The organism is Puniceibacterium confluentis, from assembly GCF_007923445.1.
Lineage (GTDB): Bacteria > Pseudomonadota > Alphaproteobacteria > Rhodobacterales > Rhodobacteraceae > Puniceibacterium > Puniceibacterium confluentis.
Map to the genome: position 1 here is coordinate 172,015 of NZ_VOJI01000007.1, position 52,384 is coordinate 224,398.

46 protein-coding genes, 1 tRNA gene and 1 pseudogene are annotated in these 52,384 nt (G+C 63.8%); 25 read left to right on the forward strand and 23 right to left on the reverse strand.

Annotation, left to right across the window (positions count from 1 at the left end):
* Positions 1 to 310: 310 nt before the first annotated feature.
* Both fdhF and FOY53_RS10190 read left to right on the forward strand, forming a co-directional pair.
* On the forward strand, positions 311 to 3,100 hold the full coding sequence (fdhF, locus tag FOY53_RS10185) for a formate dehydrogenase subunit alpha (protein WP_146588405.1): 2,790 nt from the start codon (positions 311 to 313) through the stop codon (positions 3,098 to 3,100).
* A 261-nt stretch (positions 3,101 to 3,361) separates the two neighbouring features.
* Positions 3,362 to 4,558 (forward strand): Zn-dependent hydrolase, encoded by a 1,197-nt coding sequence (locus FOY53_RS10190; protein WP_146588407.1) that lies wholly within the window; start codon positions 3,362 to 3,364, stop codon positions 4,556 to 4,558.
* On the opposite strand, the gene FOY53_RS23055 is transcribed toward FOY53_RS10190, so the two are convergent.
* Complete coding sequence (locus tag FOY53_RS23055) at positions 4,552 to 4,713, reverse strand: hypothetical protein (protein ID WP_186766562.1); 162 nt, start codon at positions 4,711 to 4,713, stop codon at positions 4,552 to 4,554. The two genes, FOY53_RS10190 and FOY53_RS23055, sit on opposite strands and share 7 nt — an antisense overlap.
* Positions 4,714 to 5,037: 324 nt before the next feature.
* Here FOY53_RS23055 and FOY53_RS10195 point away from each other — a divergent pair, with 324 nt between their 5' ends.
* The 9 genes from FOY53_RS10195 (at position 5,038) to FOY53_RS10235 (ending at position 15,854) form a co-directional block, all read left to right on the forward strand.
* Positions 5,038 to 7,002 (forward strand): AMP-binding protein, encoded by a 1,965-nt coding sequence (locus FOY53_RS10195; RefSeq protein ID WP_146588408.1) that lies wholly within the window; start codon positions 5,038 to 5,040, stop codon positions 7,000 to 7,002.
* Between the two features lie 139 nt (positions 7,003 to 7,141).
* The gene (locus FOY53_RS10200) at positions 7,142 to 7,897 is read left to right on the forward strand and encodes an ABC transporter ATP-binding protein (RefSeq protein WP_246107346.1); all 756 of its coding nucleotides are present in this window, start codon (positions 7,142 to 7,144) and stop codon (positions 7,895 to 7,897) included.
* 79 nt (positions 7,898 to 7,976) lie between these two features.
* Entirely contained in the window at positions 7,977 to 8,930 is a 954-nt protein-coding gene (locus tag FOY53_RS10205; RefSeq protein WP_146588412.1) for a branched-chain amino acid ABC transporter permease, read from the forward strand.
* 102 nt (positions 8,931 to 9,032) lie between these two features.
* Entirely contained in the window at positions 9,033 to 10,109 is a 1,077-nt protein-coding gene (locus FOY53_RS10210) for a branched-chain amino acid ABC transporter permease (RefSeq protein WP_146588414.1), read from the forward strand.
* Positions 10,110 to 10,156: 47 nt separating this feature from the next.
* The gene (locus tag FOY53_RS10215; RefSeq protein ID WP_146588416.1) at positions 10,157 to 11,455 is read left to right on the forward strand and encodes an ABC transporter substrate-binding protein; all 1,299 of its coding nucleotides are present in this window, start codon (positions 10,157 to 10,159) and stop codon (positions 11,453 to 11,455) included.
* Positions 11,456 to 11,520: 65 nt separating this feature from the next.
* The gene (locus tag FOY53_RS10220) at positions 11,521 to 12,345 is read left to right on the forward strand and encodes an ABC transporter ATP-binding protein (protein WP_146588418.1); all 825 of its coding nucleotides are present in this window, start codon (positions 11,521 to 11,523) and stop codon (positions 12,343 to 12,345) included.
* 64 nt (positions 12,346 to 12,409) lie between these two features.
* Positions 12,410 to 12,763, forward strand: coding sequence for a cupin domain-containing protein (locus tag FOY53_RS10225; protein WP_222435239.1), 354 nt, complete (start codon positions 12,410 to 12,412; stop codon positions 12,761 to 12,763).
* 27 nt (positions 12,764 to 12,790) lie between these two features.
* Positions 12,791 to 14,011, forward strand: coding sequence for a phenylacetate--CoA ligase family protein (locus FOY53_RS10230; RefSeq protein WP_146588423.1), 1,221 nt, complete (start codon positions 12,791 to 12,793; stop codon positions 14,009 to 14,011).
* Positions 14,012 to 14,174: 163 nt separating this feature from the next.
* Positions 14,175 to 15,854 (forward strand): peptidoglycan-binding protein, encoded by a 1,680-nt coding sequence (locus FOY53_RS10235; RefSeq protein ID WP_146588425.1) that lies wholly within the window; start codon positions 14,175 to 14,177, stop codon positions 15,852 to 15,854.
* Positions 15,855 to 16,026: 172 nt separating this feature from the next.
* Here FOY53_RS10235 and ykgO read toward each other — a convergent pair whose 3' ends face one another.
* Positions 16,027 to 16,152, reverse strand: coding sequence for a type B 50S ribosomal protein L36 (gene ykgO / locus FOY53_RS10240; RefSeq protein ID WP_048864290.1), 126 nt, complete (start codon positions 16,150 to 16,152; stop codon positions 16,027 to 16,029).
* Positions 16,153 to 16,235: 83 nt separating this feature from the next.
* Positions 16,236 to 16,310: transfer RNA gene (locus FOY53_RS10245), tRNA-Val, on the reverse strand.
* Positions 16,311 to 16,454: 144 nt separating this feature from the next.
* Between FOY53_RS10245 and FOY53_RS10250 the strand changes: the two genes are divergently transcribed.
* Positions 16,455 to 17,315 (forward strand): N-formylglutamate amidohydrolase, encoded by an 861-nt coding sequence (locus tag FOY53_RS10250; protein WP_146588427.1) that lies wholly within the window; start codon positions 16,455 to 16,457, stop codon positions 17,313 to 17,315.
* A gap of 85 nt (positions 17,316 to 17,400) precedes the next feature.
* On the opposite strand, the gene lpxK is transcribed toward FOY53_RS10250, so the two are convergent.
* From lpxK to FOY53_RS10265, 3 genes are read right to left on the reverse strand one after another with little or no spacing between them, the layout of a single operon-like run.
* The gene (lpxK, locus tag FOY53_RS10255) at positions 17,401 to 18,390 is read right to left on the reverse strand and encodes a tetraacyldisaccharide 4'-kinase (RefSeq protein ID WP_146588429.1); all 990 of its coding nucleotides are present in this window, start codon (positions 18,388 to 18,390) and stop codon (positions 17,401 to 17,403) included.
* Complete coding sequence (locus tag FOY53_RS10260; protein WP_146588431.1) at positions 18,390 to 19,601, reverse strand: glycosyltransferase N-terminal domain-containing protein; 1,212 nt, start codon at positions 19,599 to 19,601, stop codon at positions 18,390 to 18,392. The genes lpxK and FOY53_RS10260 overlap by 1 nt, the downstream gene beginning before the upstream one ends.
* Positions 19,602 to 19,604: 3 nt before the next feature.
* Positions 19,605 to 19,844, reverse strand: a complete 240-nt coding sequence (locus tag FOY53_RS10265; protein WP_186766563.1) for a DUF4170 domain-containing protein — start codon at positions 19,842 to 19,844, stop codon at positions 19,605 to 19,607.
* A 304-nt stretch (positions 19,845 to 20,148) separates the two neighbouring features.
* Between FOY53_RS10265 and rpsO the strand changes: the two genes are divergently transcribed.
* The 4 genes from rpsO to FOY53_RS10285 all read left to right on the forward strand — a co-directional run bounded on the left by rpsO (position 20,149) and on the right by FOY53_RS10285 (position 24,476).
* A complete protein-coding gene (gene rpsO / locus FOY53_RS10270; protein ID WP_146588435.1) occupies positions 20,149 to 20,418 on the forward strand; it encodes a 30S ribosomal protein S15 in 270 nt (89 codons plus the stop codon).
* A 310-nt stretch (positions 20,419 to 20,728) separates the two neighbouring features.
* Entirely contained in the window at positions 20,729 to 22,756 is a 2,028-nt protein-coding gene (locus FOY53_RS10275; RefSeq protein ID WP_146588437.1) for an NADPH-dependent 2,4-dienoyl-CoA reductase, read from the forward strand.
* Positions 22,757 to 23,070: 314 nt separating this feature from the next.
* Positions 23,071 to 23,976 carry a LysR family transcriptional regulator gene (locus tag FOY53_RS10280; RefSeq protein WP_146588439.1) on the forward strand — a complete coding sequence of 302 codons (906 nt, stop codon included), beginning with the start codon at positions 23,071 to 23,073 and terminating at the stop codon, positions 23,974 to 23,976.
* Positions 23,977 to 24,122: 146 nt separating this feature from the next.
* Positions 24,123 to 24,476 carry a YigZ family protein gene (locus FOY53_RS10285; RefSeq protein WP_146588441.1) on the forward strand — a complete coding sequence of 118 codons (354 nt, stop codon included), beginning with the start codon at positions 24,123 to 24,125 and terminating at the stop codon, positions 24,474 to 24,476.
* Positions 24,477 to 24,482: 6 nt separating this feature from the next.
* Here FOY53_RS10285 and FOY53_RS10290 read toward each other — a convergent pair whose 3' ends face one another.
* The 4 genes from FOY53_RS10290 to FOY53_RS10305 are packed head-to-tail and all read right to left on the reverse strand — an operon-like array spanning position 24,483 to position 27,418.
* Positions 24,483 to 25,427: an OmpA family protein gene (locus FOY53_RS10290; protein WP_146588443.1), complete on the reverse strand. Its 945-nt coding sequence runs from the start codon at positions 25,425 to 25,427 to the stop codon at positions 24,483 to 24,485.
* The gene (locus tag FOY53_RS10295; RefSeq protein ID WP_146588501.1) at positions 25,399 to 25,932 is read right to left on the reverse strand and encodes a peroxidase-related enzyme; all 534 of its coding nucleotides are present in this window, start codon (positions 25,930 to 25,932) and stop codon (positions 25,399 to 25,401) included. The genes FOY53_RS10290 and FOY53_RS10295 overlap by 29 nt, the downstream gene beginning before the upstream one ends.
* A 32-nt stretch (positions 25,933 to 25,964) precedes the next feature.
* Entirely contained in the window at positions 25,965 to 26,699 is a 735-nt protein-coding gene (locus FOY53_RS10300) for a GNAT family N-acetyltransferase (RefSeq protein ID WP_146588446.1), read from the reverse strand.
* On the reverse strand, positions 26,696 to 27,418 hold the full coding sequence (locus FOY53_RS10305) for a competence/damage-inducible protein A (RefSeq protein ID WP_146588448.1): 723 nt from the start codon (positions 27,416 to 27,418) through the stop codon (positions 26,696 to 26,698). The genes FOY53_RS10300 and FOY53_RS10305 overlap by 4 nt, the downstream gene beginning before the upstream one ends.
* Positions 27,419 to 27,464: 46 nt before the next feature.
* Here FOY53_RS10305 and sfsA point away from each other — a divergent pair.
* Together sfsA and map are read left to right on the forward strand one after the other, a co-directional pair.
* Positions 27,465 to 28,181: pseudogene (gene sfsA, locus FOY53_RS10310) on the forward strand (DNA/RNA nuclease SfsA).
* A 181-nt stretch (positions 28,182 to 28,362) separates the two neighbouring features.
* A complete protein-coding gene (map, locus tag FOY53_RS10315; protein ID WP_146588450.1) occupies positions 28,363 to 29,208 on the forward strand; it encodes a type I methionyl aminopeptidase in 846 nt (281 codons plus the stop codon).
* A 28-nt stretch (positions 29,209 to 29,236) separates the two neighbouring features.
* On the opposite strand, the gene FOY53_RS10320 is transcribed toward map, so the two are convergent.
* From FOY53_RS10320 to FOY53_RS10330, 3 genes are all read right to left on the reverse strand, one after another.
* Positions 29,237 to 30,211: an MBL fold metallo-hydrolase gene (locus tag FOY53_RS10320; RefSeq protein ID WP_146588452.1), complete on the reverse strand. Its 975-nt coding sequence runs from the start codon at positions 30,209 to 30,211 to the stop codon at positions 29,237 to 29,239.
* Between the two features lie 798 nt (positions 30,212 to 31,009).
* On the reverse strand, positions 31,010 to 31,573 hold the full coding sequence (gene rsmD, locus FOY53_RS10325; protein ID WP_146588454.1) for a 16S rRNA (guanine(966)-N(2))-methyltransferase RsmD: 564 nt from the start codon (positions 31,571 to 31,573) through the stop codon (positions 31,010 to 31,012).
* A complete protein-coding gene (locus tag FOY53_RS10330) occupies positions 31,570 to 32,796 on the reverse strand; it encodes an NAD(P)/FAD-dependent oxidoreductase (protein ID WP_146588457.1) in 1,227 nt (408 codons plus the stop codon). The genes rsmD and FOY53_RS10330 overlap by 4 nt, the downstream gene beginning before the upstream one ends.
* A 92-nt stretch (positions 32,797 to 32,888) precedes the next feature.
* Here FOY53_RS10330 and FOY53_RS10335 point away from each other — a divergent pair, with 92 nt between their 5' ends.
* Positions 32,889 to 33,377 carry a peroxiredoxin gene (locus FOY53_RS10335; RefSeq protein WP_146588459.1) on the forward strand — a complete coding sequence of 163 codons (489 nt, stop codon included), beginning with the start codon at positions 32,889 to 32,891 and terminating at the stop codon, positions 33,375 to 33,377.
* Between the two features lie 79 nt (positions 33,378 to 33,456).
* Here FOY53_RS10335 and FOY53_RS10340 read toward each other — a convergent pair whose 3' ends face one another.
* The 7 genes from FOY53_RS10340 to FOY53_RS10370 all read right to left on the reverse strand — a co-directional run bounded on the left by FOY53_RS10340 (position 33,457) and on the right by FOY53_RS10370 (position 41,798).
* A complete protein-coding gene (locus FOY53_RS10340; protein WP_146588461.1) occupies positions 33,457 to 33,747 on the reverse strand; it encodes a 4a-hydroxytetrahydrobiopterin dehydratase in 291 nt (96 codons plus the stop codon).
* Complete coding sequence (locus FOY53_RS10345; protein WP_146588463.1) at positions 33,744 to 34,943, reverse strand: GNAT family N-acetyltransferase; 1,200 nt, start codon at positions 34,941 to 34,943, stop codon at positions 33,744 to 33,746. Before FOY53_RS10345 ends, FOY53_RS10340 begins: the two co-directional genes overlap by 4 nt.
* A gap of 46 nt (positions 34,944 to 34,989) precedes the next feature.
* Positions 34,990 to 35,739, reverse strand: coding sequence for a glycerophosphodiester phosphodiesterase family protein (locus FOY53_RS10350; protein WP_146588465.1), 750 nt, complete (start codon positions 35,737 to 35,739; stop codon positions 34,990 to 34,992).
* Positions 35,736 to 36,200, reverse strand: coding sequence for a RidA family protein (locus tag FOY53_RS10355; protein ID WP_146588467.1), 465 nt, complete (start codon positions 36,198 to 36,200; stop codon positions 35,736 to 35,738). Before FOY53_RS10355 ends, FOY53_RS10350 begins: the two co-directional genes overlap by 4 nt.
* Before the next feature lie 140 nt (positions 36,201 to 36,340).
* Positions 36,341 to 37,645 carry an HlyD family type I secretion periplasmic adaptor subunit gene (locus tag FOY53_RS10360; RefSeq protein WP_146588469.1) on the reverse strand — a complete coding sequence of 435 codons (1,305 nt, stop codon included), beginning with the start codon at positions 37,643 to 37,645 and terminating at the stop codon, positions 36,341 to 36,343.
* Positions 37,642 to 39,375: a type I secretion system permease/ATPase gene (locus FOY53_RS10365; RefSeq protein WP_146588471.1), complete on the reverse strand. Its 1,734-nt coding sequence runs from the start codon at positions 39,373 to 39,375 to the stop codon at positions 37,642 to 37,644. The genes FOY53_RS10360 and FOY53_RS10365 overlap by 4 nt, the downstream gene beginning before the upstream one ends.
* 206 nt (positions 39,376 to 39,581) lie before the next feature.
* On the reverse strand, positions 39,582 to 41,798 hold the full coding sequence (locus FOY53_RS10370; RefSeq protein WP_146588474.1) for a transglycosylase domain-containing protein: 2,217 nt from the start codon (positions 41,796 to 41,798) through the stop codon (positions 39,582 to 39,584).
* Between the two features lie 255 nt (positions 41,799 to 42,053).
* On the opposite strand from FOY53_RS10370, the gene FOY53_RS10375 reads away from it, so the two are divergent.
* Both FOY53_RS10375 and FOY53_RS10380 read left to right on the forward strand, forming a co-directional pair.
* A complete protein-coding gene (locus FOY53_RS10375; RefSeq protein WP_146588503.1) occupies positions 42,054 to 42,392 on the forward strand; it encodes a P-II family nitrogen regulator in 339 nt (112 codons plus the stop codon).
* A gap of 35 nt (positions 42,393 to 42,427) precedes the next feature.
* Complete coding sequence (locus FOY53_RS10380) at positions 42,428 to 43,747, forward strand: ammonium transporter (protein ID WP_146588476.1); 1,320 nt, start codon at positions 42,428 to 42,430, stop codon at positions 43,745 to 43,747.
* 137 nt (positions 43,748 to 43,884) lie between these two features.
* Here FOY53_RS10380 and FOY53_RS10385 read toward each other — a convergent pair whose 3' ends face one another.
* The 3 genes from FOY53_RS10385 to FOY53_RS23060 form a co-directional block, all read right to left on the reverse strand.
* Positions 43,885 to 44,262 carry a rhodanese-like domain-containing protein gene (locus tag FOY53_RS10385; RefSeq protein ID WP_146588477.1) on the reverse strand — a complete coding sequence of 126 codons (378 nt, stop codon included), beginning with the start codon at positions 44,260 to 44,262 and terminating at the stop codon, positions 43,885 to 43,887.
* The gene (locus FOY53_RS10390; protein ID WP_146588505.1) at positions 44,262 to 45,173 is read right to left on the reverse strand and encodes an MBL fold metallo-hydrolase; all 912 of its coding nucleotides are present in this window, start codon (positions 45,171 to 45,173) and stop codon (positions 44,262 to 44,264) included. Before FOY53_RS10390 ends, FOY53_RS10385 begins: the two co-directional genes overlap by 1 nt.
* Before the next feature lie 242 nt (positions 45,174 to 45,415).
* Positions 45,416 to 45,676 carry a LysR family transcriptional regulator gene (locus FOY53_RS23060; RefSeq protein WP_186766564.1) on the reverse strand — a complete coding sequence of 87 codons (261 nt, stop codon included), beginning with the start codon at positions 45,674 to 45,676 and terminating at the stop codon, positions 45,416 to 45,418.
* 248 nt (positions 45,677 to 45,924) lie between these two features.
* Here FOY53_RS23060 and FOY53_RS10400 point away from each other — a divergent pair, with 248 nt between their 5' ends.
* The 4 genes from FOY53_RS10400 to aceE all read left to right on the forward strand — a co-directional run bounded on the left by FOY53_RS10400 (position 45,925) and on the right by aceE (position 52,356).
* Positions 45,925 to 46,212, forward strand: a complete 288-nt coding sequence (locus FOY53_RS10400) for a hypothetical protein (protein ID WP_146588479.1) — start codon at positions 45,925 to 45,927, stop codon at positions 46,210 to 46,212.
* A gap of 315 nt (positions 46,213 to 46,527) precedes the next feature.
* Positions 46,528 to 48,381 (forward strand): DNA mismatch repair endonuclease MutL, encoded by a 1,854-nt coding sequence (gene mutL / locus FOY53_RS10405; RefSeq protein ID WP_146588481.1) that lies wholly within the window; start codon positions 46,528 to 46,530, stop codon positions 48,379 to 48,381.
* Positions 48,378 to 49,550, forward strand: coding sequence for a DNA recombination protein RmuC (locus FOY53_RS10410; protein WP_146588483.1), 1,173 nt, complete (start codon positions 48,378 to 48,380; stop codon positions 49,548 to 49,550). Before mutL ends, FOY53_RS10410 begins: the two co-directional genes overlap by 4 nt.
* Before the next feature lie 313 nt (positions 49,551 to 49,863).
* Entirely contained in the window at positions 49,864 to 52,356 is a 2,493-nt protein-coding gene (gene aceE / locus FOY53_RS10415) for a pyruvate dehydrogenase (acetyl-transferring), homodimeric type (RefSeq protein ID WP_146588485.1), read from the forward strand.
* Positions 52,357 to 52,384 lie beyond the last annotated feature (28 nt).

Genomic DNA, 52,384 nt, shown 5'->3' on the forward strand with positions numbered 1-52,384 from the left:
CGACACTAGCGCGGATTGCGCCGGGCATAAAGATACCAGCTTCTCCCGCGGGCCTGCGCCGTCGGCGCACCTTCTCGGGGCCGGAATAGCCCGGGGCGGTCCGCAGGACGGGGGGCGGCGCCGCCGAAATCACCCCCCGAAACCACCGCCCCGACCAGGCCGCGATCGGAAAGTGGTCGCGGCAACGCAGATCGCGTGACGCCTATCGGAAACACCAAGGCCGCCTTTGCTAGGCTAGGAGTCGGAATTGACGCCCCCCCGTGTCAGCGGTCATGGTCTAGAATGCACCAAAGCACGGAAAGGCGCCTCCATGTCCGATACCATCCTGTTCACCCTTGACGGCCAGCAGGTCGAGGCCCCGAAGGGCGCAACGATCTGGGAGGTCGCCAACGGGCGTGGTCTGGTAATCCCGCATCTGTGCCACAAACCGGCGCCGGGGTATCGTCCGGACGGCAACTGCCGTGCCTGCATGGTCGAGATCGAGGGCGAGCGCACTCTGGCCGCCTCGTGCATCCGCGAACCCGTCGAGGGCATGGTGGTCAGCACCGAGTCGGGCCGCGCCCGGACCGCCCGCAAGATGGTGGTCGAGATGTTGCTGGCCGATCAGCCCGAGCGCGACGCGGCGCATGACAAATCGAGCCACCTCTGGGACATGGCCGACCTGAATGGCGTGACCACCAGCCGTCTGCCCACGGTCGAGGCAGAGCGCATTCCGCTGCTGGATGACAGCCATGTGGCGATGAAGGTCAATCTGGATGCCTGCATCCAGTGCGGGTTGTGCGTGCGTGCCTGCCGCGAGGTGCAGGTCAACGATGTGATCGGCATGGCCGGGCGCGGGCATGACGCCTATCCGGTGTTTGATCTGGATGATCCGATGGGGCAGTCGACCTGCGTCGCCTGCGGCGAATGTGTTCAGGCCTGCCCGACGGGTGCGCTGATGCCCTCCTCGGTGATGGACGACCAGCAGCAGGGCGACAGCAAGGATTTCGACACGGAGGTGAAATCGGTCTGCCCGTTCTGCGGAGTCGGTTGTCAGGTCAGCCTCAAAATCAAGGACAACAAGGTCAAATATGTCGAGGGCATCAACGGCCCGGCCAACGAAGGCCGGCTCTGTGTCAAGGGGCGCTTTGGCTTTGACTACATCCACCATCCTCACCGGCTGACGAAACCGTTGATCCGTCGTGACGACGCGCCGGAAAAGGGTCTGAATGTCGACCCGGACAACCCTTTCACCCATTTCCGCGAGGCCAGCTGGGACGAGGCGATGGAATTTGCCGCCAAGGGACTGGTCGACCTGCGCTCGCTCTGGGGCGGGGCATCGGTGGCGGGTTTTGGCAGCGCCAAATGCACCAACGAAGAAGCCTACCTGTTCCAAAAGCTGATCCGTCAGGGGTTCAAGCACAACAACGTCGATCACTGCACCCGGCTGTGCCATGCGTCGTCCGTTGCGGCCCTGATGGAAAACGTCGGATCGGGCGCGGTGACGGCCACCTTCAACGAGATCGAAAACGCTGATGTCGCCATTGTCATCGGCGCCAACCCGACCGAAAACCATCCCGTGGCCGCGACGTTCTTCAAGCAGTTCGCAAAGCGCGGCGGCGAACTGATCGTGATGGATCCGCGCGGGCAGACCGGCCTGAAGCGGCACGCCAAGCATCTGCTGCAGTTCCGCCCCGGCACCGATGTGGCGCTGCTGAATGCGATCATGAACGTCATCGTCGAGGAAAAGCTGTACGACAGGCAGTATATTGAGGGCTTTACCGAAGGATTCTTTGAATTCCGCGACCATATCCGGGCCTTCACCCCGGACCGCATGTCCGAACTCTGCGGCATCGACGCCGACACCATTCGCACCGTTGCGCGCGACTTTTCCCGCGCCCGTGCCGGAATGATCTTCTGGGGCATGGGGGTCAGCCAGCACATCCACGGCACCGACAACTCGCGCTGCCTGATCTCTCTGGCGCTGCTCTGTGGCCATGTCGGACGGCCCGGCACCGGGTTGCATCCGCTGCGCGGCCAGAACAACGTCCAGGGCGCATCCGATGCCGGGCTGATCCCCAACGTGATGCCGGATTACCAGTTGGTCACCGACCCGGAAGTGCGTGACCTGTTCCGCCACATCTGGCGCGGGACCGAGATCGACGCCAAGCCCGGCCTGACGGTGGTCGAGATCATGGACCGGGTCTACCGGGGCGAAATCAAGGGCATGTACGTGCAGGGCGAGAACCCGGCGATGTCGGACCCGGATGTGGAACACGCCCGCCGGGCGCTGGCCAAGCTCGACCATCTGGTGGTGCAGGATATCTTCCTGACCGAGACGGCGATGTACGCCGACGTGATCCTGCCTGCCTCGGCGCTGCCGGAAAAGACCGGCACGGTGACCAACACCAACCGTCAGGTGCAGATGGTGCGCAAGGCCGTGCCAACCCCCGGAGAGGCGCGGGAGGACTGGATCATCCTGGTCGACCTGGCGCGGCGCATCGGGCTGGAATGGGATTATGACGATCCGCGTGAGATCTTTGACGAGATGAAGATGTCGATGCGCAGCCTGCAGAACATCACCTGGAAACGGCTCGAAAACGAAGGGGCCGTGACCTATCCCTGCCTGGGTCCGAACGATCCCGGACAGGCGGTGGTGTTCGGTGACGGCTTTCCGCGCCGCGCGGGCCGGGCCAAGTTCACTCCGGCGCGGGTGACGCCGCCGGCAGAGATGCCGGATGACAAATTTCCGATGATCCTGACCACGGGGCGACAACTCGAGCATTGGCACACCGGGTCGATGACCCGGCGGTCAACTGTGCTCGACGCGGTCGAGCCCGAGGCGAACTGTTCGCTGAACCCCAAGACCTTGCGCAAGCTGGGGGTGACTCCGGGCGGACTGGTGCGGCTGACAACGCGGCGCGGCACCCTGGACGTGATGGCCCGCGCCGATCGTCAGGTCGCCGAGGACATGGTGTTCCTGCCGTTCGCCTATGTCGAGGCGGCGGCCAACATCCTGACCAACCCGGCGCTGGACCCGTTCGGCAAGATTCCGGAATTCAAATACTCGGCGGTGAAAGTCGAGAAGGTGGACAAAGCCGATCCGGTCGCGGCGGAATGAGAGAATCGGATCCGCGCCGCCACCGCACCTGCGGCCGCGCGGACCTTGCCGATCCCGGCATCTTGAATCTGTAGAACAATGCCTGCGCCCCTGGTTCAGGGGCCGGGCATGCGGACTGTCGCCGCAGCCCTCTGCCCAGGGCATACCATCGACGACTGTGCCGCCCTTCTTGAATCTGTATAGGTGTCGGCACACAGTGCGGTTCGGTCGATCCTCGGCAGGCCGCGCATTCACTCCAACATTTTCTGAGCAGGTCCACCGATGCAACCCAATCCTGAACGGTTTCTGGCCGACCTTCACACCCTGCGGAGCTTTGGCGCCTCGGGTGTGGGACGAGGTGTCGTGCGCCCGGCCTATTCCGATGCGGACATGGCGGCGCGGGACTGGCTGGCGGCCAGGATGCAGGCGGCCGGGCTGGACGTGTCCTTTGATCCGGTCGGTTCGCTGTTCGGTGTGGCGCGCGGGCCGTCGCTGCTGCTGGGCTCGCACAGCGACAGCCAGCCCGAGGGCGGCTGGCTTGACGGCGCTCTGGGTGTGATCGCGGCATTGGAAATCGCGCGGGCAAGCCGCGAAGCAGGCGGCCCGCCGGTGTCCGTGGTGTCGTTCCAGGACGAAGAGGGCCGGTTTGGCGTCACCACCGGCAGTTCGGTCTGGGGCGGCGCTCTGACATTGGACGCAGCGGACGCCTTGCTGGATCGCGATGGTGTGACCTTTGCCGAGGCCCGGGCGCGGATGGGCGCACGCTGCGGTGCCTTTGTCGATCCGGCGCAATTCACCGGCTTCATCGAGATGCATATCGAACAGGGCCCGACGCTGATCACGAGCGGCGAAAAGGCTGGCGTGGTGTCGGCCATCGTCGGAATCCGGGATGTCAAGATTACCTTCGGCGGACAGCAGAACCATGCGGGTACCACACCGATGGGCCTGCGCCGTGATGCCTTTCAGGCTCTGTCCGCGTTCAACGCGCGGATCAACGACCGATTGCGCCCTGTTGTGACCCCGGCAACCGTCTGGACGATCGGGCAGGTGGCGCTGCATCCCAACGCCGCGTCCATCGTGCCGGGGCGGGTGACATTCTCGATGCAGTGGCGCGACGGTGACAGTGACCGGCTGCGCCGGATGGAAGAAGTCATCCGCGACACCGCCGCCGAGGTGGCCGCCGAGATGGGGCTGTCACTGGACTACGGCCCGATGCTGGGCCTGGAGCCTGTGGCGATGGATGGCCGCCTGCGCGCAGGACTTGAAGCGGCAGCCGAAGCCGAGGTGCCGGGCAACTGGCGGGTGATGCCTTCGGGTGCGCTGCACGATGCGACCAACGTGGCGCGCCTGATGCCGGTGGCGATGCTGTTCGTCCCGTCCATCGGCGGCATCAGCCACGACTTTGCCGAGGACACCGATGAAACGGATCTGGTCACCGGGCTGACGTTGCTGGCACGGGCTGTCGCGGCGCTTCAGTAACCCATCGTTGCCCGCAGCAGCGGCAGAAGCGCGGCGGCGGCGATCCCGACAAGGGCACCGATGACCAGACGTGCCATCAGGCCCGGGAATCCCGGGGCGACGGCACTGAGGCAGGCACAGACGGTGGCATAAAAGCCGAGCGTGATCGGGTCCATGCGTCAGGCTACCACAGGATAACGTCGCGTAAACAGTGGCTGTGCCAGTCGCGGCACGTTTTCCGGGTTCGGCCCCGGCCGATCGCACCGGCAGGCGGGCGCAGCGCCTTGCCGTATGCGCCGCCCGTGTCGCGCCGTTGTCTGGGCCACTGGTCCGGGTCTGCCGGAATGGGACCAAAGTCGGAGCCGACCGACAAACTAATTCTTGACCTGTGAGTGCAGATCGCAAGGATTGATGGCAACGGCCACAGGCCGCACAAACGAGCCGCACAAGCGGTCGAAAGCACCGGTAACCCGGTGTGTGGGAGGAAAGACTTGGCGTATATGTCCAAGGGCGCAGAGGGTCTGCGCTCGATTCCGGCGCTGTTGCGACGCAATGCTGAATTGCATGGCGCGGCGCCCGCATATCGCGAGAAAGAATACGGTATCTGGCAAAGCTGGACCTGGGCCCAGACCGAAGAACAGATCGAGGCGCTGGCGCTGGGTCTGCTGGACCTGGGGGTTGCTCCGGGTGAATTCGTTGCCGTCATCGGGCACAACCGGCCGTATCTCTACTGGTCCATGGTTGCGGTGCAGATGATCGGTGCCGTGCCGGTGCCGCTGTATCAGGACGCGGCAGCCGAAGAGATGGAATATGTGCTGATCCACTGCGGAGCGCGCCTTGTGATCGCCGCAGATCAGGAACAGGTCGACAAGGTGATCGGCGTGCAGGACGCCTGCCCGCAATTCGAAGAGCTGATCTATCTGGATCCCAAGGGGTTGCGCAAATACGACCATGCCCATCTGCGTGCCTTTCAGGCGGTGCAGGAAAAAGGACGTGCGCGGCGCGGTGACCTGGGGGAGGAACTGGCGCGGCGTCGGGCCCTGCTGGGGTATGACGACATCTGTGTGATGCTCTACACCAGCGGAACCACGGGCAAGCCGAAGGGTGTGGTCTTGTCCAACCGCAACATCATAGAAACGGCGAAATCAAGCGCGGCGTTCGATCACCTGACGGTCGGCGAGGAGGTTCTGGCCTATCTGCCGATGGCCTGGGTGGGGGATTTCATCTTTTCCATCGGTCAGGCCTATTGGGCCGGCTTCTGCGTGAACTGCCCCGAAAGCCCCGAGACGATGATGACGGATCTGCGCGAGATCGCGCCGTCCTATTACTTTGCCCCGCCCCGGGTGTTCGAGTCCCAGCTGACGCAGATCATGATCCGGATGGAGGACGCCAGTGCTCTGAAGCAGCGGCTGTTCCATCACTTCATGGAGGTGGCGCGACGGGTCGGCCCCCGGATACTCGATGGCAAGCCGGTGTCGGCACTGGACCGGCTGCGTTACCGGCTGGGAGAGTTTCTGGTTTACGGGCCGTTGAAGAACACGCTGGGTCTGAGCCGGGTCCGGGTCGGCTATACGGCCGGCGAGGCGATCGGTCCGGAGATATTCGACTTTTACCGGGCGCTGGGCATCAATCTCAAGCAGCTCTACGGCCAGACCGAGGCCTCGGTGTTTATCACCCAGCAACCGGATGGCGAGGTCCGCTCGGACACGGTGGGGGTGCCGTCGCCTGGCGTCGAGATCCGCATCGCCGAGAACGGCGAGGTCTTCTACCGCTCGCCCGGGGTCTTCGTCGAGTATTACAAGAACGCCGAAAGCACGCGAGACACCAAGGACGGCGAGGGCTGGGTGGCCACTGGCGATGCCGGTTTCATAGAAGAGGGATCAGGCCATCTGCGGATCATCGACCGGGCAAAAGATGTCGGCACGATGGCGGATGGCGCGCTGTTCGCGCCGAAATACGTCGAGAACAAGCTCAAGTTCTATCCCAACATCCTCGAGGCGGTGGTGATGGGGGCGGGGCGGGACAAATGCTGTGCCTTTATCAACATCGACCTCACAGCCGTCGGCAACTGGGCCGAGCGCAACAATATCGCCTATGCCTCCTACCAGGAGTTGGCGGGACATCCGCAGGTGCTGGACATGATCCAGAGCCATGTCGAGGAGGTCAACGAGAGTGTGGCGCGGGACGACATGTTGTCGGGCTGCCAGGTGCATCGCTTTCTGGTGCTGCACAAGGAGCTGGACGCCGACGACGGCGAATTGACCCGCACCCGCAAGGTGCGCCGCAAGATCATCGGTGAAAAGTTCGTCGATCTGGTCGAGGCGCTCTATGGCGGTGCAGGCAGCGTCTATACCGAAACCGAAGTGACCTATGAGGACGGGCGCAAGGGCAGGATCAAGGCGACGCTGGAGATCCGGGACGCCAGGGTCGTACCGGTCCGGCCTGCGACATTGGCCGCGGAATGAGCGCGGGAAAAATCTTCGTACGAAGATTTTCCTGCAAAGAATTTTCGTGCGAAAATTCTGGCGCCCAGAGGGGAGGGATTGTGTGAAGGATACCCAGGGATACCTGACTGCGGATGGCCGCCAGATCGGCGGGGTGCTGATGGAGATGCGCAATATCACCCTGCGATTTGGCGGAGTCGTGGCGATCGAGGACATCTCTTTCGACATTCGCGAGGGTGAGATCCGGGCAATCATCGGACCGAACGGTGCTGGAAAATCGTCGATGCTCAACATCATTTCGGGGTTTTATACGCCCAGTAATGGCGAGGTCTGGTACAAGGGCGCCCCCCGGCCGCTGATGAAGCCCTACGAAGTGGCGCGGATGGGGGTGGCGCGCACCTTTCAGAACATCGCACTGTTCGAGGGAATGACGGTACTGGACAACGTGATGACCGGTCGGTTGACACATATGCATGCCGGTCTTCTGAGCCAGGCGCTGTGGTGGGGCCGCGCCCGGGACGAGGAGATCGCCAACCGCGAAGTGGTGGAAAAGGTCATCGATTTTCTGGAAATCCAGAACATCCGCAAGACCCCGGTGGGTCGGCTTCCCTACGGATTGAAAAAGCGCGTCGAGCTGGCCCGGGCGCTGGCGGCGGAGCCGAGCCTCCTGCTGCTGGACGAACCGATGGCGGGTATGAACGTCGAGGAAAAGGAGGACATGAGCCGCTTCATCCTCGATGTGAACGACGAATTCGGCACCACCATCGCGCTGATCGAGCATGACATGGGGGTCGTCATGGACCTGTCGGACCGGGTGGTGGTGATGGATTACGGCAAGAAGATCGGCGACGGCACGCCGGACGAGGTGCGCGGCAATCAGGATGTGATCGACGCCTATCTGGGTGTGGCGCATTGAGGAAAACGGGGGCAGGAGGGCGCATGGACACTGGAAAGAGGACCTGTGGCAGGGGCGGTGCAGGGGGCGGGACGACGTCATGCTGACCGAGATCTTTATCAAGCCGTTCGCCGATATGGTCGAGGCCCCCGATTTCCTGTTGCAGGTGCTGTGGGAAGGGCTGGTATCGGGTATTCTGTATGCGCTGATTGCGCTGGGCTTTGTGCTGATCTACCGCTCGAGCCGGATCTTCAACTTTGCCCAGGGAATCATGGTGGTCTTTGCCGCGCTGACGCTGGTCGGGTTGCACGCGATGGGCGTGCCCGCCTGGGTGTCGGTCGGACTGACATTGCTGGTTATGTTCGGTCTCGCCGTGGCGATCGAACGGGTGGTCCTGCGACCGCTGGTGGGGCAGCCGGACATCATCCTGTTCATGGCGACAATCGGCGTCACGCTGTTCCTGATCGGACTGGGAGAGATCATCTTTGGCGGCGAGAACAAGGTGATGATCACCGAAGAATTGGGCATTCCGACCGGTTCAATCCTGTTCGAACCCTGGGGCGGGCTGCTGATCCTTGAACAAAAGGACATCACGGCGGTGATCGTCGCGGCGCTGCTGGTGGTTGCCCTGCTGCTGTTCCTGAACAAGACGCGGATGGGCCGGGCGATCCGGGCACTGGGGGACGATCATCAGGCGGCCCTGTCCGTGGGTATCAGCCTGCAGACGATCTGGGTGCTGGTCTGGTTCATTGCCGGGATCATCGCCCTGGTCACCGGCATCGCCTGGGGCGCACGGGCCGGGGTCAGCTTTGCGCTGGAAGTCATCGCCTACAAGGCCTTGCCGGTGCTGATGCTCGGAGGGCTCGAAAGCATCAGCGGCGCGATCATTGGCGGGCTGATGATCGGGATGCTGGAAAAGCTGTTCGAGATCTACTGGGGTCAGCCGCTTCTCGGAGGCAATACCGAGACCTGGTTCGCCTTTGTGCTGGCACTGATCGTGCTGCTGTTCCGCCCGCAGGGGCTGTTCGGGGAAAAGATCATTGAACGTGTGTGACAAAGCGCAGCCGCTGAGCGGGTGGGGCGCCTGCGGCAGGATCGCAATTCGGAAGAGATAAGGTTCAGCAGGCCCGACGGGCGGTGAGGAAGACAGGCAGACATGTTTTACAGAACGGCCGGACAGTTCAAGACCAGCTACGAGTCGGATCAGGCGCTGTTTCCGGTGCGCCAGGATGCCATTCTGCTGGCGGTCATCCTGGTCTTTGCCTGGGTGATCTTTCCGCTGACGGCGAGCGAGTTCACCTTCCAGACGCTTTTGATCCCGATCCTGATCTATGCGCTGGCGGCGATGGGGCTGAACATTCTGACCGGATATGCTGGCCAGTTGAGCCTCGGCACGGCCGCCTTCATGGGGGTGGGCGCCTATGCCTGCTACAAGATGGTGACGCTGATGCCCTGGCTGAACCCGGTGGTGGCGATCCTGCTGTCCGGCGTCTTCAGCGCCGGGGTCGGGGTTGCCTTCGGCATTCCGAGCCTGCGGATCAAGGGATTTTACCTCGCCATTGCCACACTGGCGGCGCAGTTTTTCCTGGTATGGTTGTTCGAGAAATGGGCCTGGCTGTACAATTACAACGCCAGCGGCGCCATCCAGGTGCCGAACCTGACCATGTTCGGAGTCTATGTGGCCGGGCCGCAGGCGGATTCCTGGGTGCAGTATTATCTGGTGCTGGCGATCGTGTCGGTGATGACGGTGCTGTGCATCAATCTGACCCGCGGCAATCTGGGGCGGACCTGGAAGGCGACCCGGGATGTGGACATTGCCGCGGAACTGATCGGCATAAACCTGATGAAGAGCAAGCTCACCGCCTTTATGGTGTCGTCCTATGTAGTCGGCGTCGCCGGGGCGCTGTTTGTGTTCATGTGGCGCGGCGCGGCCGAACCGAACCTGTTCGACATTCCGCTGAGCTTTCGGATCCTGTTCATCGCGATCATCGGCGGGCTGGGCTCGATCCTCGGGAATTACCTGGGCGCCATCCTGATCGTCGGCTTGCCGGTGGTGCTGGGCACCTTGCCTGCCGCTCTGGGCATACCCATCTCATCATCCATGGTCGAGCACATCAACGTGATGATGGTGGGCGGGCTGATCGTGTTCTTTCTGATCATCGAACCGCACGGCCTGGCACAGCTGTGGCGGCTGATCCGCGAAAAGCTGATCATCTGGCCGTTCCCGCATTAGGGCGGCCCAACAAACCAAAGCGTGAGCAATCAATGGGAGGAACTTTGATGAAACACATTACCAGACTGGCGGCGGTTGCGGCGCTGGGTGCCGTGATGGGCACCGGCGTTGTGGCGCAGGAGCTTTTTGCGCCCAACCTCAGCTATCGCACCGGGCCGTTCGCGGCGACCGGCATTCCGCTGATGAACGGGCAGCGCGACTATATGCTGATGCTCAACGCCCGCGACGGCGGCATCGGCGGCCTGCCGGTGAATTTCGAGGAATGCGAGACCGGCTATTCCACGGAAAAGGGCGTGGAATGTTATGAAAAGACCAAGGGGCAGGCGATCGTGACGCAACCCTGGTCGACCGGGATCACCCTGCAGGTGCTGCCCAAGACCAATGTCGATGAAATCCCGATCCTGGCCCCCGGCTACGGCTTTTCGCCGATGGCGGACGGCAAGGTGTTCCAGTGGGCGTTCAACACTCCGGCGTCCTACTGGGATGCGGCGAGCATGATCCTGCAGTACCTGGAGGCCCAGGGCGACCTGAGCGGCAAGAAGATCGCGTTCCTGCATCTGGACCACCCCTATGGCAAGGAGCCGCTGCCGTTCCTGGAACTGAAGGCCGCCGAAGACGGGTTCGAGCTGCTGCCGATCCCGGTCGGCCTGAAGGAAATGCAGAACCAGTCGGCGCAGTGGTTGCAGATCCGTCGTGAGCGGCCTGATTATGTCGTGATGTGGGGGTGGGGCGCGATGAACGCCGGCGCGATCACCGAAGCGGTGAAAACCAAGTTTCCGATGGACAACATGATTGGTGTCTGGTGGGCCGGGCACGATGCTGACCTCAAGATCGTCGGCGCGGAGGGCAAGGGCTACAAGTCGATCAGCTGGTCCTACCCGGCGCTGGACGCGGCGGTGCTGGCGGACATCAAGACTCATGTGGTGGATGCGGGCAATTCCCTGTCCAACGAGGAAGAGATGCAGGGCGTGTTCTACAACCGCGGTCTGGTGATCTCGATGATCCTGGCCGAGGGGATCAGGGCGGCGCAGGAGCACACCGGCAACGCCCAGATCACCGCATCCGACCTGCGCTGGGGACTTGAGAACCTGAATGTGACCGACGCGCGGCTGGCCGAGCTGGGCATGACCGGCATGGTGCCGCCGTTCCAGACCACCTGCGCCAACCACACCGGCCATTCCGGCGGATGGATGCTGGAATGGGACGGTGAGAAGTTCATCAAGACCAGTGATCTGCTGCAGGCCGAGGCCGACGCGATCCAGCCGCTGGAAGCCGCGAAGGCCGCGGAATACGCCGAGGCGAATGCGCCCTGGGCGATGTCCGAGACCTGCGACGCCCCGAGCTGACGAGTCTGCCCGGCGGCGGCGCGCATGCCGCCGCCGGGATCTTGAGTATTTGGAAAGAGAAGAAAATGGACGAGACCGCGCCGGCCCGGGAAACGCTGCTTGAGGTCAACAACATCGAGGTGATCTACAACCACGTGATCCTCGTGCTGAAAGGTGTGTCGCTGGCGGTGCAAAAGGGGGGGATCACCGCGCTTCTCGGCGGCAACGGAGCGGGCAAGACGACCACCCTCAAGGCGATCTCCAACCTGCTGCATTCGGAACGCGGCGCGGTCACCAAAGGCGCGATCAAGTACAGGGGCGAGGTGATTCAGGGCCGCGATCCGGCGGAACTGGTGAAAAAGGGTGTGATCCAGGTGATGGAGGGGCGGCATTGCTTTCAGCATCTGACGGTGGAAGAGAACCTGCTGACCGGGGCCTATACGCGGCGTGATGGCAAGGGCGCGGTCGAGGCGGACCTGCAGATGGTCTATGACTATTTCCCGCGCCTGAAGGAACGGCGCCGGTCGCAGGCGGGCTACACCTCGGGCGGGGAGCAGCAGATGTGTGCCATAGGCCGGGCGCTGATGTCGCGGCCGCAGATGGTTCTGCTGGACGAGCCGAGCATGGGTCTGGCGCCGCAACTGGTCGAGCAGATCTTTGAAATCGTGAAATCGGTGAACGAGAACGAGGGGCTGTCGTTCCTGCTGGCCGAGCAGAACACCAATGTGGCGCTGCGGTTTGCCCACACCGGATACATTCTGGAATCGGGCCGGGTGGTGATGGAGGGCCAGGCCGCGGACCTGCGGGAAAACCCGGACGTGAAGGAATTCTACCTGGGCATGTCGGACGAGGGGCGCAAATCCTTCCGCGACGTGCGCAGCTACCGGCGGCGCAAGCGCTGGCTGGCGTGACGGGACTTGTTGCCCGGGAAAGGGATTTGAGATGACATATTGCAGAGTTTTTGTGGCACTCGGGATGCTGTTGGCACTGCCTGCACAGGCGCAGGAGTGGATCGCGCGTACCGAGTTGAGCCGTACGGCGCTGAGTGGTTCGGAGGTGATGGAAGTGGTGGTGTCCAGGCTGGTGCTGCAACCGGGCGCCTACATTCCGAAACACACGCATCCCGGCGATGAAAACTCGGTTGTCGCCGTGGGCGGCCGGGTGGTCCTGCCCGATGGCAAGGAGGTGCCTTTGGCAACCGACACGCCGCTGAATTACGCCGCAGGCGTGGTGCATGGCGGCATAACCGTGGCCGGAGAGACGGCGCTGGTGATCTACACGACCCATGTCGTCGACAAGACCAAGCCGTTTCAGGTGCTTGCCGAGTGAACGGCGCGCGGCGGCCAGGAGGATGAGATGAGCAGCTATTTTGACGCGCTTGAGACCCGCAGCGCCGCGGCGCGCGCCGCCTGGCTGGCGACGGCCCTGCCGGAGCAGATCCGCCGGGCCCAGGGGCTGGCGGGATATGATGGCGCGCTGGGCGGGGTGTCGGCAAGCGATGTGACCTCGGTTGCGGATCTGGCGGCATTGCCGGTGCTGCGCAAATCAGCGCTTGGCGCGGCGCAGGCGTCCCAGCCGCCGTTCGGTGGGTTCACGACCCGGGCGGCGGCGGGCTTTGCCCATGTGTTCCAGAGTCCGGGGCCGCTGTATGAGCCGGGCGGCGCGGGCCATGACTGGTGGCGCATGGGGCGGTTCCTGAATGCCTGCGGCTTCGGGCCCGGGGACATCGTGCAGAATTGCTTTGGCTACCATCTCACGCCTGCGGGGATGATCTTTGAGTCCGGGGCGCGGGCGGTCGGTGCGGCGGTGTTGCCGGCCGGGACCGGACAGACCGAACTGCAGGTGACTGCGGCCCGCGACATCGGGGTGACGGGATATGCCGGGACGCCGGATTACCTCAAGGTGATCCTCGAAAAAGCCGACGAGATGGGGGTGGTTCTGGGCATCACCAAGGCGGCGGTGAGCGGTGGCGCCCTGTTCCCGTCCCTGCGGGACTATTATGCCGGGCGGGGGATTTCCTGTCTGCAATGTTATGCAACGGCGGATCTGGGCAACATCGCGTATGAATCGGCTGCGATGGAGGGTATGATCGTCGACGAGCACGTCCTTGTCGAGATCGTCACGCCGGGGACCGGTGATCCGGTGCCGGAGGGCGAAGTGGGCGAGGTCGTGGTGACCACGCTGAACCCGGACTATCCCCTGATCCGTTTTGCCACCGGTGACATGAGCGCGGTGATGGCGGGCAGCAGTCCCTGCGGCCGTACCAACCTGCGGATCAAGGGCTGGATGGGCCGGGCGGATCAGACGACCAAGATCAAGGGCATGTTCGTGCGCCCGGAACAGGTGGCGGCGCTGGTCGCCCGGCATCCCGAGATTGACCGCGCCCGGGTGGTTGCCCGACGCGAGGATGACCAGGACGTGATGGTGGTGCGGCTTGAAACCAGTGCCACGGATGCCGATGCTTATGACGCCAGCATTTCCGCGGTGCTCAAGCTGAAAGGCCGGGTCGAACTGGTGTCGCCCGGCGGGTTGCCGCGCGATGGGGTGGTGATCGAGGATGCCCGGAACTACGACTGACCGTCGCTGTTATTGGATAGCAGGGCAACGCCGGCCAGAACGGGATGATCATGGGGCCCGGCTGGCGCCTGGAGAATCGCCCGCGTCGCGCCCGCGCGCGGTAGTCGAAAGGCGGCAGGACATGTCTGCCCTGTGACACTGATCACTTGAAAGGAGTCTCGCGATGAAACGTTTGCTGCTGGGTTCGGTTGCCGCATTGGCCCTGGCCGGAACCGCCTGGGCCGAAAGTGATGCGCTGATCATCGGGAACTCCGATTATTCGGTGCTGGAGCGGCTGACCGGCGCCGATGGCGTGCTGTCGGCAACCGCGCCGCTCGAGCGCGAGGGCTTTCAGGTGGTCGCGATCGGGCAGGCAACGGCCAACCAGATGCAGAACGGCTTTGACCGATTCCTGTCCGGGTTGTCGCCGCGCACCGACCGGGTGGCCGTCGTGTTGTCAGGACGATTTGTGCACACGAGCACCGACAGTTATCTTCTGCCGGTCGAAATGTCCGCTCCTCTGGACGATGCTGCGGTGCTGCGTGACGGCCTGCCACTGAGCCAGGTCATGGCGGTGCTGGGCAGCTACCCCGGACAGGCGCTGCTGCTGCTGGGCATCGGCGATTCGGGGCGATTCAGCGGGCGCTTTGTGACCGGTGGCCTCGGCGATCTGGTGGTGCCGCAGGGGGTGAGCGTGTTGCAGGGGCCGGCGGCGGATGTGGCCCGGTTCGTGCGCAATGATCTGGGGGCACGTGGCGAGCGCGTGCTCGAGTCGGGCGTGGCCGCGGGATTGAAGCTGAGCGGCTATGCGCCCCGGGACTATGTGTTTGTGAACAACTCGGCGGCGGTGCCCTCGGCGCGGCCTGCGCCGCAGCCGGTCATCACCCCGGCACCTGCGGCGTTGGGGGCTTCGGACGATGCGCTGTGGAATTCGGTGCGGCAACGCGATGATGTGGCCGGGTATCGCAACTATCTGGCGGCTTTCCCGCGCGGCGCCCACGCCAGCGATGCACGCGCCCGGATTTCCGCCATCGAAGCCGAACCGTTCCGCGATGCGCGTCTTGGCGAAGAGGCGCTGAACCTCGATCGGGATGCGCGGCGCGAAATTCAGCGCGATCTGTCGCTGCTCGACTTCAATACCCGGGGCATTGACGGCATCTTTGGTCCGGGCAGCCGCGCGGCTGTGCAGAAATGGCAGGCGCAGAACGGCTTTGCCGCCTCGGGGTTTCTCAACCGCGAACAAATCGCCCGGCTGGACGGACAGGCCGAACGCCGCGCGGGCGAGCTTGAGGCCGAGGCGCGGGCGCGTCAGATCGAACAGGAACGGCTGGACCGCGCTTATTGGAACGAGACCGGGGCGCGCGGCGATGCGACCGGCCTGCGTGCCTATCTCAAGCGGTATCCGGACGGGGTTTTCGCCGAACTGGCACAGGAACGGTTGCGGGGGTTCGAGGACGAACAGCGCCGTCAGGCCGCGGCCCGGGACCGCGAGGCCTGGGATCAGGCGCGCGCCAATGGGTCGGTGGCGGCCTATGACAGCTATCTCAACGCGTTCCCGAACGGCGCCTTTGCCGAGCAGGCAAAAGTCGAAATCGACGCCCGGCAGGTTCCCTCTGCCAAATCGCAGGCGCAGGCCCGCGCCGAAGCCTCCGAGGCGGCGCTGAACCTCAATGTCGTGGCGCGGCGGCTGGCCGAAAACCGGCTGGAATCGCTGGGGCTGAAGCCGGGCGAGGTCGACGGGGTGTTCGACGAAAAGACCCGCCGCGCCATCCGCCGCTATCAGGACGCGCGCAGTCTGGATGTCACCGGGTATCTGGATCAGGTGACGGTTGTGCGCCTGCTGGCGGATTCGCTGCTGCGCTAGGGATCGCCGGGCAGGACCCCGGACCCCCGGCTTCGTCTACGACTGCGACAGGCCGGGGGTCCCAGGCGGAGGGTCCCCGAGAGGCCGCACACTTGGACAAATTGGCGGTCTGCGCAAAGAAAAAGCCACCCCGGCAGGGTGGCTTGATCAAATTCCAGTCGTCTGGACCGGTTCAGCCCTGGCGGGCCTTGAACCGCGGCTGTGTCTTGTTGATGACATAGACACGGCCCTTGCGGCGCACAACGCGGCAGTCGCGGTGGCGGCTCTTGAGAGAGCGGAGCGAGTTCTTGACCTTCATGTCGGTCTCTCCTCTTTCGCGGCGCGCGAGCGCCTTGCAGGTTGCGGGCACTCTGACCCGACGGGCCAGAGCAGGTGATCTCATGGTGGGCGGTACAAGGATCGAACTTGTGACCCCTTCGATGTCAACGAAGTGCTCTACCGCTGAGCTAACCGCCCATGACCGCCGTGAACATACGCCCCATCGTCGAATGGAGCGCGTAAATCCGCGCCGGTTCGGGTCCTATAAAAGGAGTCGCAGGCAGGATCAAGGGCTTTTGGCATCGGAAAAAATCGGTTTATGTTGTGCTCAAAGGAGCTGTGATGCCGAAGGTCGCCTTTCATCTCTACCGCCCGGAGGTCAACACCTCCTGCGTGGTCTTTGCCTCGCCGCACAGCGGGCGGGATTATCCGTGGTCCTTCCTGCGGCATACCCTGCTGGACGAACATGCGATTCGCTCCTCCGAGGATGCCTATGTCGACCGGCTGTTCGACTGTGCGCCGCAGTTCGGAGCGCCGTTTCTCAAGGCCGGGGCGCCGCGGGCCTTTGTTGATCTCAACCGCAGTTGCGACGAACTGGACCCGGCATTGATCGAAGGCTTGCGCCGGTCCGGGCACAATCCACGTGTGGCCAGCGGTCTGGGGGTGGTGCCCCGGGTGGTGGCCAATGGCCGCGCAATCTACCGCGGAAAACTGGCGATGGCCGAGGCGGACCGGCGGATCGAGCAATATTGGCGCCCTTATCATCGGGAAGTGCAGCATTTGCTGGACTGTGCGCATCAGCAGTTCGGCGAGGCGATTCTGGTGGATTGCCATTCGATGCCGCACGAAGCGGTCGACGGCATCGTCCGCGGCGGCGCCCAGCGTCCCGACATCGTGATCGGTGACCGCTTTGGGGCCTCGGCGGATGGGGCGATTGTTGACCGGATCGAGGCGGCCTTTGCCGGTGCCGGACTGGTTGTGGCGCGCAACGCGCCCTTTGCCGGTGCCTATATCGCGCAGGCCTATGGCCGTCCGTCACGCAACCAGCATGCCATCCAGATCGAGATCGACCGGGCGATCTACATGGACGAGGAACTGATTCGGCCAAACGCACATTTCCACGCCTTCCGGCGGCTGTTGCGCGGCGTCATTGCCGAGATTGCCGCCATTGGCCACCGCGAACAGCGGCTGGCGGCGGAATAGACCGGCAGGACCTGCCGCCAGTGTCCTTTCGACAGGCCACTTGGTGGCCGGATCGAGCCCGGCGGTTCGCTGCGCGGGGTCCGGCCTAGAGGCCCAATTTCTGCAACGCCCTGTCAAGGGGTTCCGGGTCGTCGATCTGGAGCCGCACAGGCAGGGTAAGAACCTTCATGCGGAAGGAGTCGGGCAGGCGCACGGCGTCTTTCTCGGTGGTGACCATTTGTGCCCCCAGCGCCTTGGCCTCGGTTTCCAGCCGGGTCATCAGCGCCGAGGTCAGCGGCTGGTGATCCTCCAGCGGCTCGGCCCGGACCAGAACCGCGCCGAGATCCTGCAATGTCGCAAAAAATTTCGCCGGGTGGCCGATGCCGGCAAAGGCCAGTGCGCGCAGGCCCTGCCAGTCCATCCCGGTGCGCAGCGGGGCCAGGTGGCCGGTCAGGTGCGGCACTGTCACCCGGTCCCCCCAGGTGGCCCTGAAATTGGCCTGCGCCGGGGCGGGGCCGACCGACAGCAGCAGGTCGGCGCGGGCCAGCCCGGGTCCGATGGGTTCGCGCAGCGGCCCGGCCGGCAGGCACAGCCCGTTTCCAAAGCCCACTGCCGCGTCGACCACGATCACCGAAAGATCCTGGTGCAGCGACGGGTTCTGAAAGCCGTCGTCCATCACGATCAGCCCGGCACCCGCAGCCACCGCCGCGCGCGCGCCGGCAGCGCGGTCGCGCGAGATCCAGGTCGGGGCAAACGCCGCCAGCAGCAACGGTTCGTCCCCGACATCGCCCGCATCGTGCCGCGCGGCGTCGACCTGCACCGGCCCCGCCAGCCGCCCGCCGTGCCCGCGCGAGACGACATGTGCCGCAACCCCGCGCGCGGCCAGCATCTGCAACAGGGCGATGACCGTGGGGGTCTTGCCGGTGCCGCCCGCGTTCAGGTTGCCGACGCAGATTACCGGGACCGGCATCCGCACCCCGGGCTGGCGCAGTCGCCGCGCCGTCGCGGCGGCGGTGAGGCGCCCCAGAGGGGCCAGCAGCCGCGCCCTCCAGTCCAGCGCCCGGGGGCCGGTGTTCCAGAATTGCGGAGCCTGCATCAGCGCGCCTCCAGCCGGTCGAGCCGGTCCGTGACAAGATCGACCACCCGGTCGGTCATCGCCGCCCCGGCCGAGATAATGTCCCAACCGGCATGCGCCATCGCCGCTGCCCTGTCCGGGGCGATCAGTTGCGACACCGCGGCCGTCAGGGAATCCACGTCATTGACGATCCGCGCGGCACCGGCTTCGGCCAGGCGCGAGTAGCTGGCAAGGTGGCGTCCGACCGCGGGGCCATACAGGATGGCCGAGCCAAGGGCGGCAGCCTCGAGCGGGTCGTGGCCCTGATGGCCCGACACCAGCGATCCGCCCATGTAGGCGAGCGGGGACAGGCGATACCACAGGCCCAGTTCCTCGGGGCCTGAAGTCAGCACGATCTGGGTGTTCTCGTCCGGCATCTCGCCGGCATCCCAATGGCAGACGCGGAAACCTGCGGCACCGACCTGGGCCAGGATGGAGCTGTTTTCGGCGGCACTGCCCGGCACCAGCACCAGCAGGAGTCGGTGCGCCAGACGCGAGGCGCGGCCATGGGTGCGCAGGATCACCCCGACTTCGTCGGGATGTGCGCGGGCAGCCAGCCAGACCGGGCGCCCGACCAGCAATGCCGCCAGCTCCTCGTGCAGGCGGAGCGAGCAGTCGAGCGGCACCGCGGCTTCGGTCAGGGGGCCGGCGGTGACAATGTTTTCGGCAGCAAGCCCCATGCGGCGCAGGCGGCGTTCAGCGGGCTCGTCGGTGGCGAGGATGGTGTCGAACAGACTCAGGGTTACCGGCGCAAGGTCGGGCATCCAGCGCATCGCCGGGGTGGTCCAGTCACGGTCATCGGCGTCGATCAGGGTCAGTCGGCAGCCGCGCTCTGCGGCCATGTGCAACAGCGCGGGGCGCAGGGCGTGGCTGGTCCAAAGCCCGAGGTCGGGCGTCCAGTGTTCAAGAAAGGCGGTGATGTCGCTGACGTTTTCCTGCGGCAGCGCGTCAGAGATCATGCCCGGTTCCGTGGTCGGGTCCGGGCCGGTGGTCAGCACCGCAAGGTCCGGGCGCTGCTGGCGGATCCGTTGACAGATCGAGATCAGGGCCCGCTGGCGCGGCAAGCTGTCGGCATGCACCCACAGCAATCGCCCGGGCGGGCGTGCGCCCCGGTTCCGCGCCAGCGGAGTGCTGGTGGCGCGGTCCCGGTTCAGAGCCAGATACGCCTGTAAGCTAATGCGTTTGCGGGGCAAGGCCTATCCCAGTTCCTCGGTCCCGGAGACCGCGGTTTCCTCGTCGCGCAGCCGGTGAAGGTGCGCAATGAAATACCGCATATGTGCATTGTCCACGGTGCGCTGCGCCTCGGACTTCCAGGCGGCGTATGCGGTGTCGTAGCTTGGGAAAATGCCAACAATGTGAATGTCTTCGACGTTCCTGAACTGATTTTTGTCCGGGCTCACAAGTTCGCCCCCAAACACGAGATGCAGCCGCTGCATGGGCATTCCTTTCCGCTGGTGTCGACGGTCCTCCGAGCCTTAGCGATCCCCGGGGCGAGGTCAAGCGAGCAGGCGGACTCATTGCGCTGTATCTGTCGCCGTTCGGTGCGGGCCTGGGCAAGTGCCCGGTAGAGCGCCGGTATCCGGCGGGCGCGACCTGCACCCGACACCAATCTTTTGCCTTTCCCTGCGCGCGGAATCACCCTATACGCGCGCATTCACCCAATACAGGTGGACTCCACGGGCCCTGCTGGACGACATCCCGGCCTGCGCCATCACCCCTAACCTTTCAAAGGAGATCCCGATGTCGATCACTGCCGAAGAAAAAGCCCGCCTGATCAAGGAATTCGCGACCAAAGAAGGCGACACCGGTTCGTCCGAAGTCCAGGTCGCCATTCTGACCTCGCGTATCTCGACTTTGACCGAGCACTTCAAGACCCACAAGAAGGACAACCACTCTCGTCGTGGCCTTCTGATGATGGTTGCGCAGCGCCGCAAGCTGCTGGACTACACCAAGTCCAAGGACGAGGCCCGGTATCAGGACCTGATCACCCGTCTCGGCATCCGCCGCTAAGCCTGCGGGCGCGTTCCGGCGGCTCCAGGCCCCGGGACAGCATATCCTACGTTGCACCCGGCGCTTTGACGCAAGTCGCCGTCCGGGTTGATTGAAAATCCCCCTGATTTTTCAGGGGGATTTTTTTTCGGCACCCGTCGTGACGCGGCCTGTCACCCGTGTGGCGGCTGCATATCGCGCCATTGATCTGCCTGAACGCGGTTCGGGACGGCGGGGGTCAAAGGTTCGGCAGGGGCTCTGACGCCACGTTTGGCGGTGACAGTTCTGCCGGGATGCTGTGTTGTGCCTCCCCAAAGGGGAGATCTTTCACATGACACAGTTTCCAAAGCTTCTGGCACCGCTGGATCTTGGCTTTACCACGCTGAAGAACCGCGTGCTGATGGGCTCGATGCACACCAACCTCGAGGAAGCCGGAGACTGGAACCGGGTGGCAGAGTTCTATGCCACCCGGGCGCGGGCGGATGTCGCGCTGATGGTGACCGGGGGGATGGCGCCCAATCGCGAGGGCGGCGTGTTCCCAGGGGCTGCCGGCCTGTTCACAGCCGAGGATATCGCCCGCCACCGGATGGTGACAGACCGGGTGCATGATGGCGGCGGCAAGATCGCGATGCAGATCCTGCATGCGGGACGCTATGCCTATGGGCCGGAATGTGTCAGCGCCTCGGCCCTGAAATCTCCGATCTCGCCGTTTCCACCCAGGGCGCTGGACGAAGCGGGGATCGAAAAGCAGATTGCCGACATTGCCACCGCCGCCGTGCGCGCCCGTGAAGCGGGCTATGACGGGGTCGAGATCATGGGGTCCGAGGGCTATTTCCTGAACCAGTTTCTGGTGACCCACACCAACCGGCGTGACGACCGCTGGGGCGGGTCTTACGAGAACCGGATGAGGTTGCCCGTCGAAGTGGTGGCCCGGGTGCGCGACGCGGTGGGGCCGGACTTCATTCTGATCTATCGGCTCAGCATGATCGACCTGATTCCCAACGGGTCGACTCATGAAGAAGTGGTGCAGCTTGCCCTGGCGGTCGAAGCGGCGGGGGCGACGATCCTGAACACCGGTATCGGCTGGCACGAGGCGCGGGTGCCGACGATTGCCACTTCGGTGCCCCGGGCCGCCTTTGCCTGGGTCACGCAAAAGCTCATGGGCAAGGTGAACATTCCGATCATCACCTCGAACCGGATCAACACGCCCGAAGTGGCCGAGCAGGTGCTGGCCGATGGCTGCGCCGACATGGTGAGCATGGCGCGGCCGTTTCTTGCGGATCCGGAGTTCGTCAGCAAGGCGGCCAGCGGGCGGTCGGCGCAGATCGCGCCCTGCATCGCCTGCAATCAGGCCTGTCTGGACCACACGTTCAGCGGCAAACTGTCGTCGTGCCTGGTCAATCCCCGCGCCTGCCACGAGACGGAACTGAGGGTGACGCCTGCCTCACCGGTGAAATCCGTGGCGGTGGTGGGGGCGGGGCCGGCCGGCCTGTCCGCGGCGCTGACAGCCGCCGAGCGTGGGCACAGGGTGACACTGTTTGATCGCGCGACCGAGATCGGTGGCCAGTTGAACATGGCGAAACAGGTGCCGGGAAAGGAAGAATTTCATGGTCTCGTCACCTGGTATGAAACGATGGTGGCCAAATGGGGCGTAACCCTGCGGCTGGGCCGCGAGGTCGCGGCAGAGGATCTGACCGGGTTCGACGAGGTGATCGTCGCCACGGGCGTGGTGCCACGCGATCCGGGCATTCCGGGACAGGACGGGCCGAATGTGCTGAGCTACATCGAGGTGTTGCGCGGCAAGGCCCCGGTGGGCGCGCGGGTCGCGGTGGTCGGGGCCGGCGGCATCGGTTTTGATGTCGCCGAGTTTCTGGTGCAGGAGGGCGAGAGCCCGACCGTGAACCTGCCCGAATGGCTGCGCGAATGGGGTGTGACCGACCCGGCGATCTCACGGTCCGGTCTAGCCCCCGAGGGGCCGCAGCCCGAGGCCCCGGCGCGTGCCGTGACGCTGTTGCAGCGCAAGGCCGAGAAACCGGGCAAGCGGCTGGGCAAGAGCACCGGCTGGATCCACCGGGCGGCGCTGCAGATGAAAGATGTCAGGATGATAGCCGGGGTGAATTACGAAGGCATTGATGCCGCCGGACTGCATATCTCTTACGGCGCAGCCCGCGAACGGCCGGAACTGATCGCCTGTGACACTGTGGTGCTGTGTGCGGGGCAGTTGCCCGAGCGCAGTCTGGCCGACGCGTTGCAGGCCAGGGGGGTCGTGTGCCACGTGATTGGCGGCGCGGACGTGGCTGCCGAACTTGACGCCAAGCGCGCCATTGATCAGGGCACCCGACTGGCGGCGTCCCTGTAACCGGCAGGCCCGCACCGTCGGCAATGTCCTACGAGGACGCGGCACCCGTCACCCGTGGTGACGGACGCGATGATCCGAGGGATGTCGCGCACGGCACCTGATCCGGAATCGCAAGGTTGCAGGCGTGCTTGTAACCTCTGCCGACAGAAATGCCACATCCAGTTCCCCGGTCTCCTGGAGCGGGTGGGCCTGTCGGCTGTTTCGCAATGCCAGACACTGGAGGCAATGACCGCTGTATTGTCCCCCCTGCGCCGCTTTTGTGCCTTCATTCCGGATCATAGAGATCCTGGAACAGAGTGCTTAAGGAGTTGCCTATGGATCGCCTGACGGAAATGGAAGCCTTTGCCACGGTCGTTGACCAGGGCGGCTTCACTGACGCCGCCAAAAAGATGGGTATCTCGAAGTCCGCCGTGTCCAAGCATGTCTCCTCGCTTGAGGCCCGTCTTGGTGCCCGGCTGCTGAACCGCACCACCCGCCGTGTCAGCCCGACCGAGATCGGACTGGCCTATTACGACCGCGCCCGTCGGGTGCTCAACGATGCCGGCGAAGCCGACGCACTGGTCACGTCCATGCAGTCCGCGCCATCGGGGCTGCTGCGGATTTCCGTGGCAACGGATTTCGGCGTGAACCACCTGAGCCCTGTCCTGGGCGATTTCCTCGCCGAGTTTCAGGACATCACCGTGAACATGGTGTTGAACAATCGCTATGTAGAGCTGATTTCCGAAGGCTTCGACATGGCCGTGCGCATCGGCGAGCTGGAAGACAGCACGCTGCGGGCCCGCAAGCTGACCGAAACAACCAAGCGGATGATCGCCTCGCCGGGGTATTTCGAGAAATTCGGCCGACCGCAAAAGATCGACGATCTCAACGAACACAAACTGCTGCATTATTCCAATCAGGCCAGCGGCAACGTCTGGAAGGTGACCGCACCCTCGGGCGAAAAGCGCCAGATCCGCACTGCCGGCTGGCTGTCGGTCAATGACGGGCAATCACTGCTGAATGCCTGCGTCGCCGGGCTTGGCATCGCTTACCTTCCGTCCTTTCTCTATGCCGATGCCATGGAAAAGGGACTGGTCCAGGACGCGATTCCCGACCTGCCGACCGAGACGCAGGGCATCTATGCAGTGTACCCGCCGGGCCGGTTCACCCAGCCCAAGGTGCGTGCCTTTATCGATTTTCTGGTTCAGGCCTTTGCCGAAAAGGGCCCCGTCGACTGGTAATGTATTTCCCCAGCCTGTTCAGGCAGCCTCGCGCCCCGGTTCGTTTCCGGGGCGTTTTTTTGTCGACATCGTGGTGCCGCCAGCCCCGCCGACAGGGGTGCGTCGCCGCGATTGCGCCGCATCGCGTTGCGGCCTAAACCGGCACCATGCGCGTGATCGAAAACATCATCAGCGACCGGGGATCTAAATACGCGGTTTCCGGTGCGCCCTGCGGGTCGGAGTCCGAGGCGAAAGCGCTGATCCGGGAACTCACCCGGCGCAAGAAATTCGCCAAGGCGACGCACAACACCTGGGGGCTGATCGCCGCCGGGGTGCCCATCAAGAACGACGACGGCGAGAGCGGCGCCGGAATGGTCATCCTGCGGATGCTGGAACGCGCAGAGTTGCAGGACCATCTGGTGGTTGTGACGCGCTGGTACGGCGGCAAACATCTGGGTGGTGACAGGTTTCGCCACGTGCAGGAGGCGGTCCGCCTGTATCTGCAGGATCTGGACGGCTGAGCGCGGCTATTCGCCGGGGATCAGCACCGCCTCGATCCGCCGGTTCAACAGGCGCCCCTCTTCGGTGAGGTTCGTCGAAAGGGGCGACAGGTATCCGACGCCTTCCGCATTGATCCGCGCGGCGGGAATGTCGTGGCGTGTGCGCAGATAGGTCACGGCTGACTGGGCGCGACGGCGTGACAGCGCGACATTGGCCTCAAGCGATCCGGTGGCGTCGGTGTGACCGACAAAGGCGATCCGTGTCGTTGGGTGGGTTTGCAGATAGACCGCAAGCGCATCAAGCGAGGCCACAGGGCCGCTGCCAAGCTCTGCGACGCCGCTGGGAAACAGAAGATCGCGCAGGACGACGTGGCCTTCCCTCTCAAGCTGCGCCGACAGTGCTTCGGACTCGTCGGTCTGAAGAGGGGGCGCAGACGGGGTAACCTCGAGCGGCGCCACGGATTCTCCCGCGCGGATGATCTGGATGAAACCGGCGGCCGAGGAACGGCTCACCAGCAGGCTGATGCTGTCCCCGCCGGGCGCCCGGGCGGACAGGAACCGAAAATCGGTCAGGTCGACATACATCTCGGGGCCGGGCAGCACTTCGGTGTTGAACCGGAAATCGAAGCCGCCGCACAGCCGCGCGGCGCAGTCCAGTGCGATTTCGTATCCGGCGGCGGTGATCTGATCGCGCAGACGCGCCATGATCTGCTGGGTGGTGGCGCTCTGACCGTCCAGGCGCCAGGCCTGCCGGGAGATCGGGCCCTCGATGCGCAGGGAGGGCAGGCCGCCGTCGCGCCAGGGGCCGGTGGGCAGCCGGTAGCTGCCGGCACCGGTCGAGGTCTCGGCCGTCATCCGGGCACTGAGCGGCAGGGCGAGGTCAAGCGCGGCGGCAGGGGCGGCAGGCAGGCCGAGCAGCGCCAGCCAGATCAGCCGCACCCAGTCAACGCGCCTGTGCGTGGTATTCGTCATTCGGCCGCATGTCGGTGGCGCTGGCCACGCGGTTGGTCATGTTGAAGAAGGCGGCAACGCTGGCGATGTCCCAGATGCCGCGGTCGTTGAACCCGGCATCGCGCAGCGCCTGGCGGTCGGCCTCGGTGATCTCGGCGCTGGCACGGGTCAGCTTTTCGGCGAAGGCCAGCATCGCGGCCTGGCTGGGCTCCAGCCGCGCCGCACGCCAGTTCATCACCAGCATCTCGCCCAGCTTGGGGTTGCCCGACAACTGGCGCACGGCGGCGCCGTGCGCAGTCAGGCAGTAGTAACATTTGTTCACCGACGAGACGACAACCGCGATCATCTCGCGTTCAAGCTTGCTCAGCACCGAATCCGCCAGCATCAGGTCATTGTACATCGCGGCAAAGGCGTTGAGCTTGTCGATGTCAAAGGCATACGCCTTCAGGACGTTGGGGATCATCCCCAGCTTGTCCTGACAGATGTCGAAATATTTCTGCGTGTCGGCAGGCAGGGGGTCGACCATCGGCAGGTCGAGCGCGGTCGGCTGTTGTGCGGTCACGGGGCGGTGTCCTTGGTTTTGATGCGGTAATGATACTGTCCCACAACCTCCATCCCGAGGGAAGCATATAGCCCGTTGGCCGCGGCGTTCGCCTGCGTGCACAGCACCGCCATGTGGGTGCCGCCCTGCGCCTGCGCCCAGAAGGCGGCACAGCGCATCATCCATTTTCCCAACCCCTTGCCGCGATGTTCGGGCTGGATTTCAAGAGCATGCACCATGGCCGTGCCGCCGGACAACCCGCAGTAGCCCGCGCCGGCGGCCTTGTCGTCCGCACGTCCGAACAGTCCGGTTTTCGGCATGGCGGCGCGCTCCATCACCGCCACGCGGTCAGGGCCGATGCCGCCGCGTGCCCAGATCTCGCGCATGATCGCCAGTGGCTCCCAGATGGCAAAGGCGGTGACACGGGGCACGGGCGTGTCGGTCAACCGGCCAAGCGGGCAGAGCCAGAGATTCACCGGGTCGATGATGCCATACCCCCGCGCGTCCAGCGCGGAGTCCAGCGCCTCCTCGCCCGCACGGATCATGAACAGCGGCGTCTGACCCCGGGCCATCATCGCGCCTTCGGACTCGGCCAGACTGGCCGTGCTCCAGCCCGCGCCCGCCGTGGCCGCCGACACGCGCTTGCCGCCCCCCGCGCCGTCACGCAGGGTGACCGGCCCAATCTGGCGGCAGTCGGCGGGGGGCCAGGTGGCCTCGGTCACGTCGTAGAGCTCTGCAAGGGTGGGTGTCATGCCGGAAACAGCCCGGCCAGCTTTGTCATGGCAGCGCTGACCCGCCCGTTGTCGGTGCCGCGAACCACGATATTGGCGCCGTAGACGCCATCCTTCTGGAACGGATAAGACCCGATTTGCAGGTCGTCGAATTCCTTGGCCAACTCGCCCAGCGGGCCGGCAATGTCACCTTCGCCGCGCTGGATTTTCAGCGTCTGCGACAACAGCGGCGCGCCGCCGGTCAGTGTCGGCAGGACCGAAGCGACCATGGCCTGAAACACCATCGGCACCCCGGCCATGACGTGCACGTTGCCGATGGTGAAGCCGGGCGCCACGGACACCGGGTTTTCGATCAGCGCAGCCCCGTCGGGAATGCGGGCCATGCGCAGCCGGGCCGCGTTCAATTCGCTGCCCTGCCGGTCATAATGCGCCTGAAGCAGGGCGCGGGCATCGTCACGCACGTCGATGTTCACGCCAAAGGCTTCGGCAATGCAGTCGGCGGTGATGTCATCATGGGTCGGCCCGATGCCGCCGGATGTGACCACGTAATCGAACGCCGCGCGCAGATCGTTGAGCGCCGAGACGATGGCCGGGCGATTGTCCGACACGATGCGGACTTCGCACAGGTCGATGCCGACCTTGGTCAGTTCGCCGGCCAGATAGTGCATGTTGGCGTCGCGGGTGCGGCCCGAGAGGATCTCGTCTCCGATCACCAGCATGGCGGCCGTGGGGTTTGGCATCGTGGACTCCTTGCCTTGGTCGTCGGCTCAGGTATAGGCCCGGGTCATGCGGTTTCAAACCCCTCTCATCCGGGCAGTGCTGATCCGCCGCTACAAGCGGTTTCTGGCGGATGTGCGGCTGCCGGACGGACAGGAAGTGACGGCACATTGCCCCAATCCCGGTTCGATGCTGGGGCTGGCGATGCCGGGTCTGACGGTCTGGATCGAGCCGAACGACGATCCGAAGAAAAAGCTGAAATACGGTCTGCGGCTGGTCGAAGTCGGCGGCGCGCTGATCGGGGTGGATACCGGCGCGGCAAACTAGGTGCTGCGGGCGGCGCTGAAGGCCGGTCAGGTTCCCGGGCTGGAGGGCTATGACCGGGTGATGCCAGAGCAGAAATACGGCACCGGCAGCCGCATTGATTTTCTGCTCAGGGGCGCGGGGCGGCGCGACGCCTATGTCGAGGTGAAATCCGTGACCCTGTCGCGCCAGCCGGGCCTGGCCGAGTTTCCCGACAGCGTCACCGACCGGGGCACCAAGCATCTGGGCGAGCTTGCGGCGATGGCGGCGGCCGGTCACCGGGCGGTGATGCTGTATCTTGTACAGCGGTCGGATTGCGCCTCGGTGACACTGGCACCGGATCTGGATCCGGCCTATGCGGGGGCCTGTGCCGCGGCTGTGACTGCCGGGGTCGAGGTATTGTGTTTCGCCTGTGAACTCTCGCCCGAGGGGATCCACCCGGGTGTGCAGCTGCCCTTTACCCTACCTGACATCGCCCAATGATCCGTGCGTTGACGTGCAGATGGCATTGAAATTATGGGGAATTTCTGGTAGGATCGGCGCATTGAACACTCCGTCCCGTCAGCTGGGGGTCGTGGGGATAAGCTGCCGTGGCGACGGACCCCGAAATCTGCCATATTGCTGCCGTGCAGCATGCCTCTGGAACTTTGGGGAAAGCTGAATTATGTATCGAAAAATTTTGAAAACGGAGCCGCAGCCGGTGAATGAAGAAACGCGCGGACGTCTGACCCGAGACGGCATACGCATTTACGACCAGTCTGATTTCGCAGGCATGCTGAAAGCCGGCGAACTGGCTGCGCGCATTCTGGACGACGTGGCCGCCAAGGTCGACGTCGGGGTGAGTACCGGTGATTTGGATGCCTTTATTCAGGCACAGGTCGAAGCCGCCGGTGCCGTGTCCGCGACCATCGGGTACAAGGGCTATCAGCACGCCAGTTGCATCAGCGTGAACCACGTGGTCTGCCACGGCATCCCGGGCGAGAAAAAGCTCAAGGATGGCGACATCCTGAATATTGACGTGACGGTCATTCTGGATGGCTGGTTCGGCGACACCAGCCGGATGTACGTGGCCGGCAAGCTGCCGCGCAAGGCCGAGCGGCTGATCCAGGTCACCCATGACAGCCTGATGAAGGGCATCGAGGCGGTGAAGCCGGGCAACACCTTTGGTGACGTCGGCCACGCGATCCAGTCGTTTGTCGAGGCGAACCGGATGTCGGTGGTGCGCGATTTCTGTGGTCACGGCTTGGGGCGGGTGTTCCACGCGCCGCCAAACGTGTTGCATTACGGCCGCCCGGGCACGGGACCAATTCTGGAAGAGGGCATGTTCTTCACCATCGAGCCGATGGTGAACCTGGGGCGGCCGGAAACCAAGGTGCTGGCGGATGACTGGACTGCCGTGACGCGCGACAAGTCGTTGTCCGCACAGTTTGAACATTCGGTGGGGGTGACCTCGGACGGGGTCGAGATCTTTACGCAATCGCCCGGCGGAATCTTTCACCCGACATACTAGGCCGGATGCGCTGCCTGCACCGCCAGGCTCAATCGAATCGCCACAGTGCCGGGATGAACCGGTAGCTGTCGCCGCTGCGCTGGACGTTGCCGAGTCCCGGGAAGGGAAAGTGATACCCCAGCACGGCGATCCGGTCGGTGGCGGCCATGTCCAGCAGGCGGCGGCGGGTGGCCACGGTCTGCGCGGCGTCCATGTCGGCGCTGTTGACCCAATCAGGATGCGCAAAGTCGAGATAGGGGCTGGTGAGGGCGTCGCCCAGAACGATCAGCTGCTGGCCCTCACTTTCGAGGGCCACTGACATATGCCCCGGCGTGTGACCCGGGGTTGCGATCACGCGGATCCCCGCAGCGACCTCTTGATCCGCGGACAGCAGCGTCCAGTCCGCGCCATCGACGCTCAGCGAATTCTGCGCCCCGAGGACAAATTGCTGCAACTCGGGCGACACCTTGGTGACCAGATCATCCTGCAGCCAGAAGGTGTGTTCGGCCTCTCCGATGAAATACGGGATGTCCGGCAGGATCGCTTCGTCAAAGCCGTCGCGGATTCCCCAGATGTGGTCCGGGTGGGCATGGGTGATGATCACATGGGTGATCGAACCGGGATCGATTCCGGCCGCTGTCAGGTTGGCCATCAACCGTCCGGTGGTCGGCAGGAACCGGTCCCCCGAGCCGACATCCACCAGCACACGGGCGGAACCACTGTCGATCACGATGTGGTTGGTGTGAGAGTAACCGCTGTCCGTCGGCAAAAAGTGCTGCTGCAGAAAGTCATCACGGGCGGCGGGATCTGCGTTGACGGCGATGGTCGACAGCGGGCGACTGAAAAAGCCGTCCGACAGAAGCGTCAGGGTCATCTGTCCCAGAGCAAAGCGGACATGACTGGGATTGGCGGGGCCGACCGGCCCGAACTCGGCGGCGGGCAATGCTTGGGTGGACAGTGCCAGTGCAGGCGCGGCGGCAGCGCCCGTCAGGAAGGCGCGGCGGGTCGGGCGGCAAAGGGGCATGTTCGGCCTCGTTCTATTCAATCATATGAATACGATGTTAGGACGCTGCGGCCGCCATTGCCAGAAGTTTTCCCGAAAAGCGCGGCTCCTCCAACACGCCCGATCAGGGGACGTCGCTTTGCGGGGCTGTGCCCCGGGGCTTACAGCAGCGACCTGAGCAGACCGGCAACCACCGCAATGGTCACGGCAGCCGCAACCGAACATATCGCCCACAGGCGATTATAGACTGGCGTCGGTTGATAGCAGTCGCCGCAATACGCGCGTCCCAATCGCAGGTGGTGTCCACAGCTTGAACAGACAAACACGCGGATCGCGGATTTCTTATGCTTTGTTTGCTCACTCATGTACCATCATCCTGTTTAAAATCTCCGCAGGAAAATGTGCTATGTCTGCCGGGGCTGTCTCTTCCCAACATGGGAAGTCGCCCGAAAACCGTCAGACCGGACGGAGAGCGGTGCGCGCCGGTTTGCGAAACGCAGGTGCCAACCGTTTGGACCGGGCCAGCCGATCACGGGGTCCGCCCGACGGGCGAAATTCAGCGAGCGTTGTCCTGTGGCGGGCTCGGGTTTCATCGGCATTCAAAGCGGCGGCGCGCTGCGGATCACGCCCCCAGAGTCCGGTGGCTAACATGGTGTTTCCGTAGGGGCAATCAATCCGGGCGGTCAGGCACCGCAACTCTTGCGGGTGCTCATCTATTGAGACCGATGGCGTAGGACTTGTGCAAAGTGACAACACCCACACGCACTCGGGTGGTGTTTTCCAGACGTTTCCGGCCGGGCGACACTGACGCCGCCGGGCTCAGGCAGATGCTCGAAGCATAGTCACATGGGTCTCGCCATAGCGCCGGGAATCCAGCAGGTGGAACCCGGTCAGCGGCGGTTGTGGGGCATTCTCCTCCCAGACGACCAGCGCGTCAGGTGCGACCCAACCGCCCGCGACAGCGGCTTGCAAGGCGCGCAGGCCCAGGCCTTGGCCATAAGGCGGGTCGAGGAAGATCAGGGTCGCGGCCGGGCCGTCACAAGGCGGCAGACGGGTGGCGTCGCGGGCGATGATCTTGCACTGACCTGCGGCATCCAGAAGGCGGATGTTGTCGCGCAGCAGCGACAGCGCCTTGCGACCGTCGTCGACAAAGGTCACCTGCGCCGCGCCGCGCGATACCGCTTCGAGACCGAGCGCGCCGGTGCCCGCGAACAGGTCGAGCACGGTTGCCGATTCGAAAGGCGCGCCGAACCGCCCGCCCGCCAGCATGTTGAACAGGCTTTCCCGCACCCGGTCCGTGGTGGGGCGCAGATGTGCAGCGGGATCGCCCTTGCCGACAGCGGTCAGGGCGCGCCCGCGCAGGCTGCCGGCAATGATCCTCATCCCCGCAACAGCGCCTTGAGATCGGTCTCGGTGTCGGAAATGACCGCCGGGGCGGGGGATTTCCCCATCTCGATCAGGCGTTTGCCGACCATGTACGCGCGCGGGTCGTTCATCGCGTCCAGTGCCAGCAGGGTCTCGCCCTGATAGTACCAGTATGACACTGTCCCGCCGACCGGTTCAGCCGCCGCGTCACGGCGGGTGATGATGGTGTCATAGCCGGTGTTGAGCCCGGCAATCTGCAGTTTGACATCGAACTGATCAGACCAGAACCAGGGCTTGGCCGCGTAGGGCGTGTTGGCGCCAGAGATGTTGTCAGCCACGCATTCGGCCTGATCAATGGCGTTTCCGACGCTTTCCAGCCGGATCTGTCCGCCCTTCCACGGGAAGGATGCACAGTCCCCCGCCGCCCAGATCGCCGGGTCGGAGGTCTTTCCGTAGGCGTCGGTGCGGATGCCGTTCTCCAGCGTCACGCCGGCCATTTCGGCAAGGTCGGTGACCGGTGTGATCCCGACACCGACGATCACAAAATCGGTTTCGATCGTCTCGCCGGTACTCAGCTCGGCCCCGGTGACCCGCTCCTTGCCCAGCAGGCGCGTGAGGCCGACACCTTCACGCAGGGTGACTCCGTGGTGGCGGTGCAGCGCGCGGAAATAGTCCGAAGTTTCCGGAGCGGCGACACGCTGGAGTATACGGTCGGCCATTTCGATCAGCGTGACCTCGAGCCCCAGTTTGCGGGCTACCGCCGCTGCCTCGAGGCCGATATAGCCGCCTCCGACGATCAGCACCCGGGCGCCGGGAACAAAGCGCGGTGCCATGGCGTCGACATCGGCCAGGGTGCGTACGGTGAACACACCGTCCAGATCCCCGCCGATGGCCCCGGGCAGGCGGCGTGGCAGTGACCCGGTGGTCATGGCCAGGTGGTCGTAGGGCAGGACGCTGCCATCGGGCAGAATCACCGTTCTGGCGGCGGCGTCTACCCGGGCTGCCCGGGCGCCGGTGCGCAGGTCGATGTCCTGATCCGCGTAAAAGCTGGTGGGCCGCAGGTACAGCCGCTGGGCATCCATCTCTCCCAGGAGGTAGGCCTTGGACAGCGGCGGGCGCTGGTAGGGCGGCACCGGTTCGTCACCGATCAGGGTGACGGATCCATCATACCCCTGCTTGCGCAGACGGGCCACAAGCGCGGATCCGGCCTGCCCTGCTCCGATCACGACGACATTGCCCATTTGCTCACCTCTCGTTGATTTCGTTTATTGGAGTTTGCTGCGCATACTCTATATGCGGGTGGTGACGGAACACAATTCAGGGGACATGGAACATGACGATTTCGACAGGCGACAGCCTGCCCGGCGCGACGCTCGTGCAAATGGGCGACAGCGGACCCGAGGCGGTGGATCTGGCCGCCAAGCTGAAGGGCCGCAAGGTGGTGGTCTTTGCCGTGCCCGGCGCCTTTACACCGACCTGCCATTCGGCGCATGTGCCCAGCTTCATCCGCACCAAGGATGATTTTTCCGCCAAGGGCGTGGACGAGATCCTGTGCATCTCGGTCAACGATCCGTTTGTGATGAAGGCATGGGGTGACGTGACAGGCGCGACGGCCGCCGGGATCACCATGCTGGCCGACGCCTCAAGCGCCTTTACCGATTCGATCGGCATGGCCTTTGATGCGCCGCCTGCCGGGCTGATCAAACGGTCAAAGCGTTATGCGATGCTGGTCGAGGATGGTGTCGTCACGCAGTTCATGCCCGAGGAAAGCCCCGGCACCTGCGAAATTTCCGGCGGTGAATCGCTGCTCGCCGCACTCTGAGCGACAGGCTCCGGACCCGGCGCTGACCGGGTCCGGAAGCAACCGAAAGCCTTGGTGGATGGGTTGCCCGATGCGGGCGTCAAAGGGTGTCGAGCTTGCGGGCCATCTTGGCGTCGAGCGACGATACGCCGCCAACGTCGTGGGTCGTCAGGGTGACCTCGACCGTTTTGTAGACGTTGGACCATTCGGGATGGTGGTTCCATTTTTCCGCCCAGATCGCCGCGCGGGTCATCCAGCTGAACGCTTCGATGAAATTGTTGAACTCATAGGTCTTGTGGATCGCATCCCGTCCGTCGACCATTTTCCAGCCGCAATCGAACAGCGGTTGCAGGATGGTTTCACGGGCGGTGTCTGACAGCAGCTCAGTCATTGGCGTTCCTCTCTGTGCTCTTTCCTGAACGGCCCGTAGGACGTCAGGATTTCCATCTCTTCGTTCACCGCCGCGGCTTCGGCCTCAAGGTACCTCTCGACCGCCCGTGCGAAGCCTTTGTCGCTAATCCAGTGAAGCGAATGAGTCGGCACCGGCAGATAGCCGCGCGCCAGCTTGTGTTCGCCCTGTGCGCCGGCTTCGACACGGGCCAGCCCGTGAGCGATGGCAAAGTCGATGGCCTGATAATAGCACGCCTCGAAGTGCAGGCAGGGGTGATCTTCGACACATCCCCAGTAGCGGCCATATAGCGCCGTGCGACCGATGAAATTCAGCGCCCCGGCCACATGTTGCCCGTCCCGGGACGCCATGACCATCATCATGTCGTCACGCAGAGTTTCCTGAGCAATGTCAAAGAATTGGCGACTGAGATACGGGCTGCCCCACTTGCGCGCGCCGGTGTCCTGATAAAAAATCCAGAAGGCATCCCAGTGTTCCGGCTGGATCTGGTCGCCAGTGAAACACTGGATGGTGCCGCCAAAGTCCTGGGCCTTTTCGCGCTCCTTGCGGATGGTCTTGCGCTTGCGCGAGCTCAGAGAGGCAAGGAAATCGGAGAACGTCGCATAGCCGTCGTTGACCCAGTGGAACTGCTGTGTCCTGCGCGGCATCAGCCCCATGCTGGCACCGGCAATTGCCTCGGCTTCGGTGCAGAACGTGGCATGCAGTGAAGACAGGCCATTTTCCGAGGCCAGCTGGACAGCGCCCTGCAGCAGGGCGGACATGCCCATCGCTTCGAACCCCGGTCTGGTGAGAAACCGCCGTCCGGTGGCTGGCGTGAACGGCACCGCGATCTGAAGTTTGGGGTAATACTGCCCACCGGCCCGTTCGTAAGCCTGCGCCCAGTTGTGATCGAAGATATATTCGCCCTGGCTGTGGCCCTTGGCATACAGCGGCGCAGCGGCGATGGTCATGCCATCCAGTTCGGCCACAAGATAGCGCGGATCCCACCCGGTGCCGGGACCGACGGAGCCCGACTCTTCCAGCGCCAGAAGAAAGCGGTGGGTGGTGAACGGATCCAGCGGCCGTCCCCCGTCGGCCGCTTCGGGACAGGCGCAGGCATCCCAGTCGGCGGCTTCGATCTGGCGCAGCGAGGTCAGGACGTTGATGGCGATGGTCTGGGCCGGGCTGTGCTCGGTCATGGGCGCCCCCTTGTTGACCCTGTATCTGTGCCTTTCCAGGCCAGCTTCAAGCGGTGTAGCCCTCGAAGGTTATATTGTCGGCGACTTTGCGCGCCGCGATTTCGGCAGGATGCGACCGGATGGTCCAGCACAGGATGGTGGCGCCGGTGGCCTTGAGCTCTGCAACCCGTGGGCGGTCAAGGTCGGCAGCCTCGTGACTGATGAAACAGGCGCCCACATCAGCGTAATCCGGAATGTCGCGCAACGCGTCGCGTCTGGGGGCAGGGACCGTCGGCCAGTCCTCGGCGTCAAAGGCGCAAGTGATGAGGCCGCGCGGCAGGTGCGGGGCCAGCGCCGCCATGCTGGTCATCGAATGCGGATTGAACGACATCACCGCAACCGGGCCGGAATAGCCGGCAAGGTCACGGGCTGCGGCCTGCTCGAGTGGGCCGACGCGAGGACCCAGCGCACCGTCCTGATCTTTGATCTCGATCAGCAGGGGCACCTGACCTGCCACGATTTCCAGGACCTCTGCCAGAGTCGGAATGCCGTCCACGCCCCCGGTCAGCTGGATCTTGGCAAGCTCTGCGGCACTGTGTTGCCGTACCGGTCCCGTGGCCGCAGTCAGCCGCGACAGAGCGTAGTCATGAAACACCATCGCGACGCCGTCTGCTGACAGCTGCAGGTCGATTTCGATGCCATAGCCCGCCGCCACGGCCCGCCGGACGGCAGCGCGCGAATTTTCGGGGGCACCCGAGCCGTGCAGGGCACGGTGCGCGATGGCCCGGGTCAGAAAGGCAGCGGGCAGGGCGGTCATTCGATTTCGAAGATACCTTCGATTTCCACGGCGACCCCCAGCGGCAGCGCGGCTGCAGAGACAGCCGAGCGGGCGTGGCGGCCTGCATCCCCCAGGATCTCGACAAAGGTGTCCGACGCGCCATTGATCACCTTGGGTTGGTCGGTAAATTCAGCGGTGGAATTGACGAAACCGGTCAGTTTGACCACCCGCTTGAGCCGGGTCAGGTCGCCGTCCAGTGCTGCCTTGGCCTGCGCCAGCAAGCTCAGCGCGCAGGATCTGGCTGCCGCTGCGCCTTCTTCGACGGACATGCCCGCGCCCAGCTTGCCAGTGATCAGTCCGTCGGGGCCGTTCGATATCTGACCCGAGACATAAAGCGTGTTGCCGCTGCGCACGAAGGGCACGTAATTGGCGGCCGGCGCAGGGGCTGCGGGCAGAGTGAGGCCAAGCTCGGCAAGGCGGTCTTCGATCGGATTGGTCATGTCGGGCCTTTCTGAGGTCAGGTTTGCCCGCAGGCTAGGCGAGCCGTGCGGGATTGAAAAGCCCGGTCTCGGATCGCCACAGGAGTCACGGCGGCGAGAGGCCCAAATTCCCCGCCGCCGCCTGTGATCCCTGCAGGCTGTCAGCTTTCGCGGAAAGCCTTGGCAAAGTAGTCGGTGAACGGTTTCACCAGATAGGCCAGCGGCGTGCGGTCCGCCGTGCGGATGAACGCCTCGACCGGCATGCCCGGGATCAGCGTGCTGCCTTCGGGCAGGCGGTCGATCTCTCCTTCGGACAGCACGATTTCGGCGCGGTAATAGCTGACCTGAGAGCCTTCGTCCTGAAACGCATCCGCCGAGATCTGCACCACCCGCCCGAAGAGTTCCGGGGTCTGACGCTGGTTCAGCGCCGGAAACCGCAACGAGACGGTCTGGTCGGTGAACAGCTGGTCGATGTGAATGGGCAGGACCTGGGCGGCGATGACCAGAGGCCGGTCCTGCGGCACGATGTACATCACCGGATCCGCCGGACGGATCACGGAACGCGGGGCATAGACCCGCAGGCCGTAGATCACCCCGGACACCGGCGCGGTGATCACCATGCGGTCCAGCCTTTCCAGCAGGGCGCGGCGCTGTTCGGCCAGTTCACGTTCGCGGAATTGCGAATCGCGCAGCGTGGTGATCGCCTCTTCGCGCCTCTGGGTGTCGAGTTGCAGAATTTGAATGTCGATCTCGGTGCTGCGGCCCTGCGCCTGCGCCTTCTGCGCTGTCAGTTCGCCCACGGTTCCCGAAAGCCGCGCCTCTTCGCGCTGCAGGTTGAGCACGCGGCTGGCCTGGGCAAGCCCGCGGTCCAGCAGCGACTGCTGATCCGCCAGTTCCTGCTGAATGAGTTCGCTCTGCCGCAGCAGCGCCGATTGCTGGGCGTCGATGCCGATGATCTGGTCGGCGATCTGGTCGCGGCGCTTGGACAGCTGTTCGATCTCACGGTTGATCGAATCGCGCCGGGCCGAGAACAGGTTGCGCTGGCCTTCGACCAGTTCCGCGACTTCGGCGTCGTCAGCGGCGCGGGCCAGCACCAGGGCGTCAAAGGTCACCGAATCGCGCCCGTCGCGCTCTGCCTGCAGTCGGGCGCGCCGGGCCGCCAGTTCGAAATACTGGCCTTCGACAATGGTCAGGTCCGACTGAATGCGGCTGGGATCCAGGCGAATAAGCGGCGCACCGGCGTCCACGGTGTCGCCTTCGTCCACCAGAATTTCGGCGACCACACCGCCGTCAGGATGCTGCACCACCTGGCGGTTCTGGTCGACCTCGATCTGCCCCGAGGCGATGATGGCCCCGGAAATGTTCGTCGTTGCCGCCCATGTGCCGAATCCGCCCACCAGCACCACCAGCGACAGCAGACCCAGCAGCATCGGGGTGCGGAGCGGGAAATCCTTGGCCGTACTCATCGCACACCTCCCGGGCCGACGGCCTTGGCAATTTGCTGGTGATTCTGCACCATTTGTTTCAGGACCTCATCCTTGGGGCCAAAGGCCGCGCGGCTGCCGCCTTCGAGCATCAGCAGCATATCGCATTCTTTGATCGCGGCCGGGCGGTGCGCCATGATCAGCACCGATTTTCCTTCGGATTTCATCACGCGGATTGCCTGGTTGACCGCTTCGGAGCCTTCGTTGTCCAGGTTCGAATTCGGTTCGTCCAGCACCAGGATCATCGGGTTGCCATACATGGCGCGGGCCAGGCCGATGCGCTGCATCTGCCCGCCGGACAGCCGGCCGCCGGTCGAGGAAACCCGGGTGTCATAGCCATCCGGCAACCTGAGAATCATCTCGTGGGCCGCCGCTTTCTTGGCGGCCTCGACGACCTTGGCCGCGTCCGGGGCCGATGACAGGCGGGCGATATTCTCGGCAATCGTGCCGTCGAACAGGGTCACGCGCTGCGGCAGATAGCCGATATAGCGGCCCAGAACGTCGGTGCCGTACTGGTCAATCGAGGCACCGTCGAGGCGGATCTTGCCGCCAGCAGGGCGCCAGACGCCGGTCAGCGCCCGGGCGAGGGTCGATTTTCCGGCACCCGACGACCCGATGACGCCAACAGCCTGACCAGGGTGCACGGTAAAGCTGAGCAGTCGCAACGAGGCCTGTTGTTCCCCCGGCGGCACGATCGTCAGTTGCATGATGTCAAGCTTGGCCTGCGGCACCGGCAGGTCGGTGCGCGGCGTTTCGGGGGGCACTTCGCTCAGCAGACGCGCGAGGTTCTCCCAGCCCTTGCGAGCCCTCTCGATCACTGCCCACTGGCCGATGGCAAGCTCGATCGGGGCCAGTGCCCGGCCCATCAGGATCGACCCGGCGATCATCGCCCCCGGGGTCAGTTCATTCTGCAGCACCAGATAGGCGCCAAGACCCAGCATGGCCGACTGTAGCAGCAGGCGCAGGGTGCGCGTCAGCGTCGAGAAGCTGCCGAGCAGGTCGGCCGAGGCAATCTGGCCCTTGAGCGAGGCGTCGCGTGCCGTCTGCCAGCGGCGGAAAGCGTCGCCGCGCATCCCCATCGCCTGCACCATTTCTGATTCGCCGCGAATCTGGTCCGAAATTTTCTCCGACTGGAACGTCGCCGTATTGGATTTCAGCGACGGGTTGCGGGTCACGAACTGGTTCACCAGGGCGATGGCAATCAGGGTGCCGCCGCCCGCCAGGGCGAGGTAGCCGAGCCAGGGGTGGAACAGCATGATCCCGAACAAGAAAAACGGCGTCCAGGGCATGTCGAACAAGGCCATGAGCACCGGCGAAGACATCAGCCGCTGCACCGATTCAAGGTCGCGCAGACCGGTTGCGGACAGCTCGTCCGGCTGAGTCGACGCGCGGCGCACCACGGCATCGAACACCCGCAGATCCAGCCGCGACTGGAATCGCGCGGCGACCCGGCCCATCACGCGGCCGCGCACATAGTCCAGCATCCCCATCATGCCGTAGAGGAACACCACCAGCAGCGACAGCGCGATCAGCGTTGCCTCGGACCGCGACCCAAGCACGCGGTCATAGACCTGCAACATGTACAGAGGGCCGGTAAGCATCAGAAGATTAACGAAAAAACTGAAGATGCCGACGAACCAGTAATAGGGTCGGCTTTCACGCCGCGCGGCGCGCAGTTCATCCCGTCCCAAGTCTTTGCGGTTTGGTGTCATATGTGAGTTCGCGCCCCTTGAATGCGGAAGGCAGTTAGTATTTTCCCAATTTGTCGCGAGCGAAAGAGCATATCAGCGACCTGTAACAAATCGTTTGTGGGCCAAGTCTCGCAGCAGGTGCGGACCTGGCTTTGGAAGTCCTCCCGGATCAGTCTCCGGGAAGGACCGGCAGAGGTTCCCTGCCAAGGCGGCACGGCCAGTGCCGGTCAGTTGCCCCCAAGGATGTCGCGCAGCAACTGGTTGACGAAACTCTCAACCGGATCGGGCTTGCGCTGGCGTTGTTGCGGCTGTTGCTTCTGTTGCTGGCGCGGCTGTGCCTGCTGTTGTTGCTGCGGTTGCGCCACAACCTGCGGCGCGGGGCGTTCGGGAACGATCATCGGCAGCGGCTTCGGCTCGATCCCCTGGTTGACCCGTACCATGACTTCGCGCCAGATGTCAGCCGGCAGACCGCCGCCGGTCACGCCGGTCAACGGGGTGTTGTCGTCGTTGCCCATCCAGACACCGGCTACATAGTCGGCGGTGAAGCCCACGAACCAGGCATCCCGCGCCGCCTGAGTGGTGCCGGTCTTGCCGGCGGCTTCGCGGCCATCCAGTTGCGCGCGTCGGCCCGTGCCTTCGGAAATGACCTTTTCCATCATGTAGATCAGCTCTTTGGCGGCTTTTTCGTTGATCACGCGTTCTCCGATGCCGCCGCCGGTGCCAATCATCGGATCGGGGTCGCCCATGATCCTCAATTCGATCAGCCCGTAGGGGCGCACGGACGAGCCGCCATTCAGAATGCCGGCATAGGCGCCCGTCATTTCCAGCAAGGATGCCTCGGAGGTGCCGAGCGCCATGGCCGGGGTATCGGACATTTCCGAGCGGATGCCGAACTGGTCGGCCACCTTCTGCACCAGATCGCGCCCCACCGATTCCGAGATCTTGACCGCCGGAATGTTCAGCGATTCCTTCAGCGCCTCGGTCAGGGTCACGCGGCCCTTGAACTTGTTGGTGTAGTTCTTGGGGCACCACTCCCCGGACCCCGGAATGTTCATGCAGAACGGTTCGTCGATCACTGTATCGAACGGACCGTACCCGAGTTCGAGGGCAGCGGCGTAGATGAAAGGTTTGAACGAAGATCCGGTCTGCCGCTTGGCCTGGGTTGCGCGGTTGAAGACGCCGGAGACCCCGGTCTTGCGGCCACCGACCATGGCCCGTACCGCGCCGTCTGCGGACATGACCACAATCGCGGCCTGTGCCTTGGATCCGTCGCGCACCTTTTCGTCAAAGATCACATTCATCGCGTCTTCGGCGGCACGTTGCAGGCGCTGATCCAGCGTGGTGCGGATCTCGACATCCTGACGGGATTCGACCGATGCAAAGTCCGGGATCGTGTCCATCACCCAGTCGGCGAAATAGCCACCGGCCCGCGCTTCGGCGGCCTCGGAAAGCACAGCGGGATTAGCCCGTGCTTCGTCGGCCTGGGCCTTCGTGATGTAACCCTGATCCTGCATCAGTCCCAGCACGGTCGACGCGCGTTCCCGCGACCGGTCGAGATCCGAGGTCGGGGCAAGCGAGGAGGGCGCGGTCAGCAGCCCGGCGATCATCGCGGATTCCGCAGCATTGAGCGCGGCGGCAGGTTTCGAGAAATAGCGCTGCGCCGCGGCTTCGGCGCCATAGGCACCGCCTCCGAGATAGGCGCGGTTCAGATAGATCGACAGAATGTCTTTCTTGCTGAACTTGATTTCCATTGCCAGCGCGTAAAGTGCTTCCTTGGCCTTGCGTACCAGTGATCCCTGGCGGCAATCGGCAACATATTCCGCCTCGTTCTTCCAGTCGGTCGGCACATATTCGACACCCAGACACAAGAGCTTGGCCGTCTGCTGCGATATGGTCGAGCCGCCGTGGCCCTGCAACGGGCCGCGGCCTTCACGCAGGTTGATCCGGATTGCCGAGGCGATACCGATAGGGTCGACCCCGGGGTGCAGGAAGAACCGGCGGTCTTCGGTCGCGATCACGGCATCGCGGAGATATGGGGAAACGCTGTCCGCAGTGACGGTGCCGCCGAACTGGTCACCGCGCCAGGCAAAGACCTTGCCGTCGCGGTCATGCAGCGTGACCGATCCCTGCGCCCGGCCATCCAGCAGGTGCTGGAGATCTGGCACGGTCTGATAGGTATAGGCGATCGCCAGAGCCAGAACGATGGCGACCACCGCCGTGACACGCCAAAGGATGCGCCAGATCAGCCCGAAGACGAATCCGAAGATTCCCAGAACGAACGCCACAACCGGATTGCGCGCCCGACGCGGCGCGGCTGCCTTGCGGCGCGACGTTGTCGTCTTCTTGGGCTTCGCAGCCGCGGCCGGGGTCTTGGCTGGCGTCTTTTTCCCGGGATAGCGGCGGTCAGCAACGAGACGCCCCTTACCCCGACCTGAATCACTCATGTTCTCTGCCTGACTACTGCGCTTTTCGGGCAATCTACCCGCTTTGACATGGGATGTGGACCGATACTGCAGCCGGTCAAAGGTTTTTATTGCGCCCAAAAAGCAGGCGCAAATCATAATTTGTGCAAAATTTGTGCAAATTCGCACCCCCGGTGGTCGGAAAACCAGCGTTGAGGTCTTTCAAAACGCGTGCGCAAACCTCTTTCTGCTGGTGCACATAGCAGGCCCCGACCTGCCAAACCGAAAGGGACCAAGGTGAAACTCATCATTGCGACGATCAAGCCGTTCAAGCTGGAGGAGGTTCGCGAGGCGCTGACCGCCATCGGTGTTCGCGGCATGATGGTGACAGAAATCAAGGGCTTCGGCTCGCAATCGGGACACACAGAGATCTATCGCGGCGCGGAATACGCGGTGAATTTCGTACCGAAAATCAAGCTTGAGATCGTCGTGGCTGCCGCAATGGCGGACCAGGTGCTCGAGACGATCGCGAAAACGGCACAGACCGGCAAGATCGGCGACGGCAAGATTTTCGTGCTGGACGTGTTGCAGGCCGTGCGCGTGCGCACCGGCGAGACCAACGCAGACGCGCTCTGATAACGCGGCGACGAGAGACAAAGGGAAACGGACGAATGAAACTTCTCAAGACACTTGCCCCGGCTGCCGCGCTGATCGCGCTGCCCAGCCTCGGCTTCGCACAAGAGGCGGATGTCACCCCGCCGAATGGCGAAATCGGCTATATCTTCACGACTTTCATGTTCCTCGTGACCGGTTTCCTGGTCATGTGGATGGGGGCAGGCTTCTCGATGCTCGAGGCGGGTCTGGTGCGTCAGAAAAACGTCACGATGCAGCTGATGAAGAACATCGCGCTCTTCTCGATTGCGGCCATCATGTATTACGTCGTCGGCTACAACCTGATGTACCCCGGCGACGGCTGGACGGTTCAGAACGTGATCGGCGCCTTCTCGATGGCGCAGATGGAGCCGGTCGGCGGCAGCCCGGACACGGACCTGACCTATGCGTCGGTCGGTTCGGACTTCTTCTTTCAGCTGATGTTCTGCGCCACCACTGCGTCGATCGTGTCCGGCACCCTGGCCGAGCGTATCAAGCTGTGGCCGTTCCTGATCTTTACCGTGATCCTGACCGCGTTCATCTACCCGATCCAGGCATCCTGGAAATGGGGCGGCGGTTTCCTGAACGAAATGGGCTTCCTGGATTTCGCCGGTTCGACCGTTGTGCACTCGGTCGGTGGCTGGGCTGCTCTGGCGGGCGCTCTGATCCTCGGGCCGCGTATCGGCAAGTACAAGGATGGCCGCACCGTGCCGATGCCGGGTTCGAACCTGACCCTCGCCACGCTGGGCACGTTCATCCTGTGGCTGGGCTGGTTCGGTTTCAACGGCGGTTCGCAGCTGTACATGGACACCGCGGGCAACGTGGCAGACATCAGCCGCATCTTCGCCAACACCAATACGGCAGCAGCCGGCGGTGCCATCGCGGCCCTGCTCCTGACGCAAGTCCTGTACAAGAAGCCTGACCTCACCATGGTGCTGAACGGCGCGCTGGCCGGTCTGGTCTCGATCACGGCCGAGCCGCTGACCCCCGGTCTGGGTTCTGCGACACTGATTGGTGCCGTGGGCGGTATCCTGGTCGTGCTGGCTGTGCCGATGCTGGACAAGCTCAAGGTCGATGACGTGGTCGGCGCCATTCCGGTGCACCTCGTCTGCGGCATCTGGGGCACCATCGCCGTGGTCATCACCAACGGTGACGCAAGCCTGGGCACACAGCTTTATTCCATCATCGTTGTCGGCATCTTCACATTCGTCGTGTCGGCGGTGATCTGGTTCATCCTCAAGGTGACCATGGGAATCCGTGTCAGCGAGGAAGACGAGATCAACGGTCTCGATATGGCCGAGCTGGGCATGGAAGCCTATCCCGAGTTCTCCAAAGGCTGATCTCCTCCTTCCATCAGCTTTTGTGACCAACTGCCCGGGCGCTCGCGCCCGGGTTTTTTGTTGTCGTGAACCATGGGAACAGGATCAAACCGCTCCGGCGCCGCCCCGGTGGCGGACGGGACCTTGGCGGGCGCGGATCAGGGTGTGACGCGCTGAGGGGCCCCGCTTGCCATGTCGGTGCCGATATAGGGCTTTTTCGCCGACTTCCACGCGCCAAAGCCGCCATCCAGGTGAGCGATGCGGTCAAAGCCGGCGGCAATTGCTGCCTTGGCCATCTTTTCCGACCGCATGCCAGAGCCACAGTGCAGAACCAGACGCTTCTCGCTTTGTCCCGGCAGCTTGGTCGCGTCGAAGAATGCCATCGGCATCAGCAGCGCGCCTTCGATGTGTTCGAACATGTATTCCTGCGGCGTTCGCACGTCGATCAGGACGATTTCATTGGCCGCAAGGGCGGTCTGCACCTCGTCCGGGCTCCAGGTTTCGAGCGCGGCGCTGTCGTGCATCTCGGTTTTCATCATGTGTTCCTTTCGGTGAAGTGGTTGGCCGGTATCTTGAAGTAACTCCGGCCGTCCCCTTCTGGTTCAGGCAAACGTCCGCCGCGCAGGTTGACCTGCAGCGCGTGCAGCATCCGGTCGGGCAGATCCAGCGTCGCATCCCGGGCATCGCGCAGCTTGCGGAATTCGGATTCGGAAACGCCGCCGCCAATATGTTTGTTGTTGGCACGGTGGTCAGCCACCGTTGCTTCCCATGCCGGATCCTTGCGGTCACCCACGGGCGGGTAGTCATGTCCGACAAACAGCCGGGTGTCATCCGGCAGGTCCAGAATCCGCTGCAGGGACGCATAGAGTTCGCTCGAAGAGCCGCCTGGGAAATCGGCGCGGGTGGTCCCCGCATCGACATGCATGAAGGTATCGTGCACCAGAGCCGCGTCGCCGATCACATAGGTGATTGACCCCAGCGTATGCCCCGGAGACAGGATGACCCGCACATCAAGGTTGCCGAGTTTGAACTTCGCGCCATCGGAAAACAGGTGGTCGAAATCGCGGTCGGGATCAAATCCGTTCGGCATATTGTAGATGTCCGACCAGAGCCCTGCGATCTCGTGGACCTTTTCCCCGATACCGGTGGGGGCGCCGGTCTGCTGCTTCAGCCAGGACTGGGCCATCAGGTGGTCGGCGTGGGGGTGCGTGTCGAGGATCCAGACCACCTCCAGGCCGTTGTCACGCACAAAGTCCAGCGCGGTCTGTGCCGAACGGTAAGCCGTGCGACCACTTGCCGGGTCAAAATCCTGGACTATGTCGATCAGTGCGGCCTGTTTCGTCTCCGGGTCGGAGACGACGTACTGTACGGATCCGGTGTCGGATTCGTAAAACCCGTCAACGCGCGGCGAGTTCGGTCCGGTGGAGGGGCTGGTACGGGTGAACATGCGTGGCTCCTGTTTTGATATCTGCGTCAAATATTCAAGTAAGTGAATGTGATGGGATGTCAAGGTTTGCGCTTCGTCCAGTCTTTCGTGGCAATTGGAAATGATGAAGCCTGAAAAAAGCGGTATTTTGGGGTCGCGAAAGCGACGTGACGGACTGAAGCAGGCAAGTTGTGTCGGGCAGGGCGGCGTGCGGTGGCCCCGGGCACCAGCGCCCCGGACCGCAGGTGCATGCGATCAAGAATTCATGATTCAGCACGATGCCGCAGCCGGATGACGAATTCGGGGTACATCTGCTTGAACCGCGGCACGGCGGGCGCAGCGATCCGGTGGCCAAGACCCAGTGGCGCCGAGATGCACAATGTGCCTGTCAGGGATTGCGTCGCCTCCTTCACCGTGGCCTCGGCGGTTCCGATGGCGTCCAGAATGCCAAGTGCGTCGTCGTAAAACAGTCGCCCGTGTTCGGTGGCATGCACAGCGCGCGTGGTGCGAGCGAACAGCCGCACGCCAAGGGACGTTCAAGTTCGGCGATCCGCAATGAGGCAACCGCGGGCGTGGTGCGCTGATCGACCTGTCGCCCAATTCGCAGACACGCACGAACTTACGGATGCTGTTTGCATAGGCCATTTCTATTTTTCGGACTTGTTTGAACCCGTGTTGTGATTTGAAAGATTAACGAACAAGTCAGCCGCCGTATAGCGTGGGGACTGTACCGCACAGGAGGCAGGCATGTTCGAACTGCCTTGCGACGGCTGTGCTGTTCATTCTGATCATGTGGCTGAGCACCGCACTGCGGCGTGCCGAGGCCGAGGGTCTTGCACAGGGGCGTTACATCGTCTTGGGCCGCTGTTGGATGTGTCACGTCGCCAAGCCGGTCCGGCTAGGGCTGCTGCGGCCACCCAAGGGTGTCAAACTGGAAACCGAGGCGCAGATCGCGCGACAGGCCGGGGCGATCTTGCTGCATGTCAGGCTGACCCATGCCATGCCACCCGCAAACCTTGCGATGATATCAGAGTCAGAGCGGGCGCAGATCCGCACCTGATGTGTCGTCGCCTCCGGTGGGGGAACTCAGCGGGCCTTGGTGGTCAGGGAGATGGGCGAGAACCAGGTGCTGGCAAAAGCTTTGCCATAGAGAGCGATGATGGTTTCGTACGTGATCAGTGGGATCGGCATCGGTGCCTCCTTTGTGGAATGTGTTGTTCCGGCATGGTTAACGTAATGATCTGACTCTGAAACATCGACATTCGCACTATTGTTCCGTCAGGGTTTGAATTTGGCTGCGCGGATGTAGCCGGCGCACCACACCCGCAGAAAACACCCGTTCCAGAATCGCGGCCACCTTGCTAAGTCTAGTGGCATGAACACCCATGCCCCCAATATGCGCCCCGTGATCCGACAGTTGGATGAAACGGCCATCAACCGGATCGCCGCTGGCGAGGTGGTGGAACGCCCTGCGTCCGCGGTCAAGGAACTGGTCGAAAACGCTATCGACGCGGGGGCGCGGCGGGTCTCCGTTGATCTGGCGGACGGCGGCAAGACCCTGATCCGCGTGACGGACGACGGTTGCGGCATGTCGCCCGACGAGTTGCCGCTGGCGCTGAGCCGTCATGCGACCTCGAAGATCGACGGCTCGGACCTCCTGAACATTCAGTCCTTCGGGTTTCGCGGCGAGGCACTGCCCAGTCTGGGCGCCGTCGGGCGGCTGACCATCGCCAGCCGGGCCGTGAATCACGACGCGGCCGAGATCGCCGTCAATGGCGGCGCACAGGGGCCGCTGCGGCCGACGGCGCTGAATGGCGGCACGGTTGTCACCCTGCGCGACCTGTTCTTTGCGACGCCGGCCCGGCTCAAGTTCCTGCGCACCGATCGCGCCGAATCCCAGGCCGTGGGCGAGGTGATCCGGCGTCTGGCAATGGCCGAACCATCGGTCGGGTTCACTCTGCGTGATGTCTCGGGGGGCGGAGCCGGCCGCGTGAGCTTTCGCGCAGACCCGGTGACCGGCGATCTGTTCGACGCCCTGCGCGGGCGGCTGGCGCAGGTGATGGGCGCGGAATTCGTGGAAAATGCTCTGGCCATCGACGCGACCCGCGACGGCTTCCGTCTCACCGGCTATGCGGCGCTGCCGACCTATTCGCGGGGGTCTGCGGTGGCGCAACACCTGTTTGTCAACGGGCGGCCGGTGCGGGACAAGCTGCTGATCGGCGCCCTGCGCGGCGCCTACGCGGATTTCCTGAGCCGGGACCGGCATCCGGCGGTGGCGCTCTTTGTTGACTGCGATCCGCACAAGGTGGACGTCAATGTGCATCCGGCAAAGTCCGAAGTCCGCTTTCGCGACCCCGGGGTGGTGCGCGGGCTGATCGTTTCGGCCCTGCGCCATGCGCTGGCCGAGGCCGGGCACCGGGCGTCGTCGACCGTGGCCAGCGCCACATTGGGGGCCATGACACCGGCCCCGGTCGGCGCGCGGGTTTACCAGATGGACCGTCCGTCACCAGCGGCCCGGCAGGCGTCTTACGCCGCACAGGCGCCTGGCTTTGCCGATCTGGCGGGGGCTTTTAGCGGTCGGACGGTCGAGCCCGGGATCGAGCACGGCCCGCAGCGGCCCGACCCGTCACAGGGCATGCCCGCAACGGACCGGCCTCTGGGGGCGGCTCGGGGGCAGGTGCATGAAAACTACATCATCTCTCAGACGGCGGACGGAATTGTCATTGTCGACCAGCACGCCGCACACGAGCGTCTGGTCTATGAACGACTCAAGCATCAGATGGCGGACAGCGGGGTCGCCGCACAGGCGCTGCTGATCCCCGAAGTGGTCGAGCTTTCCGCAGACGATGCCGGACGCTTGCTGGACATTGCCGACGACCTGCACCGCATGGGCCTTGCGATCGAGCCCTTTGGCGGCGGCGCCGTGGCGGTGCGCGAAACCCCGGCAATTCTGGGCGAGGTCAACGCCGAGGCCTTGTTGCGCGACATCCTGGACGAACTGGCGGATCAGGGCAGTTCGGCACTGTTGCAGGACAAGATCGAAGCTATCCTGTCCCGCGTCGCGTGCCACGGCTCGATCCGTTCCGGCCGCATCATGCGCGGCGAAGAGATGAATGCCCTGTTGCGTGAAATGGAAGCAACCCCACACTCGGGACAGTGCAACCACGGTCGCCCGACGTATGTGGAACTCAAGCTGGCCGATATCGAACGGCTGTTCGGACGCACATGATCACCCTTGGGACAAACACGTATGCACTGGACGATCCCCGGGTGCTTCTGGTGCTGGCGGGCGCGGCGCTCGGGCTTCTGATCCTGCTGCTTTTGATCGTCTCGGTGCGTGCGGCGGGGCGGTCGGCGCGCCTGGCGGAACCGCTGGCGCAGCAGATGGGGCAGTTGGGCAGCCGGGTGCAGGCGCTGGGCGAAGGACAGGAGCGGCTTGCGGGCGGATTGCATCATGTCAGCGAGGCCCAGGCCAGCAGCCAGACGGCCATGCTGCAACTGATGGAACAGCGCCTGGCGGCGGTGCAGGTACAAATGAACGAAAACCTGCACGGTTCGGCGCGCAGAACGGCGCAGAGCCTGGGCGACCTGCAACAGCGGTTGCAGAGCATCGACAAGGCGCAGGAGAACATCACCAAACTGTCCGGCGACGTGCTGTCGCTGCAGGACATCCTGAGCAACAAGCAGACCCGCGGCGCCTTTGGCGAGATCCAGCTGACCGATATCGTCGGCAAGGCCCTGCCAAAGGACAGCTTTACGTTGCAGGCGACGCTGTCCAACGGGCGGCGCGCGGATTGCCTCATTCATCTGCCCAATCCACCGGGGCCGATCTGCATCGACAGCAAGTTTCCGCTTGAGGCCTACGAACAGCTGCGCCGCGCCGAAACCCCGGATCAGCTGGGCCGTGCCGCCCAGATGCTGCGGCTGTCGGTGCGCAAGCACATCAAGGACATCTCCGAGAAATACATCATCGAAGGTGAAACCGCGGATGGTGCGCTGATGTTCCTGCCATCCGAGGCGGTCTATGCCGAGCTGCACGGGAATTTCCCGGAACTGGTGCGCGATGGGTTTGCCGCACGCGTCTGGATCGTTTCACCCACCACCTGCATGGCGACGCTGAACACCATGCGGGCGATTCTCAAGGATGCCCGGATGCAGGAGCAGGCCGGCGCCATCCGCAAGGAACTGGGGCTGCTTTATGCGGATGTGGATCGCCTGGGCAGCCGGGTCGAAAATCTGGATCGGCATTTTGGTCAGGCGGCCAAGGATATTGCCGACATCAAGATCAGCGCCGACAAGGCTGGACGCCGGGCGCGGCGGCTGGACAACTTCGATTTTGAGGAGTTGGCCTCCGGGGGGCCGTCACCGGTCGTTGGTCTGGCAAAATCCGACGCGTGACTGCTTCGGTTTAGCGCTAACCCCTTGCAATTTGTCCGGGGCCTTGGTCTGCTCGTTTTCGGGAGGATCAAAAGGGCAGAAGACAACGCTCCGGTCAAATTAGTTTACCATTAAACCAATTGCCATGCGCGTGCTGCAAGGATGTTATGCGTCAGCATACCTGCCCTAAGGAAACCTCCTGTGCTACTCCGGCGCCGACCCGGGAAGACCTGCCGGATTGGCAGGAATTCATGACCGGACGAAAGATGGTTTAGGTTTGAACCAAAGATAAGCGCCAGGACAGGCGAATATGATGACCAAGGGAAGAGGGCAAATGACAGACAGCCGAAACGACATTGACGCAGTCGAATCCCAGGAATGGCAGGAGGCGATCGAAGACGTGATCCTGCGCGACGGTCCGGACCGTGCGCATTTCCTGCTCGACAAGGCAGTTCAGCAGGCGCGTGCGGCAGGAGCGACCCTGCCGTTTTCCGCGACCACGCCGTATCAGAACACGATCTCGCCGGATGATGAAGTCGACATGCCCGGCGACACCGAGATGGAATGGCGCATTCGCACCATCAACCGCTGGAACGCGATGGCGACCGTGGTGCGCCGCAACAAGGAATCATCGGAATACGGCGGGCATATCGCCTCTTTCGCCTCGTCCGCCGCGCTGTATGACGTCGGGCTGAACCACTTCTGGCGCGCCAAGTCGGCGATCCACGGCGGCGATCTGGTGTTCTTTCAGGGCCATGTTGTCCCCGGCATCTACGCCCGGTCCTTCATGGAAGGCCGTTTGACGCAGGACCAGCTTGAATCATTCCGGTCCGAAGTTTCCGGTGGCGGCCTGAGTTCCTATCCCCACCCCTGGCTGATGCCGGATTACTGGCAATTCCCGACGGTTTCGATGGGCCTGGGGCCGCTCATGGCAATCTACCAGGCGCGGTTCATGAAATACATGCACAACCGCGGCCACATCGACATGGCGGACCGCAAGGTCTGGTGCTTCCTCGGCGACGGCGAGATGGACGAGCCGGAATCGCTCGGAGCGATCTCTCTGGCGGCGCGCGAAAAGCTGGACAACCTGATTTTTGTCGTCAACTGCAACCTGCAACGTCTCGACGGGCCGGTGCGCGGCAACGGCAAGATCGTGCAGGAACTCGAGGGCAACTTCCGCGGGTCTGGCTGGGATGTCATCAAACTGCTTTGGGGCAGGGGCTGGGACGAACTGCTGGAAAAGGATGCCAGCGGCAAGCTGCGCCAGCTGATGGATGAAACCATCGACGGCGATTACCAGACGTTCAAATCCAAGGACGGTGCCTATATCCGCAAGCATTTCTTCGGCAAGTATCCCGAGACGGCGGCACTGGTCGAAGACTGGAGCGACGATCAGATCTGGGCGCTGCGCCGGGGTGGGCACGACCCGAAAAAGGTCTACAACGCCTTCCTGCGCGCGACCAAGACCAAGGGACAGCCGGTCTGTCTGCTGGTCAAGACGGTCAAGGGCTATGGCATGGGGACGGCCGGCGAAGGTCAGAACACCAGCCACCAGCAGAAAAAGATGCAAGAGGACCAGATGCGCGCCATGCGCGACCGGTTCAAGATTCCGGTCGATGACGCCGATCTGGCCAAGGCACCGTTTGTCAGCCTGAACAACGCCCAGAAAGCCTATATGACCGAGCGTCGGCGCGACCTGGGCGGATCGTTCCCGAAGCGCGACTGGCGCGACGCGCCCAAGTTGGAAATCCCGGCGCTGACCGCGTTCAAGGGACAGCTGGAATCAACCGGAGATCGCGAGATTTCCACCACCATGGCGTTTGTCCGAATTCTGACCACGCTGCTGCGGGACAAGAAGGTCGGCAAGTTCGTGGTGCCGATCGTCCCCGACGAAAGCCGCACCTTCGGCATGGAAGGGCTGTTCCGGTCCGTCGGCATCTACAACCCGCTGGGGCAGAACTATACCCCGCAGGACGCCGACCAGATGATGTTCTACAAGGAGAGCAAGGACGGTCAGGTGCTTCAGGAAGGCATCAACGAGGCCGGGGCCATGGCCGACTGGATTGCCGCCTCGACCTCCTATTCCACCCACGGCGTTCCGATGATCCCGTTCTACATCTATTATTCGATGTTCGGGTTCCAGCGGATCGGCGATCTGGCCTGGGCGGCGGGCGACAGCCGTGCGCGCGGCTTCATGCTGGGGGGCACCGCCGGACGCACGACGCTGAACGGCGAGGGTCTGCAGCACGAGGACGGCCACAGCCATGTCTTTGCCGGGACCATCCCGAACTGCATCAGCTATGATCCGACCTTCTCTTACGAAGTTGCGGTGATTGTGCAGAACGGCATGAAGCGGATGTTCGTCGATCAGGAAGACGTGTTCTACTATCTCACCCTGATGAACGAGAACTACCAGCACCCCGATATGCCGATGGGCGCCGAAGAGGGCATCATCAAGGGCATGTACCGCCTGTCCAAGACCGGCAAGCCGGCCAAGAAGCATGTGAATCTGATCGGGTCGGGCACGATCCTGGTGCAGGCGATCAAGGCGGCGGAAATGCTGCGCGAGGACTTTGGGGTGACGTCCGACATCTGGTCCGCCACGTCGTTCAACGAACTGGCGCGCGAAGGTCAGGACTGTCTGCGTCAGAACCGCCTGGACCCGCTGGGTGCCGAGAAGGTTCCCTATGTCACGCAACTGCTTGACGGGGTGAAGGGGCCGGTCATCGCAGCCACCGACTATATCAAGAGCTACGCCGACCAGATCCGCGCCTTTGCCGTTGGTTGCTCATTATGCACCCCCTTCGTAAGTGTTTGGAAACATTGAAAGCTGGTCGTCGAACTCAGCGCGACAC

Bases quoted from the DNA above. Each gene is read 5' to 3' on its own strand.
- fdhF (WP_146588405.1), top strand. From the start codon at position 311: ATGTCCGATACCATCCTGTTCACCCTTGACGGCCAGCAGGTCGAGGCC.
- FOY53_RS10190 (WP_146588407.1), top strand. From the start codon at position 3,362: ATGCAACCCAATCCTGAACGGTTTCTGGCCGACCTTCACACCCTGCGG.
- FOY53_RS23055 (WP_186766562.1), bottom strand. From the start codon at position 4,713: ATGGACCCGATCACGCTCGGCTTTTATGCCACCGTCTGTGCCTGCCTC.
- FOY53_RS10195 (WP_146588408.1), top strand. From the start codon at position 5,038: ATGTCCAAGGGCGCAGAGGGTCTGCGCTCGATTCCGGCGCTGTTGCGA.
- FOY53_RS10200 (WP_246107346.1), top strand. From the start codon at position 7,142: ATGGAGATGCGCAATATCACCCTGCGATTTGGCGGAGTCGTGGCGATC.
- FOY53_RS10205 (WP_146588412.1), top strand. From the start codon at position 7,977: ATGCTGACCGAGATCTTTATCAAGCCGTTCGCCGATATGGTCGAGGCC.
- FOY53_RS10210 (WP_146588414.1), top strand. From the start codon at position 9,033: ATGTTTTACAGAACGGCCGGACAGTTCAAGACCAGCTACGAGTCGGAT.
- FOY53_RS10215 (WP_146588416.1), top strand. From the start codon at position 10,157: ATGAAACACATTACCAGACTGGCGGCGGTTGCGGCGCTGGGTGCCGTG.
- FOY53_RS10220 (WP_146588418.1), top strand. From the start codon at position 11,521: ATGGACGAGACCGCGCCGGCCCGGGAAACGCTGCTTGAGGTCAACAAC.
- FOY53_RS10225 (WP_222435239.1), top strand. From the start codon at position 12,410: ATGCTGTTGGCACTGCCTGCACAGGCGCAGGAGTGGATCGCGCGTACC.
- FOY53_RS10230 (WP_146588423.1), top strand. From the start codon at position 12,791: ATGAGCAGCTATTTTGACGCGCTTGAGACCCGCAGCGCCGCGGCGCGC.
- FOY53_RS10235 (WP_146588425.1), top strand. From the start codon at position 14,175: ATGAAACGTTTGCTGCTGGGTTCGGTTGCCGCATTGGCCCTGGCCGGA.
- ykgO (WP_048864290.1), bottom strand. From the start codon at position 16,152: ATGAAGGTCAAGAACTCGCTCCGCTCTCTCAAGAGCCGCCACCGCGAC.
- FOY53_RS10250 (WP_146588427.1), top strand. From the start codon at position 16,455: ATGCCGAAGGTCGCCTTTCATCTCTACCGCCCGGAGGTCAACACCTCC.
- lpxK (WP_146588429.1), bottom strand. From the start codon at position 18,390: ATGCAGGCTCCGCAATTCTGGAACACCGGCCCCCGGGCGCTGGACTGG.
- FOY53_RS10265 (WP_186766563.1), bottom strand. From the start codon at position 19,844: ATGCAGCGGCTGCATCTCGTGTTTGGGGGCGAACTTGTGAGCCCGGAC.
- rpsO (WP_146588435.1), top strand. From the start codon at position 20,149: ATGTCGATCACTGCCGAAGAAAAAGCCCGCCTGATCAAGGAATTCGCG.
- FOY53_RS10275 (WP_146588437.1), top strand. From the start codon at position 20,729: ATGACACAGTTTCCAAAGCTTCTGGCACCGCTGGATCTTGGCTTTACC.
- FOY53_RS10280 (WP_146588439.1), top strand. From the start codon at position 23,071: ATGGATCGCCTGACGGAAATGGAAGCCTTTGCCACGGTCGTTGACCAG.
- FOY53_RS10285 (WP_146588441.1), top strand. From the start codon at position 24,123: ATGCGCGTGATCGAAAACATCATCAGCGACCGGGGATCTAAATACGCG.
- FOY53_RS10290 (WP_146588443.1), bottom strand. From the start codon at position 25,427: ATGACGAATACCACGCACAGGCGCGTTGACTGGGTGCGGCTGATCTGG.
- FOY53_RS10295 (WP_146588501.1), bottom strand. From the start codon at position 25,932: ATGGTCGACCCCCTGCCTGCCGACACGCAGAAATATTTCGACATCTGT.
- FOY53_RS10300 (WP_146588446.1), bottom strand. From the start codon at position 26,699: ATGACACCCACCCTTGCAGAGCTCTACGACGTGACCGAGGCCACCTGG.
- FOY53_RS10305 (WP_146588448.1), bottom strand. From the start codon at position 27,418: ATGCCAAACCCCACGGCCGCCATGCTGGTGATCGGAGACGAGATCCTC.
- map (WP_146588450.1), top strand. From the start codon at position 28,363: ATGTATCGAAAAATTTTGAAAACGGAGCCGCAGCCGGTGAATGAAGAA.
- FOY53_RS10320 (WP_146588452.1), bottom strand. From the start codon at position 30,211: ATGCCCCTTTGCCGCCCGACCCGCCGCGCCTTCCTGACGGGCGCTGCC.
- rsmD (WP_146588454.1), bottom strand. From the start codon at position 31,573: ATGAGGATCATTGCCGGCAGCCTGCGCGGGCGCGCCCTGACCGCTGTC.
- FOY53_RS10330 (WP_146588457.1), bottom strand. From the start codon at position 32,796: ATGGGCAATGTCGTCGTGATCGGAGCAGGGCAGGCCGGATCCGCGCTT.
- FOY53_RS10335 (WP_146588459.1), top strand. From the start codon at position 32,889: ATGACGATTTCGACAGGCGACAGCCTGCCCGGCGCGACGCTCGTGCAA.
- FOY53_RS10340 (WP_146588461.1), bottom strand. From the start codon at position 33,747: ATGACTGAGCTGCTGTCAGACACCGCCCGTGAAACCATCCTGCAACCG.
- FOY53_RS10345 (WP_146588463.1), bottom strand. From the start codon at position 34,943: ATGACCGAGCACAGCCCGGCCCAGACCATCGCCATCAACGTCCTGACC.
- FOY53_RS10350 (WP_146588465.1), bottom strand. From the start codon at position 35,739: ATGACCGCCCTGCCCGCTGCCTTTCTGACCCGGGCCATCGCGCACCGT.
- FOY53_RS10355 (WP_146588467.1), bottom strand. From the start codon at position 36,200: ATGACCAATCCGATCGAAGACCGCCTTGCCGAGCTTGGCCTCACTCTG.
- FOY53_RS10360 (WP_146588469.1), bottom strand. From the start codon at position 37,645: ATGAGTACGGCCAAGGATTTCCCGCTCCGCACCCCGATGCTGCTGGGT.
- FOY53_RS10365 (WP_146588471.1), bottom strand. From the start codon at position 39,375: ATGACACCAAACCGCAAAGACTTGGGACGGGATGAACTGCGCGCCGCG.
- FOY53_RS10370 (WP_146588474.1), bottom strand. From the start codon at position 41,798: ATGAGTGATTCAGGTCGGGGTAAGGGGCGTCTCGTTGCTGACCGCCGC.
- FOY53_RS10380 (WP_146588476.1), top strand. From the start codon at position 42,428: ATGAAACTTCTCAAGACACTTGCCCCGGCTGCCGCGCTGATCGCGCTG.
- FOY53_RS10385 (WP_146588477.1), bottom strand. From the start codon at position 44,262: ATGAAAACCGAGATGCACGACAGCGCCGCGCTCGAAACCTGGAGCCCG.
- FOY53_RS10390 (WP_146588505.1), bottom strand. From the start codon at position 45,173: ATGTTCACCCGTACCAGCCCCTCCACCGGACCGAACTCGCCGCGCGTT.
- mutL (WP_146588481.1), top strand. From the start codon at position 46,528: ATGAACACCCATGCCCCCAATATGCGCCCCGTGATCCGACAGTTGGAT.
- FOY53_RS10410 (WP_146588483.1), top strand. From the start codon at position 48,378: ATGATCACCCTTGGGACAAACACGTATGCACTGGACGATCCCCGGGTG.
- aceE (WP_146588485.1), top strand. From the start codon at position 49,864: ATGACAGACAGCCGAAACGACATTGACGCAGTCGAATCCCAGGAATGG.